The following is a 57671-nucleotide window of genomic DNA, read 5'->3' as shown; positions in this document are numbered from 1 at the left end:
GTCTTTATCATCCGAGGAGTGTTGTAACTCGCTTGAATCGACTTTCGTGCCCAACGTGGGAATCGGGATGAGCCAGCGTGCGGAGTCGCAGAAGTCCACGCACGGAAAGAAGAGGGATTGATTCGTGTTACCTAAAAAAGGAACATGCAAAAATCACCCAATGCTGTTTGCCCGTATGAAACAGGCCCGTATGAAACAGGCCCGTATGAAACAGGCCCGTATGAAACAGGCCCGTATGAAACAGGCCCGAACAGTGCAGTCCCCCAAACCAGAACATTCGTATCCGGCTGTGGCCGCCCGAGCATGACGGGCTCTCGACACGTGGGTGTAGGATCGACCGACGCCTGGCCCCCCAATCACGCCCCAAGATTCGGCTTGGGCGTTTGGTTTGAATACGTCTACCTAGAATGCGCTAGTTAGCCAAAAATCCGTTCGTGCGGATCACTCAGCCCATCGGCCAATCGTCGGAGGGCTTCCGTTTCAATCTGACGCACTCGCTCTCGAGTTAAACCTAGTTCCGCTCCGATCTCTTTGAGCGTCTTGGGTTCACATCCGCCAAGACCAAAGCGAAGCTTCAATACCGTCGCCTCACGCTCCTCGAGATCGCCTAACAATTCCATTGCGTGTCGCAGAATATCGTGATCAAGCATTTCCTCATCGGGAGCCTTCAAACGCTCGTCCATCACCATATCGCCAAGTGACCATCCCGCTTCGGTTTGATCACTTTGCGGCGTGCTGTTGCTGATCCGGATCGCTTTTCGAATGATCGGCAACTTTTTCTTCGGCAAACCGAGCAAACGGGCGATTTCTTCGTTCGACGGCGTCCGACCGAATTCTTCATTGAGCCTAGCAGTAGCCCGTCGCCATTTGCTAAGCAACTCAACCATGTACGCCGGTATGCGAATCGTCTTGGCACTATTGATAAGTGCTCGTTTGATCGATTGTTTGATCCAATAGCTTGCGTAAGTACTAAACCGTGTTCCGACGCTGGGATCAAAACCTTCAACCGCCCGCAGCAATCCCAAGTTGCCTTCTTCGATCAAGTCTTGCAGGCCAAGACCTTTGCCGGTGTAACCGCGTGCAATATTGACGACGAGCCGCAGATTGGCTCGCACCATTCGGTCGCGTGCCAGGGCGTCGCCTTGTGCGATTCGCCCTGCTAACTCAAGCTCGTCATCGGCGGTCAACAATGCCGTTTCGTTGATTTCGCGGAGGTAGGTTTCTAACGGCGACTGGGCTGCACCCGTTCGTGAACCTTTCTTGATTTTTGAAAGCCGCGATTCGGCAAGTTCAAGTTTAACGTCAATATTGGCTGCTAGATCGGAAGCAACGTCAGGATCAACGGGGGTGTCGACATTGGTCTCAACATCGTCGGATATAAGATCAGATTGTGTCATGGATGGCTCGAGCGGCGATATGCCAAGCTGGTCGGGCTCGTTTGCATCCGAATCATCACGGTTTCTGGCTGGTCGCGAACTTGGAGGGTGGCGACGGCTGAATCCGTGAAGACGCTGGGAGGGCTGGAATGCAAAAGAGCCGATCATCTCGGCAGGGATTGGGATCATGGGAACAATGCTAGCATCGACCAGTTACTCCACGTTCCTTCACGATCCGCGAAAAGAGAACGATGATTCGGGTTATGCTGGTTGGGAGGCAGTGCAGGATTGGCGAAAAAGAAGGGCCGGGATTGTGGCCACTTCGCTAGCAACGTATTTTCAACCTGCGGTCACGGGATGAATTCTGCGCGGCCCCTGCTATTCCCGTCCCAAAGTCACTTGCCCCCGGGTGCATCATGCTTATCGATAGCCACCACCACCTTTGGAAGTATTCTCCCGAAGAATACACCTGGATTTCAGCCGACATGCCAATCCTCCGGCATGATTTCATGGCAGCCGAATTGCAGCGAGTCGCTTCGGAGTCAGGTATTGATGGTTTTGTCTCTGTTCAAGCGAGGCAATCTCTCGAAGAAACGGATTGGCTTCTTGGAATCGCCCAATCGGAACCTCTGATTCGCGGTGTCGTGGGATGGGTCCCGTTGGCGTCTCCTGAAATTACCGCGATACTAGATCACTACGCCAATTCGCCGGTTTTGAAAGGCGTGCGACATGTGGTCCAAGACGAACCAGACGATCGTTTTCTTCTTGGAAACGACTTCAACCAAGGCATCGCCTTGTTAGCCGAGCGGAAATTGGTGTACGACATTTTGGTTTTTGCTCGTCAATTGCCCCGCGTGATTGAATTTGTCGACATGCACCCCAACCAAACTTTTGTCCTGGATCACATCGCGAAACCAACCATCGCCAAGAAACAGTTTGACAATGCGTGGGAAACCAACCTGCGAGAACTAGCCAAACGCGAAAATGTGTCGTGTAAGTTTTCGGGCGTCGTGACCGAAGTTCGCGACCCATCGTGGGACACCGAATCACTACGATGCTACTTTGACGTGACCCTCGAAGCGTTTTCGGCAAAGCGGTTGATGTTTGGAAGCGATTGGCCGGTTTGTTTGTTAAAAACCGATTATGATGCTTGGCTCCGCACCGTACGGGAATGGACGAGTCAATTATCTGCGGACGAACAAAACGATTTTTATGCAAACAATGCCAACCGCATCTACAGCCTTTAGTCTTTTATAGGAAGCAGAGTCGTCATGCGTGCCATTCAGATAGCCGAACCGAAAACACTGAAACGAATCGAAATCGATGCGCCGGCAAGCCCAACGGCTGGCCAAGCGCTCGTCAAAACACACCGCATGGGTGTGTGTGGAACGGACATCAGTTGTTACTTGGGCAAGTTTCCGTTTTTTGATTTTCCGCGTATTCCTGGACATGAACTTGGCGTGGAAGTGATTGCCGTCGGTGAGGGTGTCACGAACATCAAGCCTGGTGACCGTTGCAGTGTCGAGCCCTATATGAATTGTGGCAAATGCTATGCATGCCGGCACGGAGCAATGAATTGTTGCCAAAATTTGAAAGTCATTGGCGTGATGACCGACGGCGGTCTATGCGATTCCTTTTTGGTTCGCGCTGCGAAACTTCATGTATCAAACAAACTTTCCTATGACCAACTCGCACTCGTGGAAACCTTAGCAATCGGTTGTCACGCGAACGATCGAGGTGCCCCAGGATCCGGTGAATTCGGTGCAAAAGATCACGCATTGATCATAGGCATGGGCCCCATTGGATTAGCAACTCTCGAATTTGCCAAACTGACCGGAGCAACCATCAGTGTGATGGACATGAACGAAGCTCGACTTGATTTTGTACGCCAGAATTATGGAATTGAAAACACAATTCTGTTTCGAGGCGACGGCAGCGAAATGGAGCGCATCGCCGAACTAACCGACGGTGATAAATATCAAGTCGTCACCGATGCGACGGGAAACAAGCATTCGATGGCCAGCGCGCTGAATCACCTAGCACCAACAGGCAGGTTGGTTTACGTGGGGATCACAACAGAGGAAGTGTCGTTCAAGCATCCGACCCTGCATCGCCCCGAAGCGACCCTGCTCGCTTCTCGAAACGCATTGCCACCCGATTTCACCCGAATCATAAGCTTGATCGAAGAAGGAGCGATCAACACGGATCCGTGGATCACTCACCGAACGCAATTTGATTCGGTACTTGATGATTTTGAGTCCTTCACCGAGCCCGATTCGAATGTGATCAAAGCAGTCATCGAATTGTCTTAGAGCCGCTTGAGGATGCAGGCCCCCCAGTAGGCGGCGTGAAGTGAAACGAGCCAGAACATGGCGTTTGGTTTCACTTGCCCTACGAAACAAATAAAAATCTCCTAGGCAAATCCTTTCAGGAAATGACTCGCCCCGATCGTCAATCGAAGACGCAATTGTCAATCGAAGACGCGATGAATGTTGCAATCGCCGCGGGATGGCATCAGACTTATTGGACTTTAGCCGTTGGCTCGGCTGCTTCTCGCAGACTTGCCAAATAGGCAACCAGATCTCGTAGTTCACGTTCCGAGAGATGCTGAAGCAAATCGGCAGGCATGGCCGATTTGCCTTTTCGGGAGGTAACAATTTCGTCCTGGGGAATTCGTACGATCGATCCATCCGCTTGAATCAACTCAAGCAATTCGTCGTTTTCCGATTTAACGACGCCGGTCAATAATTGACCGGCGTCGTTCGCGATGACCATCGAACCAAAGCCGTCGGCGATACTCGAATCTGGGATACAGATACTTTCGAGCAAATAAACTCGCTCTTTTTGTTTTCCGATTACGGTTAAGTCTGGTCCTACTTCGCCACCGTTTTGGTCGACTTTGTGACAACGAACGCACGACAATTCGGTTCGGTCAAAGAACAAACTACGTCCTTTCTTTGAATCACCGCCTTCGAGCGCAACGAGCCAAGGAGCAAGCGGATTGGTTTCGGCTAACGCTAGCTGATGCTCATGAAGTTCTTCTTGAAGTGAGTCTGGAATTCGACCTTCGGCGGCTTCCAGCACATTCAGTTGAACGTCCCCATCAAGTGTCCCATCGATGTATTGCCGAACAGCTTGGCTGATCGTTTCTGTTGCCTGTTCGTTACCACATTTTGCCAAGATATCCCACGCTAATTGACGCACAGCCAAGCGTCGACTCGTGGTCGCTTCCACAAATCGGTCGATCGAACCCGCTCGATCGTGTTCTGCTAATACTTTCAACGACGCTTCCACCAATGCATTCGCGGGCGCCAAACGAACCTCTCGGGCAAGGGCGATTGCTTTGGGCGTATCGAGTTTTGACAAACCCATGAGAGCATTCGCGCGAACGCGAAAACTATGGTTGGCGTCATTGGTTCGCGATGCCAGCGACGGTGCGATTTGCTTGATACCAAGCTTTGCAGCAACTTCGATTGTTTTTTCACGAACGGTTTCACTTGATGCCAGTAGCGAATCGACTTCCGGTGAAATTGCAGAAACGGCGTCCTCGATTTCGCGTTTTACCGCAGGGCGCAGATCCCCGAGCACTCGATCGCGGGGATCAAGACTATCCCAATTGGCCAAGCAATCAAGCGTTTCGACGCGCATCGCATCAGGTGACGAATTGCGTGCCGCAAACTTCGCCAATGCGGTCGCCGAGGCGAGTGTACCAATCCGAAAATTCGCTGCGATCACTCGTCGCAAAATCGGTACGTTCGCGAGCGGTGACTCGACCAGCGCCGCTAACGCTTCTAAGGATTGCGGAATGGGTTCGTCATGAATCGCCCTTACTGCTTCACCCATCACCAATGAGCTTTTATCATTAAGAAACGCGGTCACTTCACCACTCTTGATTCGCCGCAAAGCCACAACGGCACTTTGCCTTACCAATTCACTGTCGTGATTCTTTAGCTTTGAAAGCATCTCCACTGGAATGGCGTTCGCCAAATACGTTTGCCCGGCGTGGCGAATTGCGGGATCAATGGGCGCGGCGGCCGTTCCGTTTTCCGCGATCATTTGAAGGACGGGGACAAACGCCTGCGATGCTTTTTGGACCGACAATGCCATCGCGGCCGCATATCGCACGCGAGGCGACTTATCAGCTAGCAATTGAATCAATTGCGACTGCGCCGCAGTGTCGCCGCGTTGGCCAAGCACTTTGGCGACTTCGGCTCGAACCGCAGAGTCCGGGTCCGATGTCAAGGGGCGCAGCGCGTCGAGCACGGTTGGCGTTTTTGACGAATCCAACCGCGCGATCATGTCCACGCCCCAGATCGCGTGCCGGCGGGCCAGTGGCAATGCCTCGGCGTTCACGGCGACTCCAAGAAAGGAATCCGTATCGCTTCGGGCGGCAAGTTCCCATTGGGCTTCGAGCCGAATGCGACGATCGACATGAGATAAACTCTCGACCAAATCCTCCGATCGCAGAGAAGACCAATCTCTGGCGAGCCGCGTTGCAACTTGACCGACAATATCGGATTCGGTTTGTTGCGAATCGGTGACACGATAGATGCGTCCCTTGCCAACTCCCTTCCATCCGTCGACCCAATCGCTGATATAGATCGCACCATCGGGACCAAAGGCAACATCGGTTGCGAGAACGGACCAGATTGGCTGGTCAGAATGACCAAGTTTGTAGAATGCACCTTGAGGATCAAGTTGAAACGACCGCACACCGCTTTGATTTGCCGTTCCGCGGAAATCACAGATCAAAAAATGGTCCTTCAGTGCATCCCCAAAACCCGTTCCTGGGTAGAATGCCAATCCAGAGGGTCCGTCGGTGAAGTTGGCGACCGGAGGGACAATGTACGACGGCTGTTCCGAGTGTACCGGTTCCCATAAACGGTCTTCGTTGAATGACCCGCGGTCGGACAAGTATTGATAGTACATTCGCCATCCCGAATCACCGTGATGGAGCAATTGGACGATGCGAGCCTTATCCCCACTATCACTATTGTTGTCGACCGTGAACCAATCCCCAAGATCGTTAAATGCCAATTCCTGTGGGTTCCTCAGGCCGGTGCAGTAGACTTCTAAACCGCTACCGTCGAGTTCACATCGAAAAACGGCCCCAGTCGCTGGATTGGCCAAGACTTCGTTTTCCTTGGTGGTGACATGGTATCCACGATCGCCAACTGAAAAGTAAAGTCGTCCGTCGGGTCCGATCACCAAGCCGTGCAAATCGTGCCCACGAAACGCGACGCGAACGCCATATCCATCGGACAACACAACGCGATCATCTGCAACGCCATCGTCGTCTTTGTCAATTAAATTCCATAGTCGCGGGATACAGGTGTAATAGATGTGATTGCCGCGAACGAGAACTCCCGCTCCGGTTCCCTCCTCCAAGCGATGAAAACCGCTGGCAAGAACGACGCTTTGATCGGCTTTGCCATCGTGGTCGGTATCGACAAGCCGGCGGATGCGATCGTCATGTTGGGTGTAAGTGACTGCGGCATCGCCTAACAATTTGCGATGGTAGTCAATTCGGTCTTGGACGGTTTTCGAGGCAAGATCAGCCAGCAACCAGGTTTCGTCGTGACTTCGATTGTCGCTAACACCGCGATCCTGGCGAAAGGATTCGCACACAAACAAGCGGCCACGAGCGTCAATGTCGAAGGAAACAATATTGGCGACATCCGGCTCGGCGGCGAACAAGTCGATGTCCCAATTTTCCGCAAGGAAAATCCCTTTCATCGCACCAACGGCCTCGTCGGAAGCTTCGGCGATCTGCGGATCAAGCGGCCCAATCGCTACTGGTTTCGTCGCCGCAGCCGTTTCCGCAGTTTCCGAAGGCTCCACCGTCTCCTGGGCAGTCGTTGGAGTAGACAATAAGAGCAAGGCAGCTAGGCAAGCGACCCCTACAATTTGCGGTTTGGAGACGTTCAAGGCGTAGTGTTGTCCACAAAATTGAATGGAAAGAATTGGCCAATCAGCTCGGAATGCTTCATTTCGTCTCTACTAAGATAGCCATCAACGCCAAAACATGGCAAGATTTAGGTGGCGATTGTGAAGAGAATCGTGAAGACTTTGATGCCTTTTTTGTGCGATCAACCGTGAACGAAGATAGAAGCCAACAAACGACCCATCATCGAGCTGCCGAAAACGAGCCGGGGGATAGCGATCCGGACAATAACAAGCCGATTGATGTCGTGCGTGTTGGGTCGCCGTTTCGGGGTGAACCGTTTGGACCAGCAACATCAATGCAAGGCGAATCAGCCAACCGGTCACTGGCTACAGGGCCGCAAGCGTTCAGCCCCGAGGACATCTATTTTCAAGCCAGCCCACTGAGATACACGGCGATGGGTAGCGTCGCGGCGTCGGCAATGGTGGTTCTGTTCGCAGCCACTGCGGCGGTTTGGTTTCCGATTGGCACCGCAATGACAGCGGGCTTAGGCTGCCTTCTGAGTGTGTTTGGACTCTACTCCCCACATCGTTTGCTGGCGAGCGGATTGCTGGTGGTGCACCTGATGTTGTTTCTGTACAGCTACAGCCAAACGATGTAGCCTGCGCTCCGATTCGGCCTGCGCTCCGATTCGGCCTGCGCTCAGATTCGGACGTCAATATGCCCGTCTTGGATCTGTGCTTGAACCTGCTTCGCCTGCTCAAGCAAATTATTGATGGCATCGCCAGTCTGTTTTTGTGCGTCCAATTGCTTCGAAAGCAATTCAATCTGAACTTTCTGGTTGGTCGCGTCAGCGCGAGCATTGAGGACGCTAGACACTGCTGGTGGAATCGCGGACATGGCTTGGCTGGTTCGAAGAGAAGGAAAAATGGACGTTAATTGGCGAAGCCGAGCGCCGGATGACGGAATTTCATGGCAATTGGCACAGTCGCAGGCCAGCTAACCCGAACACAGCTCAGCCCAAACGAGTATAGATCAGACGATTCACTGCCTGCCTAATCGCAGGCCGGTCCCGTCTGATCGGTTTGCTTGGTCAATCGGTTAGCTCGGCCAGTTGGGTTCCGATTCCTCTGTCATTCCGGAAAAAACGGCTGAATTGAGCGTTCCGAATCCCGAGAATCCTTTTCAAGGGAACTTTTTGCGAGCCTATCGGTCATTTCGTTTTACAATGGTAAGCTGAAAAGTACTTTTACTTTTTTCCTTTTCTGTCTGACATTTTTTCCCATACGTCGTATTTTCTAGACGTCGAAAAATCTCTATGCAACAATTACTTCCGAAACTGCGAAACCTGTCAATTTGGGTATCCGCCGCGATTTTGACAGCTTTGCCGTGCCTAGTCGCACTCGATTATGCCGGTGTTCTGAAATGGACGCAGTGGGCCGCGGGGGCAGCGGTTCTGCTAGCAGCCTTGCTTGCCTTGCCAGCTTTGACCGACCGCGAGCACCAAGGTGGTCTCGGGTTTCATTGGCTGGCCCTCTTGCTACTGGGTTGGGCCGGATTCGCTTGGTTTCAAACGCTTCCGCTCCCCGATTCACTCCATTCGTTCCTTAGCCCTGGGTCCGAGGCGGCCTATACCACGTGGCTTTCGCCCATCGTCGGTTCCGCTGCTGCCGATGCGTCGCATCCAATTTCCGTGGACCCTTGGAGCACCAAACACGCATCAGCAATGTTGTTGATGGTCGTCACATTGGCTTGGACTTCGGCGACCGTTTTCCAAACCCGGGCTCGGTTGGCGACCATTTTAGTGGGTCTAGCTACCGGGGCGGCGATCCATGGGGCTTTGGGGATTTTTCAATTAGTCGTCCCTGATACAACCCTGTTGGGAATGGATGTCGCACGCCACGGTTCCCCATTCGCTGCATTCGTTTGTCGAAACAATGCCGCTCTACTAATGAATATTGGAGTCGGAGCCAGCCTCGGTTTGTTAGCGTGGCGCTTATCGGCATTGATCGGCCAAGAAGTCGATGACGAGCATTTTGAGTTGAACGACTTGATCTCGTTAGTGAGTGACCGAGACAGCTCGATTGCGATGGTGAGCCTTGTCCTCTGCTCGTCGGCGATTTTGGTTTGCGGTTCGCGAGGCGGATTGGTCGCTGCGCTATTCGGTTTTGTTCTTGGCTTTGGCTGGATTCGAGCCCGCCGAAGCATTTTGAGCATTCCGGTGATTGTCGGCGTCGTTGCCGTTGCCGTGATCATGCTACTGGTCCCTTTGAATTTGGACTTAGAATCGATTCAACGGCTCGAAATTTTCGTCAATCGTGATAATTCGACCTTGATGCACGACGGACGTATTCCGCATTGGTCAGACGGATTCCAGGCGGCCAAAGCGTATTTGCCGATGGGCAGCGGCCTTGGAACTTATGCCGATGCCCATTTGCCCTACTTGGATCGCAGTGCCGAGACGTGGTTTCACCATGCCGACAATCTTTGGCTTGAACTGTTAACCGAACAAGGGCTTCCAGGGGTCATGTTCGCCATCGTCTTGATCGTCGGACTGCTGATCTCGCTCCACCACCTTCGTGAATCCCCCGATGCCGTAGACCATGGTTTACGAGTGGCCGGTTGGTACATCCTTTCGGCGATTGTGATATCCCAAATCTTTGACTTTGGATTGATCATTCCGGCCAACCTGCTCGCTTGTGGTGTCTTTTTACCGATCGTCGCAACACGGCAGTTCTTGCTCGCGTCGCATCTGCGTAAGGACCAAGCCGCAGAGGACGCCGATTTTGAAGACCGAGCCTCCGAAGAAAAGTCTCCGAAGATCAAATTTCAAACCCGCCGAACGTTCGTGGTTCCTGCGTTGGTTGCCGCAGCGGCGATTGTCCCGTCTGTTTGGGCTCTTTCGGTCCTCAGTACCGATGCCAAAATTGAAGCGTTAGCGCGGCAATCACGGTTTGAACTGGATAGCAAGAAGCCGGATTCAGATAAACTCGACCATTTCGTTAGCGAACTCACCCTACTCGCGGAAAAAAGCCATTCACCCGAGGCGTATCGGACGCTGTCAGACCTACATCATCGCTTGGCCCGCTACGAAGAGGTCGCAAGCGCGAATCCAAAATCGATTGAACAAATCCAAGAGCTGTATCGGCAAACCTCGCCCGTGATCCGGCGGTTGACGTGGCTGAAACAACAGCCCGGTGTGTCGATGACTTCGGGTTCCGGCAGCAGCCAAGATGCATCACCAGAGAATCTCGATGCATTGGCTGGTAACGCAGATCTATCTCCGCACTATCGCCAAGCGCTTGAGAACACCGAAGCCGAACTTGTTGCTCGCCCCCTTTCACGCGAGTCGAGATCATCAGGCATTTACCTCGATTTTTTAAATAGCGATCACGCTCGCACTCGTACATTGCTAAACCAGCTGCAGTCGCTTTACAAAACCAACACCAAGGCAACACAGCAAATCGGCGGATTGGCCCTCGACAGCAATGAACACGACATCGCCGCAGAATGCTTCCGCAACGTCCTTGAACGCCAGCCACGCTATACCACCAGCATCCTACGAATCATGGAAGAGCATCCAGAGATCACACCGTCGGAAATCGTTCCTCCCACGTCCGGGAATTACCGGCAAGCAGCGAAGTTTCTGATCAATCGCCCCGAGCCTGATTCGAAATTCCTAACGGCTGCCTACGCGGGACTCGCCTGCGACACCTGCGAGACAATCGCCGAACGGGCCAAGTGCGAAGAACTTGCCGGTGATACTGCATACGTTTTAGAGAAATTCGACGAAGCTTACGACGCCTATCAAGAAGCGATAAAGTTCAAGCCAAACGACACTCGATTGAGAATCAAATTGATCGGCCGGTTACGACAACAAAACCGGCGTGAAGAAGCATTAACCGAGGCTCGCAAGGCTCGAATCGTGATGCCCGATGAAGATCGCTTTGACGTGATCATCCGCGAGATCGCTCAAGCGGAATTACAGGATTTCAAAGCCCCCTAACTTTTCTAAGTGTCGCCAATCGATTCCGAGGACGCGAGCGGCTTTCAAGATCAGAACGGGCTTCTGTTTATCGGCGCATGTGGGTCGCTAGACAAGGTATTCGACATTACCGAGCAACGGGTGGCTCGTCAGCGCGAGGCAACCATTTGGCGATCGCAGATGACTCGTCGACGTTGAGTTTACCTTCGCAACGCATCTCATCTGCCTCGCTACGCAACCGCACGTGAACGATTACCGCGTCGCCCTTGGGCAATTTGTCTTGCCACGTGATGGGAACATGCAAACCACTAATGGGTTTCGATCGGACCAAGTTTGCTGTTTGATCCGGATCAAATTCCCAACGACCGATCTTGGCATCCGCGGGATCACGTTCAGGATCAAGCACGACGATCGTCAATTCGGCATCCACTTCAAAGCGATCTAAGTCGACCATCACGCCGCGCCGATCCAGTGCATGGATCACTAAGTACAAACCATCGGCTTTCTCACCCGCGGTAACAGCGTCACTATGATGACCGCCCGATAAGCCAAGATGCAATTTCAATGTCTCCGGAACCGTCAAATTCGGCTGAGTCGCTTTCACCGCATCCGGCAACTTGATTTGCCCCGGCGGTGCCGGCAACTCTTCGGAATCGGGATCTGGCGGTGGCAATAATTCACCCGGTTCAATTGGCGAAAATTCAGTATCCAATTTCCCTGGAGGCTCGGGACCGCCAATCGGCGGCGGAAGCGGCAGTGAATCGTTCGGGCTCTCCAATTCCGCGGGTGACTCGTCGCGTGATCTCGGCTGCGATTCTTTTCCAGGCGGTGGAGCTTCCGCATCTTCGTCTTGGAATGGATTATCGAGCCGGTCCGTTGGAACCGCTACTGCCGGATCAAAGGCAGTTCCTGGATCGATCAGAATATCGTCGAACCCATCTTCCATATCAATCGAGGATGAGGGTGGTGCAAGCGTAGGCTCATTTGGATACAAGTCCAACACGGGCGGGCCGTAAGGGGCTACGGGCGTCGGAGCAGGCGTGGATCGTTCTTTGGCCCGTGTTAGTTGCTCTTGAAGGACTTTGTTTTGATAATCCGCATCATAAAGCTGATCCTCCAGAACACGAATTTCATTCGCCATCCGTTGCCGATACAAATCATTGTGAGCACGGCTTTGGCAACCAACCGTCAGGCTCAACAGTACCATCGTCGCAAAAATAACTCGCGCGGCCCCCCGTCCCACTGAGTTAACAGCGTGAATATGGGATATCGATTGGTGAGAGATGCGAGAAAGGGCCACGATTTTGGCGAGTTTCTTGGCTTTCGCGTTCAGTTGGGTAAGTAAACGTGTGCAGAAATTCCGCTCACATAGACTTCCGATAGCATGCAGCCAAACGGTAGGTCAACGCCGATTCGAAAACACCAGAATTCGCAAACAAGCCAAACAGCCCAAATCCTCTACTTCCGAGGTACGCGATGAGGAGAATCGACGCGGCCAGGCGGGAAATGGACTTTCAACGATGGAACTTCATCAACCGACTCCGTTTTCGAGTCCCCCTTTGCCTGCTCGACATTTGCCTGCTCGACGGAATCAGAGGCGGCCGATGCTGGCACCACCGATTCGGCCCCCGCAGATTCCGGCACGGACGAAGCAGCGTCCGGCAAACGGGGCTCGACGACCGGACCATCCACAGGCACTCGCGGCTTGAAGAAACGCCCGAGCGGTCCTGCCAAAAGCGACGGCAACAGAATCAAATCACCGACCAAGGCCGCCGCCAGCATTACTAACATCAGCGTTCCAAACCGTTGGGTAGGCGTGAACGTCGATAACGCAAAGACAAACAACCCAAGTCCACCGACGAGCGTCGTTTGGGTCATCGCAGGCCCAACCCGGCGGTAGGTTTCGATCACCGCTTCAACACGGCTCATCCCGGCATCCAAGTTCACCCGAAACCACGCCAAAAAGTGAATCGTATCATCCACGGCGACTCCCATCGCAACCGACGCGGTCATCATCGTGCCGATATCGATCGCGATGTCCATGTGGCACATCACCCCAAAAACCAACAGCACTGGAAAAACATTGGGGATCATGGCAATCGAACCAGCTAAGATTCCGTAACCCAAGTTACTCGGCACGGTCCAACCTAACGGAAAACGACCGGGGTTCAGTAGCATCGCCATCACGCACGCGATCAATACAAACGCCAACGCAATCGATTCGACGAGGCTAAATAGCAAAGTCCGCTGTGCTTTGTAGACGACCGGAATGACGCCCGTGTAAACAACTTGTAGCGAGCCCGAATTCTCGACGTCCGGTACGCGTCCTTCCGCCAATACCGGTGCGACTGGCTTTTCAAGAATCGCCGTTGCGTCGATCCAGCGTTTTGCCGATTGAATATCGGCTTGTTCAGGCAATTCGTCTCCGAGCCAAACGACCGCGTCCACTGCAGCGATCGCTTGGTTCCACTTCTCGCTGCCAATTTCAAGCGAAGAACCTTCCGCCGCGGGATCGATCCAAACCGGACGCCTAATCCGCTCACCCGCCAAAAGCTCTTCGAGGGTCGACAGGAAAACACCTTTGACATCGATCGTTTCGTGGTCTGCTTCGAGCAACCGTGCCGTATCGAGTGACTCCGGACGCGAATGACCAACGATCAATATGCGATCTTTTCCTGACAATGCGATCGGATTGCCTTGTTCATCATGCGTTAGCGCCCCGAGCAGAGCTTCGCGAGTGTCATAAGCTCGGATCACCGGCTCCACGGCGACTCGCAATGTTTTAATGAAATGACCGTAGTCAACATCCGATAGCGCCCCTACACGCAAACTGATACGCCACAATTCGCTGCCGGCAAAGGGACCTCGCTTCTCGATGCGAACGTAGTCACTATCGAGCAAATCCGTTCGCGATTTTGTCAATTCACGATTAAACTTCGATCGCACGACATTGTACGAATTACTTGGCTCAGGCATCGGCGGCAAAAACGTATCAGCACTGATCGCTTGACCGATCACCCCGGTGCCGGTTTCCCCAAGCGTTCGCCGAACCACGGTGGTAATACGCGAAACCACCTCGGCACGTTCTAGCATTGTGAGCGATTGCGGATCAGGCGGGTTTCCGCCCACCTTGGCGCCGTCGGGTAACGCCGGCACACGAACGATCATTTCCATTGGCACCAGTTTGCCAAAGTGATCTTCAAGCCAAGCGTAGTCACGAATGATGCGGGATTGTGGATCAAACAACTTCAATAGTTGCACGGACGTTCGGATGTGCCGCAGTCCGCTCGCACTCAAAAACAGTACTAACAAGCAAGTGCAGGCTACCAGCGCATGATGCGATGTGATCCATCGCCCCACGGACGCCCACGCCTCGGCAATTCGGCTTTCATTACGCGGCGAATTGATTGCGGCGACGTTAGCTTTCGCCGCAACATTGCCTTTCTCGGCGCTCGCAATGCCACGTTTTTCCGTGTCGACCGATTCGGGTACGTCGTCGGCCCCTTCGGCGTCAACCAATGGCGGAAAAGTTTGCAATGCCGCGGGTAAGTAGGAAAACAGTATTCCAAGAGTTGCCATCACGCCGATCGCGGCGTATAAGCCAAAGTTACTAATTGGCGCTAAGTTGCTGGTGAACAGCGACACCAAGCCAATCGCCGTCGTGAGTGAAGCCAACGTACATGGTAAAAATGCATGGCGAATCGCACGCCCCGCAGCACCGCTTTCGCCGCTGCTTCGAACTTCGTCGCGATAGTAATTCACGACGTGAATCGCCCCTGATAAACCGAGCACGTAAACCAACGACGGCATACTCATCAAAATCGCATCGACTTTGCCACCGGTCCACCACACAAACGCCATGCTGACCATCGCGGCACTACCGCCTACGACAAATACCATCACCGTAATTCGGACGCTGGTAAAACAAATGTACGAAAGCACGATTCCCAACAGCAGGCTATAACCAAGCAATCGAATCAGAGTTACCGTCCCTTCTTCATCGATCGCCAAATTGTCCACGGGCGGTCCACCAAGATGCAACGACGGCATCCCGGGCATCGAATCAGCGACTTGGCGATTGAATGGTGGCGGTGCAAGCGATGGTGGCGGAGCGGGATAGAGGCCCGATTCCTCGGCCAATTGCAACAACCGACCTCGCGGACCACCGGCCGTGCCACGACCGAGCACGTAGGGCAAATTCGCTTGTGCTAAATCCGTCAACGTCACCACGACGCAAGTCAAACGCGGTGGCAATGCAACTTTCGTGGAATCATAAATCGCATACCAAACCTCGGCTTGTTCGTCGCTCGTCGCCAATTTCAATTGCTCGAGCGAACCATCAAACTTGGAAGCCAGTAGTTCATCGAGTTTCGTTTGAACCGACGCTTCGAAATCCACCGGCAACGCGTCTCGCTGATCTTCGGGAACAGCATCACGAAACGCTTCGGCGGTCCATGCAAATCCATGCGGAACAGCCGGTGCAAACAGCGTCCCGGTCAATCGCTCTATCGCACGTCGCCGCGCCACTTTCGGACGATGAACATCCTCAGTCAAATCGACGGGCCACAGCGGACCGCCCTCTGCGGACAACTCCTTTGCAATCGAATCGCCTGTTTGAACCGTATGAAACAACGGCGCACAAATCAGCGACGGGTCATTGTGAAACGGATTACTTTCATCTTCACCACGAGCTTGGCCAAATGCCGTGACAAAAGTCCCCTTAAGTTCATAGGCCCCAAGCGTACGTTTGATCGAGCGAATCAATGACGCGGGCCCCGTCATCGATTCTTCCCATCGATAGAGCCGACCATCAGGCGTCAGGTAGTACCATGCCCCCTTGGCCGCGCGAACCCATTTCTCTTGTTTGTTACCCCAATTGTTGTATTTGCGTCCTGTGGAAAGCAGGCCAAGTTCTTCGCCAAGTTTTTTACCCCGGCCGTAGTCGTCTAAATCCGCCGGCGACAAGGTCTTGCTAGGATCAAAGTTGCCTGATTCGTGGACCAGTTTTTTCTCGAGCAGCTGCAACCGCTGGTCATCACTGGTACATCCTTCCCAAGTTGCCAACACAAAACTTTCGCCCACGAAGTGATCACCGAACCACTCCAATTCTGCGGTTTCGGGGAAATCACTCGGCAACCAATCCTTCACCTCATTTTGCTTTTCTCCAAGGCTCAACCGGGCAGCGCGAAAGATCGATGGGATTAGGAAAAAGAACCCCATCAGAATCAACAGCGCATACGAAACCCGCACAGGGCTACGTCGCTCTAAGAAAGGCGGCTTTGTCAAAATGGATTCTCGGAAATCGGGGGCCCTATGCGGAGCGGGGGGTAGGGTGGCTCTAATTCGCCCAGCCCGTCACTGCCCGCCCAGCCCGTCACTGCCCGCGCAGCCACGATTGGTCAATACACAACTTCGTTCGATATGTAGGCTAACGATCCGTCGATCATTGGTCTACTTCCCATCGCTCTCAGAGCGGGATTCTAATGCACAGGGGGCTCGGAATGTACCAATCAGCGAATCTTTTCCGTCTCGGGGCGTTTGGCATGTTTCCAGCCATGAGGCGATCCCGCCGACGTGAGCGTCGGTTTATCGTAAAGTATCGGTTTATCCTAAAGTATTCGTCGCTAAGGCCCAGACACGTTTCATTCACCAACCACCCACCGATCCATGGCAATTATCAGCATCAACCCGGCGACGGGTGAAACCCTCCTCACCGTCGACCCTCTGACCACGGAACAGACAATAGCGGCAATCGATCGAGCAGACGGTGCGTATCGCGATTGGAAAATGACCTCTCTCGACGGTCGAAAATCGTTCCTCTTAAAATTCGCACAGCGTCTGCGAAGCCGCAGTGAAGAGCTGGCTCATTTGATCACTCGCGAGATGGGTAAACGAATCTCGGAGAGCCGCTACGAAATCGAGTACTGTGCCAAGATATCGGAATTCTATGCGAACGGCGCCCAAAAATTCTTAGCCGATGAACCGGTGCCCGTCGACGACGCGGATGCCTTCATTCAATACGCGCCGCTTGGGGTAATCATGGGAGTCATGCCTTGGAACTTTCCCTTCTATCAGGTCGTTCGGTTTGCAACACCCAACATCATGGCCGGCAACACTGTCTTGGTGAAACATGCCTCAAATGTGCCGCAATGTGCTCGAATGATAGAATCGCTGTTTCATGAATGTGATTTACCCGATGGCGTCTACGCGAACCTGTTCATCCCATCAGAGCTCGTCGAAGTCGCGGTATCGGACCCACGCGTCCAGGGCGTCTCATTAACCGGCAGCGAGAGGGCGGGTGCCTCCGTAGCTGCAATGGCGGGCCAGAACTTAAAGCGATCAGTTTTGGAACTCGGTGGCAACGATCCCTTTATCGTCCTCGATGATGTCGACGTTGATGAAATCGCCGACTTGGCCATCAAAGGACGAATCGTCAATGCAGGCCAATCCTGTGTGGCTTCGAAACGATTCATCGTGGTTAAAGCCGTCGCTCAGCAGTTCATCGACGCGTTCAAGAAGCGAATGTCGCAATTAACCCTTGGCGACCCAACCGACGAAGCAACGACACTTGGACCGTTGTCGACGGAGGCGGCGGCCGTCAACTTGCTCGAACAAGTTCAATCTTCGATTGATGCTGGAGCGACGATCGTGCTTGGCGGAGATCGTCCCGATCGTAAGGGTGCGTATTTCAATCCGACAATCTTGACCGGCGTCACACCCGACATGCCGACGTTTGACCAAGAGCTGTTTGGTCCTGTTGCAACCGTTTACGTCGTAGACAACGAGGCCGAAGCGATCGAACTAGCCAACCATTCAACATACGGTTTGGGCGGAAGTGTTTTTTGCAAAGACATCGACCGCGCCCGGCGAGCTGCAAGGCAAATTGAATCTGGAATGGTGTTCATTAACCAACCCACCCGATCTCAAGCCGAATTACCATTCGGTGGCGTGAAAAAATCGGGTTACGGACGCGAGCTATCGCGTTTGGGCATTCTCGAGTTCGTCAACAAGAAGTTGATTCACCATCGCAAGTAACATCCAGCCCCATTCATGACCAAATTCGGGTCATTACCAAGTTCGGGCGTTTTCGTACTCGGTGATTTTGGCTTCTTGCATCAACGTCAACCCGATATCATCGAGTCCGTTGAGCAAGTTGTGGCGACGGCTCGATTCCACTTCGAAACTGCGTTCAAAACCCGCGTCATCACGAATCACTTGATTTTCAAGATCGACGGTTAGCGTGTACGGCGAATTGGCTTCCGCTCGCTTGAATAGCTCGTCGATGTCAGCTTCGGGAAGTGCAATCGGCAATACGCCATTCTTGAAGCAATTGTTGAAAAAGATATCCGCGAACGAGGGCGCGATCACCGATCGGAATCCGTAATCATCCAGCGCCCACACCGCATGCTCGCGACTACTGCCACTGCCGAAGTTTTTACGCGTGATTAGAATCGACGCGTCCTTCACCGCGGGTTGGTTCAGCTCAAAATCGCTGTTTGGCGTCGTGCCGTCATCGAGGAATCGCCAATCGAAAAATAGGAATTGACCAAAACCCGTTCGCTCAATTCGCTTCAAGAATTGCTTTGGGATGATTTGATCCGTATCGACATTGGCGCGGTCAAGCGTAGCGACGACACCGGTATGTTTTGTAAAGTCTTGCATGTTGTTTAATGAGGTGGTGACGGTTGATGATGATATCGGTTCGATCCGAACGATCCAATTTCCGGCGTCTTAAGCCGACTTAAAATCCCAATCGCGGATGTCCACAAAGTGGCCTTTCACGGCTGCGGCAGCGGCCATCGCGGGGCTGACCAAATGCGTTCGCCCCCCTTTGCCTTGGCGTCCTTCAAAGTTCCGATTGCTCGTGCTGGCACACCGTTCGCCGGGGGCCAACTTATCGGGGTTCATTGCCAAACACATGCTGCAACCAGCCTCTCGCCAATCGAAACCGGCCTCTGTGAAAATCTTATTGAGACCTTCCTGTTCCGCTTGCTTCTTCACTTGGCCACTTCCCGGCACAACCATCGCATCCACACTACTCGAAACATGGTGACCTTTCACAACCGCCGCTGCGGCCCGCAAATCTTCGATCCGTGCGTTTGTGCAAGAACCGATAAAGACACGATTGAGGGTCACATCTTGGATCGGCGTACGAGCCTTTAGCCCCATGTATTCCAATGCCTGCGCGGTCGACTTTTGCTCGGTCGCATCGCTGAACTCCGACGGATCGGGGATCACGTCGGTCACACTGCGGACTTGACCTGGGTTGGTCCCCCAAGTGACCTGGGGTTCAATCGATGAACCTTGATAAACATTCGACAAGTCGTACTTTGCTCCTGGATCAGTTGGCAACCTCTTCCAACGCTCGATCGCCGATTCAAAATCTTTTGGCGACTCCGGCTTTCCTCGCAAATAGTCGAACGTCGTTTGGTCCGGTGCGATCATTCCCGCCCGAGCCCCCGCCTCGATGGACATGTTGCAAACGGTCATCCGTTCTTCCATCGAAAGATTGCGGACACAGTCGCCGGTATATTCAAGCACATAGCCGGTACCGCCGGCGGTACCGATTTGGCCGATCAAATAGAGGATCATGTCTTTGGCAGTCACACCGCGTGACAACTCGCCGTCGACACGCAACTCGAACGTCTTTGGCTTAAATTGCAGAAGCGTTTGGGTGGCCAAGACATGCTCGACTTCGCTGGTCCCAATACCGAACGCCAACGCGCCAAACGCACCATGCGTCGCAGTATGACTGTCGCCACAAACGATTGTCATACCAGGTTGTGTGTAACCGTTTTCGGGTCCGATCACGTGCACGATCCCTTGCCGGACATCATGAATGTCGAACAGGGTAACACCAAACTCTTTGCAATTCTCACGAAGCGTTTCGATTTGCTTGCGACTGGTTTGATCCGCAATCGGTAAACTACGATCACTCGTCGGCACGTTATGGTCGGGCGTTGCGATTGTCCGTTCGGGCCGACGTAGTTTTCGGCCCGCCAAACGAAGTCCCTCAAACGCTTGGGCACTGGTGACTTCATGGACCAAGTGCAAATCAATGTACAGGATCGTAGGGCCCGATTCAGGTTGGTAGACAACGTGCTCGTCCCAAATCTTGTCGAGCATCGTTCGGGGGGAAGAGGATTTCGCCTCAAAGGCGGCGGTAGTGCCAGACGGTGAATCAGTCATTTTCGTATGAAGAACCGGTTAGAAGGGGTCAAAAGCGGTAACCTTTACTGTCAACTGTAAAACGGGAACTGTCAACGCCCTTTCCAAAACGGATCTGGGATGAAGCTCGTCTACGCCGTAAACTGCCACGACTTCGAAAGACTGACAAAGGCCCCCTATGAAATTTCATTTCCCGATTCTGATTATTGACGAGGATTTCCGATCCGAAAACGCATCGGGGCTGGGAATTCGTGCCTTAGCCGAAGCGATCGAAAACGAAGGCGCCGAAGTCATCGGTGCCACAAGCTACGGCGATTTATCCCAATTCGCCCAGCAGCAATCTCGCGCATCGGCCTTTATTTTGTCGATCGATGATGGCGAGATTGTCGCGGGACAGGAAGCACCTTGCCGATTGCCTGAAAACCCAACGGTGCAGTAGGCGTAAAGCTTGACATGCGACGGCGGGCGTCCGTTTTGGCAGGGGCACGTTTGACGACCTGCTTCCGTTTGCCGCACCGACCGTTTTGCCTCCGACCAGAAACTCGCTGATCGCGGTTATGCCGCTCGAAGAACTTACAATGCTACAAACCATTCCAATACCAAGACTTCCGTCCTCAATCGCCGAGCATGCAAAACTCATTGCCGAAGCGAACCGCCGAGTCGATGCGTTCACAAAGTCGAGAAGGGAAACGATTCACAACTTCGTTGTCTGTGATTTTGCCGTCGTCGGTGCAGCAATTGAGTGGATCGCGAATGAAAACTTGATCTGCGGCAATGCGTTTTGTGAATGGGGTAGCGGATTGGGCGTGGTGACGATGATGGCGGCAATTCAGGGATTTGATGCAGTTGGTATCGAAGTCGAAAGTGACTTAATTGACGAAGCACGGCGGTTAGCAGATGACTTTTCGATTCCCGCTGGTTTTGTCGAAGGAAGCTTCTTGCCAGAGGATCGATCGGCGATTGCCGATCGTATCCAAGACATCGACCATGTCGACCTCGATGCCGCTAGCGCTTATGAAGAACTCGGCAGTTCGATTGATGAGTTCGATTTGATCTTTGCATTTCCATGGCCGGGCGAGCATCAATACTTTGCAGAGTTGTTTGACGGCTGCGCAAGCGACGGTGCGTTGCTAATGACGTATGACGGGCGTAACCAATTGGTACTGCAACGGCGCGTCGGGTAGAGCCCGTTCCTGTTCAAGGCACGAGTCTGTTCAAGGCACAAAAAAACTCTGCATACAAACGGTTGTATGCAGAGTTTTCGATTTCAAATCGTTAGACGATGTGGAGCTTACGCTTCCCAACCGTCACGATATTCGCGTTGAACGAATTGGTTCACTTCAGGAACATTCGGGCTCATCAATTCCTTCGCGTTCCACTCGATCCGCTTACCTTCTTCGCTTCGCATGGCCAAGTTGCCGGCGAGAATTGTCTCGGTCAGGCGGCCTGCGTAGCTAAAGTTGGACATCGTGCCGGGTTCGTATTCCCCCTTGCACGAGCTGACAAATTCCCACTTGTGTCGCTCATCGCCACCTGCTTTGAACGGAATGCGTGGCAATGTCTGTGCCGGCATCTTGTAGTCAGCAAAATCGGTTTCTGGCAACAATACGTGGCGTGCGCCGTAATCGTCAGGCGAGAACAACGCGCCTTTGCTGCCAAGCACGAGCGATCCGCTCGTTTTGCCGCCACCTTCTTTTTGGGCCGCGATCCGTCTTTGGAACGACTTGGGCAACTGGGCGAGCACGTCCTCGGGTGGCAACTCGCCACCGTCGTACCAATAGAACTTGCACGCTGGCAAGCCTTCACGCTCAGGGAACTCGAACATCAATGACGAGCTAGCTGGATAGGTTTCGCCTTCGAAGATACCAGGGTTCTTCACGGCGGTAACAGCAATCGGGTCCCACAACTTCAATGCCATCACTGGCATGTTTGTTGTATGACAAGCCATGTCACCCAGTGCGCCCGTTCCAAAGTCAACCCAACCACGCCAATTGAACGAGTGATACTCGCCCTTCTTGAACGGACGCATTGGTGCTGGTCCGATCCACGCATCCCAGTTCAAATCTTCGGGAATCGGATCTTCGCCTGAGGGACGTCCTTTACCTTGTGGCCAAATCGGGCGGTTCGACCAAATGTGAACTTCCGCGACATCGCCAATGGCTCCGCTTTGGATAATTTCCACGGATTCGCGAAGTCCGTCTTCAGCAGTGCCTTGGTTGCCCATTTGAGTGACAACACCCATTTCTTCCGCTGTCTCGCGCATCATGCGAGCTTCTCGGATCGACCAAGTCATGGGCTTTTGACAATACACGTGCTTCTTCATCTTCATCGCACGAAGTGCTGCGGAAGCGTGTGTGTGGTCAGGCGTGCTGACAGTCACGATATCCACTTTGTCGCCCAACTGATCGAGCATTTCGCGGAAATCATTGTACTGCTTCGCGTCCGGGAACTCACGTCCCTTCTTGGTTAGCGTTCCGCCATCGACGTCGCAAAGGCCAACGATCGCAACGCCTTGGTCGCCGATGTGGCTGGTGTCACTACCACCCTTTCCACCAACGCCAACGCACGCAGCAGCGAGTCCTTGTAACGCAGAATCTTCTCCGCGACTGACCATCGATGTACCTGACCAGAAGCCAACGCCAGCACCGACAGCTGCACTTTGACCTAGGAAGGTTCTTCTTGTTGTTTTTTTACTCATACAATATTCTTTCGAAGAGGAGGTGGGGAAATGGGTAGGAAGTTTTGACGAGATTCTCAAAACCACGGTAACAGAATAGCAGGGCTTGAATCGGCAGACAACAATCGATTTTCACCTGTGCCCCGCATTCGCAGTCTTTCGTGCGCAGCGATCGATTCGCCCCTGAGGGTTCGTTGCCAAATCGGCTCAAAAGGTTTACGCTTGGTTGTTCGGTTGCCTGCCCCCAATCCACTCTGCCTCGCTTTGGAGCCTTCGTTGCCATGTCCGCTTTTTGGACCCCAAAACCCACTACAAACAATCACACAGTTCACCAAATGTCGAGGAAAAACCTCGCACCGGTATGGTCGAATAGCCTGCGATGCTCCATGCTTCTAATACTCTTTGTCATGAGCGGATGCGCCCCAAAGTCATCCAGTGAAGTTGCTGAAAAACAGCCTTCGGCCGAGAAGACGCCACCGATCAAAGTGACGATCGTGGCTGATACGCCTGCTGATGTCGAAGCTCTGCGCGAAGCAGGATACTTGCTTAAGAACAACCAAGCCGGAAACGTCGTCGAATTGGCAGTCGCAAGTGATGAGAGCATCGCCGATTCGCTAAGCCATTTGTCAGGCGTCCCCAACGTTGAAATCGCTCGGTTCACGGGGCCAGGTGTTTCAGATGAAGGGATGTCGGTGATTGAATCATGGTCCAAGATCAAGCGACTTGATTTTACAGATTCGGCCATTAGCAACAAAACGCTTGACTCGATCGCAAAGCTACCGACTCTCGAAGCGTTGTTCCTTCGCCGCACTGCCGCGTCCAAAGAAGGATTGGCGAAACTCCAATCGCTTAGCAAGTTACGCGCGATCGATTTACGAAACACGAATGTCCAAGACGCCGCGCTTGATGAATTGGCCAAAATTAAATCGCTCGTCGATATCCAGCTTGAAAAATCGAAGGTCACCGATGACGGAGTGGCCAAGTTGGCTGACTTGAAACTTAAATCGTTCAATGCCAACTACTGCACTTCGATCAGTAACGTATCGTTGAAAATCCTCGGTGCGATGAAGTCGCTCGAGTCCATCCAATTGGACTACACCAAAATCAACGACGAAGGAATGAAACACCTTGAGGGACTTTCAAAGTTAAAGCGATTGCGGATTCGCGGTTCCGATGTGACCGGCGAAGGCTTCAAATCGATTGCTGGCCTGAAAAATCTTACGAGATTGGAATTGCGCGACACTTCACTCGATAGTGACGGACTGAAAATCATCGCGTCGCTACCCAAAGTCAACTTCCTCGACATTGCCGAATGTCGTTTGGTCAATTCCGAGGGGTTGGCAGAGATTGGAAAGCTAACTCAACTGACCTACCTCGGGCTTTGGGAAACCAAGACCGATGATGAGGCACTTAACCAATTCGGTGGGCTGACAAAGCTGAAAGAGCTGAATTTGAAAAGTACCGACATCACCGATGAATCGATCGACACGCTTTTGAAATTTCAAGACATCGAAAATATCAACGTCGCAGGCACGCAATTGACCGATGACAGTTTCCGCAAACTGGCGGCACTGCCAAAGCTGAAACTGTTAAACGTGGCCAACACTTCGATCGGTTATGATGTGATTGACGAATTGGTGGAAAAATACGCTGAGCTAAAAGTCGTTGAGTTCGAAAACTAATGTCAACACAACACGACGACAAATACAACGATCCACGAGCCCGAATCACGCGCCGAGGCGTCCTGATTGGGCTCGCGGTCGCTTGTTTAGCTGTGATCGGAGCAATCGCCAGCATCAAGGGTCGGCGAACGCGACTGGAAAAAACCCGATCGTTTTGGGGTGATGATATGATCACGGCGTTTCAAATCGGCGAACGGATAGAGCTGATTCCGATAGACGAACCCATTACTGACGTGTCGTCAAACGGCGAAACACCGAACTCGATCGAACTGACGACAATGCCGGGGTTGGGACTATTACGCCACGCAATGCTCGACGAGCGAAGCTACGACTGGACGACCAGCAGCATGAACCCACTTGGGTCGCGTACGGTTGGTGACAAATTGAATTCCCGACTGATTCGCCTGCGAATCACTGACCCAACCGCCAATCGTTTCGAACCGATCGTAATCGATTTGGAACTCGAAAGCGGTTGGGTTGGCGACGGCGAAAACACCAAGAGCGTTCGGCTGACCGAGCATAGTCAACCAAAGCTTCGCAGTTTCTTCTCAACGGTGATCCACGCCGAACAAAAACGCTACGATTTCCGCGATTGAAATTTTCCCAGAAGACGATTCAATCGCCACCGGCAAGTTTCAACACCGAGTATATGGTCGCTTGCAGTTTAGCGACGGCGGCCTATGTCTTGCGACGCGTTTATTCCAATTCTGCTGCTGGGTTTCTTCTCGGTGCAAACCATGGATAGATTGCGGGGATGACCAACCCAGTTAATAGCGTGCTGGTAATCAGACCTCCGATGACAACCGTTGCAAGCGGGCGTTGAAGCTCCGCGCCGTCGCTACCGGATAACGCCATCGGCACGAACCCTAAACTGGCGACCAAGGCCGTCATCAAAACCGGGCGCATTCGGTTCAGTGCCGTTTGCTCGGTCACTTCTTTCATTGATAAGCCTGCAATCCGAGCGCGTTCGGCTGCACTTACCCAAACCAAACCGTTCAAGACCGCAACGCCAAACAATGCAATGAACCCCACCCCAGCAGAAATACTAAATGGCATGCCTCGAATCGCCAAGGCAAAGATCCCGCCACTGGCGGCCATCGGAACCGCAAGGAAAATCAACATCGCCAACGATACGCTTCCGAATGTCGTATGAAGCAGCAAGAAGATCAGCAGCAGCACCAACGGCGTGATCAACATCAATCGCCGGCTAGCCGATTGTAAGTTCTCAAAGTCACCTCCCCACCGAATCTCGTATCCAGGCGGCAATTGAACATTCTCCGCGACCGCCCGCTTAGCATCGTTTACAAAGCTGGCAACATCGCGACCGCGGACATTCGCTGCGATGAAGGTCCGCCGCCGGACGTTGTCATGCTCAACCGAGGGTGGCGTTTCCTCAAGCGTTAAATCAGCCAATTCACCAAGCGAAACGATCCGTCCACCTGCCTGGTCGACCGGCAATTGCTTCAAAAGCGACATTTCTTTTCGCCACGATTCAGGAATTCGTACCAGAATCGGGTAGCGTGCCCGACCGTCGATGATAACACCGACCGGTCGCCCACCAAGCGATTCGATTGCGCCAAGCACTTTTGAAGCATCAATTCCATAGCGGGCCAATGCATCGCGACGCGGACGGATCGACAAGGTTTGCAGATTTGCTTGATAGTCGGCACGTACGTCAGCCGATCCGTCGATCAAAGACAACACCGATTCAATCTCTTTTGATTTTTTCGCAAGCATCTCTAGATCGTCGCCGTATAACAATACCGCCACATCCGACTTTACTCCCGCAACCAATTCGTCCACCCGCATCTCGATTGGCTGAGTGAATCCAAAGGCGACACCAGCGACGCGTCGATTGAGTTGTTCGTCCATCTCAGCAATCAAATCGTTTCGCGAAACGCCTGCTCGCCATTGATCGTGCGATTTCAAGATGACCCAAACGTCCGTTTGATGGACGCCCATCACATCGTTGGCAATCTCGGGCCGTCCGGTTTTACAGAATACCGTTTTCACCTCGGGAAAGTCCATCAAGATCTTTTCGATCTCGGTACTCATCTCGGTTGCCCCCTCGATCGTGGCACTTGGTAACCGTTGAGCTTCGACAAGTAAATCGCCTTCTTCGAGTCGCGGCATGAACTCGGCACCCAAACGCATCGATACCGGAATGCTTACGGCAAACACGGTAAAGGCAACTAACGCAATCATCATCGGCGCTCGAATTGCTTGATGAACCAATGGCCGATAAATCACTTTGATCCAACGGACGAAGAACACATCCTTGTCAGACAAATTTCGCGGCAGCGCCAACGACGCCAACACGGGCATCAGTGTCATGGACAAAATGAGCGATCCAAACAACGCGAACAAAACCGTTAACGCCATCGGACGAAACAACTTTCCCTCGGTCCCTTGGAGTAGTAGCACAGGGATATAGACGACCGCGATGATCAATTCACCAAACAACGTTGGCTTTCGCACCTCGATACAAGCATCGCGAATCACATCGATACGTTTCCTCACGCCCAACGTGTTTTCAGACAAACGGTGCATGCAATTTTCAACCATAATGACAGACGAATCGACGATCAAACCAAAGTCGATCGCTCCGAGACTCATCAGACTTGCCGAGATTGCCGTCGCATACATCAAATTCGCAGCGAACAACATCGAAAGCGGAATCGCAAGTGCCACGATCAATCCCGCTCGAATACTTCCTAGCATCATCAGCAAAACCAAAATCACCAAAACACCTCCTTCGAGGAGGTTCTTTGTTACCGTATGCAAGGTTCGCCCAATTAAGGCCGATCGGTCGTAGGTAATTTCAAGCGACACGCCAGGCGCAAGCGTTTGTCCGATCTCGTCGATTCGCTCTTTGACCCGCGCGACCACCTCTCGCGAATTTTCACCAATCAACATCATCACTAGGCCTGTAACCGCTTCGCCACGTCCATCGCGAGTCACCGCGCCTTGGCGTGTCAACGGCGCGACCGTGACTTCCGCGATGTCCGACAACAAAAGGGGCGCCACATTTTCATCGCGACGAATCACAATTTGGCGAATATCGTCGATCCCCTTCAAGAGTGCTTCGCCACGGATAAAGCGTTGTTCATCGTGGTGGACGACATATCCGCCACCTGTGGAACCGTTGTTTTGTTGAATTCGATCAAACAATTCGCTGAGCGTAATGTTGTTGCTTGCCAATTGATCAGGATCGGGACGAATTTCAAACGATTTGTAGAAGCCGCCGTGCGTATTGATTTCCGTAACGCCACGCACTTCGCGCATTTTAGGTGCGATTTCCCATTCCAACATCGTCCGCAGTTGCATCGGCGTATATTCGTCGCCACGGACTTCGAATTGCAGAATTTCGCCAAGCGCCGTCGTCAGCGGCCCCAGTTCGGGTGTGCCATATCCCGGTGGAATCGCAGCCGCAGCGGTTGGCAATCGCTCGGTGACAACTTGGCGAGCAAAGTAGACGTCGGTCCCTTCGTTGAAAACGATCGTGACCACGGAAATGCCAAACTTTGAAACGCTGCGGACCTCTTCGACATTCGGCAAACCGCCCATCGTCGATTCGATCGGATAAGTAATATATTGTTCGACTTCCACCGGTGACAATGAACCTGCATCGGTGATTACGGCGACTTGGACGTTGGTCATATCCGGAACCGCATCGATTGGCAATTCGATGGCACTCTTAACGCCAGCTATGGCCATCAGGAACGTCGACGCCAAAATGATAAAGCGATTTTCGAGACAAAATTCAATGAGTTTTCTTAGCACCGTTATTCTCCCTCGCCGGCGAGCAGCAATTCGCTCTTTAGCTTAAACACGCCCGCAACGACAACCGGATCACCTTCGTCAATCCCGCATTCGATTTCGGTATAGCCATCCTCGGATCGACCGGTGCTGACATTGACGCGGCGAAATGTATCTTCGCCTTCCGCTACAAAAACAAATGACTCGTTCTCATGCACTACCACCGCTTGCTCCGGAACGGCGATGACGTCTGTTGGTGGACCGGTGGGAACTTTCATGCGCAGAAACAACCCAGGGCGGAGCCGTGTGTCGCTCGATTGCAGTGCCGCAACGAGTGGGGCCGCGCCAGTTGCCGGATCCACTCGACGTCCGACGATAATAATCTCGGCGTCGAACGCAGCTTCCTCCATCGCCGGCAAAGTGACTTTCACGCGTTGCCCCGTCGACACCGTGATCGCCGACCAATCACGTTCGCGCACGTCCGCCACCGCCCATAGGCGATCGGTATCTGCGATGGTAAAAATCGAATCGCCCGCAATCACTCGTTCGGTCGCAGTCAACAAGCGTTCTTCGACGGTGCCGTCAATCGGAGACACTAAGTCGACATTGGAAATTGTATCGCTTTGTCCGGTATCAAAGGTGGTTTCGGTCGCGTGAGGTGCAGCCGGCCCGAGTAACGCGTTGAGCCTCTGCAAGCTGATTTTGACTTCGCGTTTTGCAGCGGCAAACGCAGCTTCGGATTGTTTGCATTTTTGGTGAACTTCAAAGAGAGAGGAATCGGCCAACGAAGCCAACGAAGCTTCTGCAGCTTGTTGCTCATTTTCTCGCTCACTCTGAATTCGGCCTGCCAGTGCGCCACGTGAAGCCGCCTCTCGCGAGCTTTTGGCTACTTCCTTCGCCAAACGCTCTCGAGTGTAAGCGCTAATCAAAGTGCGGCGATAGACGCCTAGCGATTCGTCCGCGAGTTCCTCTTCGATTTGGTCGGGCGTCTTTCCCTCACGAATCATTTCGACAAGTCTTTGGACCCCCAAGCAAATCGCGTGGTCTCGATCGCGTGCAGATTCAGCGAGGCTTTGGTCCGCTAACCGTGATTGAACGAGGCTCCGAGCTTGGCCAACCTCGGGGCTGACAATCGTGGCAACCACTTGGCCTCTGGACACCATGGTACCGGGGTGAGCCATTACTTCGGTAACGATGCCATCACAGGCGGACTTGATCGCGACGTGCAGATCTTGGTCATAATCAAGCCGGCCCGGTAACGTCCGCGTGGGAACGAGCGAATGCACCTTTGCCGTTTCGACTACAATTCCAACGGACACCCTGTTTTCAGGAGTCAAACGGACCGTGTTGATCTCCGTTTGAAGCTCCGTAGAAGCGGTGGATTGCGTTGCCGTTATTACAGGCTCGTCAGGCAGCAGCGCCCAAAACAACCATCCGCCCGCCACGATCACGGCGCATAGCGAAACCGCGTAAACAAGTTTTTTTGACATGAGAATTTGAATGCGTAGTGAATCGAAATCAGCGACAAATCAAAACAAAAGTCGCAATCGATCAACGCAAACAAACACAAACGAGCGTCAGCAGACGCACCGCCGAGAAGGTGTGCAAAAAAGAGAGGGGCACACTTGAAGAAGAACGTTCCAAACTTCGCTTGGGATCGTCGCCCGCACACGCGATCCTAACCGCTGCGGCAGGGATTAACTCCGGATCGGAATCTTGATCAACGACTAACCCATCCCCTGATCCCCAAAAACCGGTCGGCGAATTTGCCACTCGACCCTGATGGTCAAACGGATCGTCACGCTGGTCTTCATCTCCGCAAACCGGCGAGTTCCACGGCATGCACCAGTGCCAATGCGTTTCTTTCTCTGATACCGCGACTGCCCCGTGGGATTGATCTAAATGAGCTAGCAGGGAAGCTTCAGACATTGTGGCATGAAAATGCGAAACGGGCATCGGAAATTGGCAAGCCAACAACCATGCAACCATCCACAAACCGACATTGCGAAGAGACTTTGTTCGGTTCCGATCATGACGCAATTGGACACTACTCATCATTTGATCGATCGTAACTACGAAACGATCCTGCGTCAATTCGTCGCAATTCGTTCCCAACACGGCGTTGCCCGGACTGGCCAAGGAAGCCATACTAGGGCAGCAGTATTCATCCATCGGTCATTGGTCCCCAAACATTTCCTCATCCAAATAAGACAATCTATTCATGTGTGGGATCACCGGTGCGGTATGGCTCGACTCTCGACAATCGATTGACCAATCCTTACTTACTAAGATGACCGACGCGATCGCCCATCGCGGTCCGGACGACTCCCAAACTTGGCTCGATACGAATCACCACGACGCTTACGGGAACCGTGTCGGGGTGGGTTTGGGTTTTCGCCGACTCAGCATTATCGACCTCGAAGGAGCCCGCCAACCGATGGCCAACGAGGATGGCTCGGTGCGAATGGTTTTCAATGGCGAGATCTACAATTTCCAAACCCTTCGGCGACGACTCGAAGGAACCGGGCACACGTTCGCCACGCACGGCGACGGCGAATCGATCTTGCATCTCTATGAAGACGAAGGAACCGATTGTTTCTCGCAGTTAAATGGGATGTTCGCGATCGCAATTTGGGATACCAACCGAAATCGAATGGTATTAGCAAGAGATCGGATCGGACAAAAACCGCTCTACTATGCCGTCAAAAACAATCGATTGGTCTTCGGAAGTGAATTGAAATGCCTTGTCCAGGCGGGTGGCGTCTGCAATGAAATCGATCCAGGTGCGATCGACGAATTTTTGACCTACCAGTACATTCCGCCGCCAAGCACGATATGGAAAGGCGTCCACAAATTGGCTCCGGGGCATTTTGCGGTATTTGAAAATGGGCGGATACGTGTCGAGCGATATTGGAATTACGATCCCAGCGTCGAAGTTCCTACGCGTCGTGAAGAAGCGTGCGAACGAATCCGAGAACTGTTAACCGATTCGGTTCGACTTAGAATGCAAAGTGACGTGCCGCTCGGTTCGTTCTTGTCGGGCGGCATCGATTCGTCGTTGGTCACCGCAATCGCTCAATCGTTGTCCGATACTCCGGTGCGAACATTCAGCATTGGGTTTCCAGTTTCGGACTTTGACGAAACAGCCTACGCCGCTCAGGTCGCTAAGCATTTGGGAACTCAACATGAACGGTTTGAGGTAATGCCCAATGGCGTCGAAATCATCGACAAATTGGTATGGCACTATGACGAACCATTCGGCGATTCGTCTGCGGTCCCCACTTGGTATTTGTCGGAGTTGACGCGGCGAAAAGTGACCGTTGCCTTGTCAGGCGACGGTGGTGATGAGTTGTTCGCAGGGTATGAGCGTTATCAAGCGTTGTGGTTGAGCAACAAATTGCAAAAGATTTTTCCGATCCATCGGATCCCTGGGATTGGCTTGATCCAGCGTCTACCCGATTCGCAGAAACAGCGATCATTGATGAGGCGAGCGAAACGGTTCACCGAAGCGCTCGGCCGCCCCGCGGCACGGCGGTATTTGGAGTGGCTGCAAATTTTCCCTGAATCGATGCGTGCGGGCCTTTACACGGATGACTTCTTGAAAGAACTTCCCGGTGACGATCCGTTCGATTTCCTGGACGCCGCATGGACAAGATCAAAAGGACGCGACGTCGTGACGCGAGCGTCGACCAGTGACGTATTGACGTATTTGCCTTGCGATTTGTGTACCAAAGTAGATATCGCCTCGATGGGAAATGGATTGGAAGTTCGCCAACCGCTACTGGATTACCGCTTGGTTGAATATGCCGCATCATTACCAGTGAATCTGAAATTCCGCGGCCGGCGCGGCAAGCTGATCTTGCAAGATACGTTCGGATCGATGATTCCCAAAGAGATTTTCACTCGCAAGAAAATGGGCTTCGGGATTCCGATCGCGAATTGGTTCCGTAACGAACTCAAACCAATGGTGCACGATACGCTACTCGGCGATGACGCCAGGATCGCTCCGTACATGCGCCGAGAGGTCATCGAGGAATTGGTCCGTGCTCACGAACAAAACGAACACAACCATGGTTACCGGTTGTGGAATTTATTGATTCTGGAAAAGTGGCTACGTCGATGGACCTGATCCAATTATTGACGAGCGTTGAAGGCAGCCTCAAGTTTTACCAAGAATTCAATCACCGCTTCATGAACTTCTTCGGTTGCCGAAACCACCAAGACATTCTCGACCGCACCGGCTGAGCAATAACCACCAAGTTCGTCCCAGTCATTGGGCTTCACGGTTTTCAACATAATCGCGACGACTTGGTCCGCTTTACTCGACAAAGCCTTAGGGAACGCATAGGTTCGCAAGGCAAGCATTTGTTCCGCAGCTTCGATTGTGGTAATCAATAGCACTTCGTCTCGGACAACGTAGGTCGAATCAAGGTCACGCAGCAGCAAGTTCAGGCAACTGCGCAACGAGACATTCGCAACGTCAAGTGTGACAGGCGTATCATCAGTCAAACCAATCTCCTCAAAACTACGCTGATCCACAAACATCTGGATTCCATGTTGCTGAGATATTTCTTGAACGGCTTCTACCAAGGGGGTCTCGATAAACGTCATCGAAGTCTTGTCACCCAATTTTTCCAAGAGCATTTTCTCTGCCCTGGAAGTCGTCGAAATGCGACGCGTTGTTAGATCGACGGGGGTGCTAGCAGCTGGAATGACGGGAGCAAATGGATCACGACTCGATCGATCTGAATGCGCGGCAGGGCCACCAAACGGATCATCACTGCGACCACCTCCACCACCAAACGGATCATCACTGCGACCACCTCCACCACCAAACGGATCTTGCATCGCAGGTTGTCCATTGCTCCGTGGAGGTTGCCCGAAGGGATCTTCGTTTTGGCCCCATGATATATGGGGAATCAATGCCAAAAAACAGGACGCACAAAGCAGTGGGTTTTGACGCATCAGATTAGCCTTCGCCAAGAAATGAAAAGTGGTCAGGTGAGGATTTGCCGACGGCGTTCATTCTAGCGCATTCCCAAGTCGCCAAGGGTGCCGAGTTGCTAAAAACACAAACTTTCGCTCCAATGCTTTCGCCGTAGGGCACATCCATTCTCTCTCTTGTCTCGGATTAACATGATGGAATACAGCTACACCGATTTATCAAAAATGATTGACCATTCGCTACTGGTCCCCACGATGACGACGGAGGATTTCGAAGCGGGAATTCAATTAGCCATCGCGTACGATGTCGCCAGCGTCTGTATCATGCCGTACTACCTGAAACGATGTGCCGAACTGCTAAGTGGTACAGGCGTCAAAGCCTCCACGACCATCGGGTTTCCTCATGGTGGGCATACAACGGAAATCAAGCGGGCCGAGGCTGAGCGTGCGATTGCGGATGGTTGCGAAGAATTGGATATGGTGGTCAACATCAGCCAAGTCTTGAGCGGCCATTGGGACTACGTCCGCAAAGACGTCAAGGCAGTGATCGAGGTAGCCCATGTTGCGGAACAAAAAGTGAAAGTGATCTTCGAGAACTGCTATTTGAACGATGCCCAAAAGATCAAGTTGTGTGAAATTTGTAGCGAGCTAGGAGCCGATTGGGTCAAAACATCCACGGGCTACGGAACGGGTGGTGCGACTCACGAAGATCTAAAACTAATGCGAGAGCACGCAGCGGATCATGTGCAAGTCAAAGCAGCCGGTGGGGTTCGTGATCTCGATTCGTTGATCGCGGTTCGCGAGCTTGGCGTTTCACGATGTGGGGCCAGTCGGACACGAGAGATGCTCGATCCACTGAGAAAGAAACTCGGGATGCCCGAAATCAATCTCGGTACCATTGCGGCGAACAAAAACGACAACCCAAATTATTGAGCGAAACTCGTTTTTTGCGTGAGCTTGGCCCGCAACGGCGAGGGTGCTTTGAAATGCTATTGAAACGAGTCGCCCAAACCACCTACCCTCCGCCTCCAAGCGGTCCGGTCACTCGAACCGGTCCGATTCATTGCCCAAGCCCCCCGCAACCGCCCGAGGCACCGATGCAGGCAGCGATTTCCGCTAAATCTTCAACCAATCGTGATCAAGCCGATAGTCGCTCCGCAACCGGGGATCATGTTCTCGGTCAATACATCCCGCTGCTGTACCACTACAACATGTTGCAAGACGAAGATCGCGTCGGCGCGTTCCAGCAAGCGATCAATTTGCTCGTTTCCCCTGGGATGCATGTGGTCGAACTTGGCGGCGGAACCGGAATTCTATCGTCCTTCGCTGCTCGTCGTGGTGCGCGTGTGACATGCGTCGAGCGGAACGCCGAATTGGTCGCATGTGCGCGAGGTTTGATACGCGACAACGGACTCGACGAACAAATCGAAGTGATCCATCAAGACGCCACCGAGTTTGTTCCTGATACCGAAGTCGATGTCGTTATCTGTGAAATGCTGCACGTGGGACTGCTGCGGGAAAAACAAGCTCAGGTGATCGCTGCTTTCAAGCGGCGTTACCGCCAAGCTCACGGCAAAAAATTGCCGGTATTCATTCCAGAAGTTTCGATCCTGATGGCACAACCGGTTCATCAATCGTTCGATTTTTCAGGCTACCATGCTCCGGTGCCGATGTTCCAAGCACCGCTACTGGACCAACCCCGCACGACCGATTTTGCGTCACTATCGGCCTACGCGACTATCAGCTACGACGAACCAATACCGTTGCAGTTCCAAGTCCAAGAACAGCTAACCGCAATTCGCTCGGGCGCAATCAACGCAATTCGGTTCGTGACACAAAACGTGCTTGCTGTTGATATGAGCAAAGAGCAAGCGATCACGTGGCCAAACCAGTGCTTGGTTCTTCCGATCGGTTCACCCTTTGACGTGTCCAAGGACGACTCGATCGAAATGGCATTTGACTACTCCGCCGGTGGTACGATCGAACAAGTCGCCGAATCAATGCGTTTACAGGTAGCCTAATTTGATGCTTACTTAAATCGCTTTTCCAAATGCCGCGTCCATGACTTCGGCGATTCCACGTAAAGTGTTTTACCAATTTGCTGCGATTCATGTTGCAAACGATGACGTCGGCTATCAACCGCTTGAACCACTTCGAACATCGTCCCTGGGGACGGCACGGAATCGGGGTGTTCGATTACAAATTGGCGCAGAACCGCTAAATCGTGGTCGTCCCCGAGAACATCCGACAACTTTTTCAATCGCTTCGCTCGTGCCTTGAATTTGCTTCTGCAATAATCGCGAAGCAATCGAACATGATACCAGTGGTACTTGGCTCGCTTTCGCCATTGATGCAGATTGTCATCCGACGGAATATCCGCCGCTCGTGTCATTGTTTCACAGCCTCGGCTGTACGTCTTTTCGATGCCACCGCGAAGCGCCCTGAAGCCACGACAGCCACATTTCCAAGTGGGTATCCGCTCAAGAGCCGCTTCCATGTCGGCCAGGAACTCAGTGATGCGACGATCACTCTCCACCTTGCTAATCCCAACGGATTCGCTGTGCTTGGCCAATCGATCCGCGATCGAGTCGAGAATATCGGGCGAAAGCGATTGGCCTTCCTCGTTGCGAAAGAGTTCAAACGCTTCGACAAGGGCATCGGCATCCCGCACTTCGGATAATCGCTGGGCAGCGTCGCGGAAATGCAAGTTTTCGTTGCGGAAGATTCCCTCAACGGAAGGACGCACCAGACGCAATAATCCACGGATTTTCTTGCATCGTTTTCGCGCATTGTGAACGGTTTCGGTTCGGTCAAGCTGTGGATCCGATAACTCAGCGATCGATTGCCGGACTTGCTCGGTCGCTATTTGACGAAGGTTTCGGGTAACAGTCTGTTCGACATCGAATCGAAATGGCATTGGGAAGCAATGGGGTGCAAGACAGGGGGGCAAGACTGGCTTGAGGCTTGAAAGCTTCAATGGGGGCGATTGCGACAGCACACTCACAATGGAAGCAAGTCATTATGGTTGGTAGCCAACGCGAATGCAAAATCGAGCCGATCGGTGAATGCCGGGCGAACTCGGCAAGGGATTCCGGTTACGGATGCGTCGACGTTTGGAGCGGTTAGGCTCGCATCTTGGGCCAATTTCTATATTGATTATCCCGTCTAAAGTGACGCATCTCATTGTGCTGGGTTCCCTGTCAGTTCATAATCGCTGTCAAATCCTCCCCCAAATGGGCCTTTCACCACCCAAAAACTCGCTCGCACACCTCTACCAGCGGTATCGAGCCCCCTTTTTGGAAGAAAGCCGCATTCAATCACAGCATCACCAACCCATTCCGAAATGACTTCTCAAGAAATCAATTCCTACACTGGCCCTCTCGCCGACTTGGTTCAACGATTGGCTGAAACCTTCATTGCCGAGAATTCGTCTCCGCCCGAATGGATCGTTGCAGCCCCTGGACGCGTCAACTTGATCGGCGAACACATCGACTATAACGACGGCTTTGTGTTGCCGATGGCGATCGAGCGATACATCGTGATTGCTGCTGCGAAAAGCGATTCCGACGAAGCGGTGGTCAATCTGCGAAGCGTCAACATGGACCAAGTCGCCCAACTTGATCTAACGAAAGTCCCCGAACCGTCGTTGCCGCCCAAATGGCACAGCTACATCGAGGGTGTGTTTGCCGGTTTCATGAAAAAGATCGGCGCCGATGCGTCTAGCAAACTGCCCGCGATGAACTTGCTTTTGGAATCAAACGTTCCGTTGGGAGGCGGTCTTAGCAGTAGCGCGGCCTTAGAAGTCGCCACAGCGACGCTGCTTGAGGCAGTCACCGGCGTTGCCATGGGCCTCGACGAAAAAGCTCTGTTGTGTCAAAAAGCCGAGCACGATTTTGCTGGGGTTCCCTGCGGCATCATGGACCAATTCAGCAGCGTGTTTGGCCAGGAGAACGCATTCATGTTGCTCGATTGTCGCTCGCAAGAATTGAAACACGTACCGTTTTCGAGCGACAACATTTCGGTGCTCATTACCAACACCAACGTCAAGCACGAATTGTCCGGCGGCGAATACGGCCAACGTCGCAGCCAATGCGATTCGGCACTCAAAAAATTGGGCGCTGATTCTTGGCGAAACGTCACCATGGCGCAGGTTGAAGCAGCGAAAGATCAACTCGGCGACGTCGAATTCCGCCGAGCACGCCACGTTGTCACAGAGATTGACCGAACCTGGAAAGCAGCCAAGGCAATTGAATCGGGCCAGTGGGATGAGCTTGGCGAAATGATGTACGCTAGCCACGCTTCGCTGAAAGACGACTACGAGGTGAGCTGTGAAGAATTGGATTTGCTCGTCGAATTGGCAAATTCGATTGGCAGCCAAGGCGGCGTCTACGGATCGCGAATGACCGGTGGCGGATTCGGCGGATGCACCGTAACCCTCGTGGAGTCAACGAAGGTTGCCGAAGTGACGGCTGAGATGGAAAAACAGTACCAGGAAAAAACCGGCATCGAGCCACATTCGTTCGCAAGCCGTCCCGCAATCGGTGCTCACCGAATCAAATAAACTACATCGCAAAGCGAACTCGAGACGCATCGAAGCCAAACTTCGGTCGTTTCCATTCCCACAATCCCTTCTCCTTCCTTATAGATCAATCAGGCAAACACTCATGGGCATATTGGACATTGTTGTTTTCGTTGGGTTCGTCATTTCGGTGATATCCATCGGTTTGTGGAAGAGTCGTGACGAAGACAATGAGGCAAAGGACGCTCAGGACTATTTTCTTGCTGGACGTGGTCTGACTTGGTATTTGGTCGGTTTTTCGCTGATTGCTGCGAATATATCCACCGAGCAGTTCGTTGGAATGACCGGATCAGCCGCGAATTGGTTGGGGATGGCGATCGCAAGCTACGAGTGGATGGCGGCGGCCACATTGGTCGTGACCGCGTTTGTGTTTCTGCCCGTTTTTCTCAAAAGCGGTATCTACACAATCCCGGAATTCTTGGAGTATCGCTACAACACGTTCGCTCGCTCGGTGATGGCCGTTAGCACAATGGTGATCTTGGTGGGCGTTCCCACCGCATCGGTCATTTATTCTGGTGCAAAAGTGATCAGCGTCTTTTTCGAAGGCCAGATTCTCTTAGGACTCGACCTGGGCAGCATCACGGTTGGATGTTGGATCATCGGTATACTCGCTGCGGCTTACGTTTTCGCCGGAGGATTGAAAGCCTGTGCCTGGGCCGATTTGATTCAAGGGGCTGCATTGATCGTGGGTGGTGCAATTCTTGCCTACTTGGCTGTCACCGCACTCGGTGATGCCGATCCCGAGAAGCTTGCAGCAACTGCTCGAAACCAATCGGTCACTGCCGAAGAGATCGCATCACAAGGAGGTATCGAACGGTTCTTTTCGCTGAACTCCGCTCCGCTACCGGAAGGTAAGCTACATATGGTTCGCCCAGCGGACGATCCGGAAATTCCTTGGACGGCATTAATGATTGGTTTGTGGATCCCCAACTTTTTCTACTGGGGCCTTAATCAATACATCACTCAACGAACGCTCGGATCGAAGTCATTGGCCGAAGGTCAAAAGGGCATTATCTTCGCCGCAGCCTTAAAATTGATCATTCCGTTCATTGTGGTGATGCCGGGGATCATGGCGTTCAACTTGTACAACGAACAAGTCACTGGTGACTACGATTCGGCGTTTCCGCTTTTGCTAAAGAATTTGCTGACGCCCGGTAGCGGGCTACTCGGCTTCGTTTTGGCAGCGATTTTCGGCGCGGTCGTCTCATCGCTCGCTTCGATGTTGAACTCCGCTTCGACGATTTTCACGATGGACATTTACAACAAACTGAAGAAGAGTGCCTCGCAAACAGAATTGGTTCGTGTCGGTCGAGCCTGTACGATCGTCTTTGTGTTGATCGCTTTGCTGATCGCTCCACGGCTTGATTCTTTTGGCGGAATTTTCGCTTACATCCAAGAATTCCAAGGATTCATCTCACCAGGAATATTAGCCATTTTCATCTTCGGCATCCTCGTCCACCGAGCTCCTCGCTGGAGCGGAACGGTTGGATTGCTCTTGTGTCCGATCTTGTATGGAACACTCAAACTGTTGCCTCAAACTTCGGATATTACATTCCTAAATCGAATGGCAATTTGCTTCGGTGCCGTTCTGGCGGTTTTGACCGTAATCACGCTATTGTTCCCTCTGAAAGTGCCTGTTGTGCTGCCGGTTAACAAGAACATGGATTTAACCGGTTCAAAATCGGCAAAGTTCTTTGGTGGCGTTGTGATTGTGTCTATGTTTATTCTGTATGCTGTTTTCTATTAAACTGGCGTACTGACTCAGGGGGCAGCCATGAAATCAGAATTCGTGGCGTGCCCTTCCTTTCCTATGAATGACACCCTCCACTTGGTAATCCCGTGAAAACAAAATCAATCCTTTCGCTGATTGTCGCAACCATTGCGATACTCGGATCAACCCCCAAACCAACCTTCGCAGAGGTCGCTGTGGAAGACTTTGACAGTATTAAACTTTACACGCTGAAAAATAGCTCCGGGATGACGGTCAAAGTGACCAACTTCGGCGCGATCATCACATCCATCCTGGTACCGGATCGCGACGGCAACATGGAAGATGTTGTACTTGGTTACAACCACTTGAAAGACTATATCAATGCTGTCGACAAACCTTACTTTGGTGCGGTCGTCGGTCGCTACGGAAACCGTATTGCCAAAGGAGAGTTCACCATTGATGGCGAAACTTACTCATTGGCGACCAACAATAACGAAAATCACTTGCACGGCGGGATCATCGGTTTCGACAAAGTAGTGTGGGATGCAAAACCAGTCGAAGGGGATGGATGGTCCGGTTTGGAACTGAACTATTTGGCCAAAGACATGGAGGAAGGTTATCCGGGGAACCTAAACGTGAAGGTGACCTATCGATTGACCAATGCGAACGAATTGGTGATCGATTATTTTGCAACGACTGACAAGAAGACGCCCGTCAACCTCACTCAGCACACTTACTTCAACTTAAAGGGTGAAGGCGAAGGAACGATCTTGGACCATGCGTTAATGCTCAACGCCAAACGGTACACGCCAGTAGATGAAGGCCTAATCCCGACTGGCGAAATGCCGGATGTCGCTGGTACTCCATTCGACTTCACGACTGCAAAAGCGATCGGATGCGATATTGGACAAGAGAACGAACAGTTGGAATTCGGACTGGGCTTTGACCACAACTTTGTCTTGGACAAAAGTGGCGATAGCGACGCGATGACCCTAGCCGCTCGCGTTACAGAATCGGATTCGGGCCGAGTCCTTGAAGTTCACACGACCGAGCCAGGCATCCAATTCTATTGCGGCAACTTTCTTGATGGCCGCTTGAAGGGTAAGTCGGGCAAGACATACTTGCATCGTGGCGGATTCTGTTTGGAAACTCAACACTATCCCGACAGCCCTAATCAACCGAACTTCCCCTCGACAATCCTCAGTCCTGGCGAAGAATACCGTACGACCACTGCCTTCAAGTTTTCGGCCAAGTAACGGCCCAAGTAACGGTCGCAGCAATCTTATTGTCGCCTTCGGTCCGCGAAGATGCGTTTTGTTAACGCCCATTCGCGAGATAGAAGGCGACGTTTTTTTTACCATCTTGGCTTTAACAGGTAGCAAGGTTCGGCCAAGGTTTCAATCGATCGCAGCACGAATCTCTTTTGGTACATTCGTTGTAATGCCCATGGCTCCGAGACTTTGAAAATGTTTCGCGTCAGTGGGCAAATCAACCGTCCAAACATGAAAGGCAGGACAACCACCGGCATGGAGCCGGCTGACGAATGCTTGGTCAATCAACTTTGGCATGCTTTTCATCCCAACACCATCCGCACCACAGCGTCGAACCACCGCCGCGATTTCATCGGCGCTAGGATGATAAGGCAAACCGGGGGCTTTGCGTTTAAAGCTCGTCAACCAATGCGCCTCGACGTTCGGCAATCGCTTTTTGCAATCGGTAACGGTTTGTTCGTCAAAGGAAATGACAAGCAATTTGATATTCGCATGGTCGAGCCTCGCCAGCGCCGCGACGAGCGGCTCGACAATCTTGTGATCACTTTTCAGTTCAATGACAAACGTTCGGCCCTGTGGCACCGTCGCCAATACTTCAGCAAAAGTCGGAATCTTTTCGCCATCAAATTTGGGGGACTTCCAACGGCCAACTTCGAGGCTGCGAAGCTCAGCGAGCGTCGAGGATTCGACGTTCAATTCGACTTTTGCGGTCCGCTTGGTCGAATCATCGTGAATGCAGACGATTTCACTATCTGCCGTTAAATAGAAGTCGCCTTCGATCCCATCCGCGTTTTGCTGCCAAGCGAGTTCGAAGGCAGCCAACGTATTTTCGGGCGCATCATTCGACGCACCGCGGTGGGCAACAATCATCTGGGCAGCCGTGTTCGAGGGAAGACCCGCTAGCGACATCGCGCCGATTACGACGAGGAATAAACAGGTCGAATTGGTTGAAATCCCCATCGCTGAATCCGAGATTTGGTATTTGGTTGGACAACAAGGTGCCAGAATTAGAACGACCGAAACACTTTGCAAAACAGTGTTGGAAGGTACACTACCAGCACGGAGCCCATTCTAACAAACTAGGTGGAACACTGAATGCCTGGACCCAACAATCGCCCACGACGCGACCGCTATACTCAATATCCCGGTTCGTATGGTTCAGGGAATCCGGATCCGGGCTACAACGACCATCCTTTCTTGACGCCCAAAGGTTACCGACTGTTCCGTGAAAGCCCACTTACGGAAACAGCTTCGCTACCAACTTACCCCGCAGCGGACGGCGGCTACGTGCAGCCATCGGAGGTGCATGGGAATGTCGTCGATGGGCCTACGTTCTCAAGTCCGAATTCGTTCTCAAGTCCGAATCATCGTGATATTCCTCCCGCAGTAAATTACAAACAGAGTCACGGCGCGATCGTCAATGTGTTGCCATCCAAAAATTTTCCTGATGTGGATACTCTCGGACGCATTCCGCTGACTCCCTACTTCGACACTCAATTGGTTGTCGATTCGGACAATAGCCAACTACGGGCGATAGGCAAATTGTTCATCTACACCCAGCGAAGTTCCTGGGGAGACCCAGCGATGGGGTCCGCTTGGATCGCGGGTCCGAGTTTGCTAGTGACCAGTGCACATAATTTGTTCGACACGACGGACCGCACATGGTCGCGTTCACTCGAATTCTATCCCGGCTATGACTACTACTCGGTAACCGAGCGTCCCAAGTGCCGGATCACGAGTTGCCATATTCCTCGCGGTTATTTCGAGAATCCAACGACGAACAACGATGTCGCATTCTGCTATGTCGATCGCAACATCGGTGATATCGTAAATGCGGAGATCCCGTTGGAAACCTTGACCGATAACCATTTTTTCAACACCACGGCGGTAGCGATTGTTGGCTACCCGGCCACCAGCGGTTTTGATTTTGGCAAACAGCTTTGGCGATCTCGCGGCGAGTATCTATTCAGCCGAAGCAGTGGTGGCGACGATGACTATTCACCTGTGATCGCGACCAATTTTGGGGGCGGAGCGAGTGGATGTCCTTGGATAGCCAAAGACAAGAAAACGGATCGCTACGTGGCCGTCGGAGTCACGTCGGGACACGCAAAATTGAGGTACGATCCGGGCGAGCCAAATTTGATGGCGACGGTATCACCGTTTTTCGGACCCAAGATGTTCGCGAAACTCAGTGACGACCATGTTTTTCACCAGTTCCGTGCGGGGCGGAATTCGTGACATGCGAAATTCGTGACATTTTGCCCGCTCGGACCCATCGCAAGGCCGATTGCCAATGCAAGGGCAACTACCAACCCAAAGATCGGCTCGCCAAAGAAGCAAAAGTGTACTTATCGCTGTTCGCGATAGGTCGACCAACTGAGATAGACCATGATCCCGCCGATAATCACGAAGGTAATGTCCATCAGCATATTGGCCGATCGGAGAGGTGCCATATCGGTCATTCCAAGCATCCCCATTGCTGCATCGGCTAGAAACAGCACCAGGATCAGGATCGACGCAACAAGGCTGATCAAGCAGAGAGCCTTGGGCATCAATAACCTCGCGTTTGGGAAGAAAGTTTGTGAATCAATGTGGTAAATCGAACGTGGGGTGCCTCAGAGTATAGTTGCTCTTCGCCTTGTTCCCCAGACCCACGCAGGGGTCCTAAATTGACGTTTTTTGAATCTGGACTGGGTTTGTACTGGTTACAACGAAAATAGGGAGCAGTAGGTGGAGCGATTTGCTAAGCTCTGAACAGTCTATTCACAGGTTTTGCAGAGAGCATAGCGAGGTTATGGAAAATCCAAAATATTCGTCAGTTAGTCTCCAATCGGATGCTGAACGGGCCCAAACTGATGCTCCACAATGCGAAACGGGCCGCTGGAAGTGCGAAACAGCCCCTTGGAAGTGGTGGCGAAGCCAAATGCCAATCGCCAAAACGTGGGCCTATTTTGACCACGCCGCGGTGGCCCCGCTCAGCGGCCCCGCAGCAACCGCGATCACCCAATTCGCCGACCAAGCGTCGCGACAAGGCGACACCGTTTGGCCAACTTGGGCCGATTCGAACGAAAAGCTGCGTCGAAATGCCGCAAGATTACTTGGATGCGAGTCGAAGGAAATCGCATTGATCCCCAATACGACTGCCGGAATCAACTTTGTTGCCGAAGGTTGGGACTGGAAACCGGGCGATAACGTGGTGATTCCCGAGGGCGAATTCCCAAGCAATCTGTTCCCTTGGATGAACCAACAATCCCGAGGCGTCGAACTGAGGATCGTGCCCAGGCGACAATCTAAACATGGCGAAACGCACGAAGTGAATGTCGCTGATTTGGTCGATGCGATGGACGATTCGACACGGATCGTTGCGGCTAGCTGGGTCGGATACGCCAGCGGATACCGGCTGGATGTCGCCGAATTGGTGCGTCAGTCGCACGAACGGGGCGTGTTGGTATTTTTGGATGCGATCCAAGGACTCGGGATGTATCCGCTTGATTTGAAGAAAACACCAGTCGATTTTCTCGCTGCGGACGGCCACAAATGGCTGCTGGGCCCCGAAGGAGCGGGCCTAGCTATGATTCGACGCGAACATTTTGGAAAACTCCGCCTCGGCAATATCGGCTGGGGCAGCGTCAAAAATTCTTATAACTACGCTGAACCCAAAATGGATCTGAGGAACGAAGCGGCTCGTTACGAATCGGGTTCGGCCAACATGGTCGGATTGGCGGGATTGTCGGCCAGTCTCGATATTTTCCTCGCCGTGCTTGACCACCATGGTGCCGATGCGATCGAGCAGCGCGTGGTCGGGTTGGCGACCGAACTTGATCAAAAACTACGTGCGATGGGCGTGAAAACGTCCCTGGCGGCGGATCGGGAAAACCAAAGCAGCATCGTCAATTTCCGGCTCGACGGAACCGAACCGGCCAAAATACGCGAACGAGGTCTCGAACAGAACGTGGTGCTGAGTTGCCGCGGTAGTGGAGTACGGGCGAGCGTGCATGCGTACAACAACGAGGAAGACTTAGATCGGTTGGTTGCGGTGGTGAAATCGTTCCGGTCGTGATTAATAGTCTGCCAGTATTTTATGTCGGTTCCAATTACACGTTGGTCGGACATTGACGACCATCGTTTCTGCGCGGACAATCACGGCTGAAGACTTCGGGCAGGCCGCCCGTTCGCTCCCATCCACCTTCGAAACCTCCACCAAAACCCCAGAAACTACGAAAAGCTTATGAACTTTCTGCAATCGCAGGATCCTGAAATCTGGAAAGCCATGGAAGCTGAAGCCACTCGTCAACAGGACGGGTTGGAAATGATTGCTAGTGAGAATTACACCAGTCCCGCAGTGATGGAAGCTGCCGGTAGTGTGCTGACCAACAAATATGCCGAAGGGTACCCAGGCCGACGTTATTACGGCGGTTGTGAGCATGTCGACGTGGTCGAAACCTTGGCGATTGAGCGAGCGAAGCAGTTGTTCGGTGCCGAGGCTGCCAACGTTCAACCACACAGTGGATCGCAAGCCAACACGGCGGTCTATTTGGCCGCTTTGGAAGTTGGCGATACGGTCCTCGGTTTGGACTTGGCTCAGGGCGGCCACTTGACCCACGGCATGAAGCTAAACATTAGCGGCCGGCTATACAATTTCCAAAGTTACGGCGTTGACGCGAAGAACCATCGGCTTGATTTTGACCAAATCGCCAAGCTGGCTCGCGAGCAGAAACCAAAAATGATTGTCGCCGGTGCCAGCGCCTACCCGCGAGAAATTCCGCATGATCGGTTTGCGGAAATCGCGGAAGAAGTCGGCGCGAAGTTGATGGTCGATATGGCCCACTATGCCGGCTTGGTCGCATCGGGCCAACACAACAGCCCCGTTCCCTATGCGGACTACGTGACCACCACGACACATAAGACGCTGCGTGGCCCGCGAAGTGGTTTGATCCTATGCAAACAGGAACATTTGAAGTTGGTCAATCGCAACGTATTCCCGGGAACCCAAGGTGGCCCGCTGATGCATGTGATCGCGGGCAAGGCAGTTTGTTTTGCAGAAGCGATGACCGATGACTTCAAGGCCTATGGAAAAGCCGTCGTCGAAAATGCCAAAGTTCTAGCGGACACCTTGATGCAAGCGGGATTGCCTTTGGTCAGCGGCGGGACCGACAACCATTTGATGTTGGTCGATGTCACGGCAGTGGACCTTGGGGGCAAGAAAGCCGAAGCGGTCTTGGATCAATGTGGTATCACGGTCAATATGAACATGATCCCATTTGACACCCGCAAACCAATGGACCCATCGGGGATTCGGATCGGAACCCCCGCACTGACAACGCGCGGCATGGGCAGCGACGAAATGAAACGCGTCGGAGCATGGATTTATCAAGGGCTTTCCAATCCTGACGATACCTCGCTGCACGAATCGATCCGCAACGAAATCCGAGAACTGTGCAAAAGTTTCCCGGTTCCTGCCGAACGACAACTCGCTTAACACGCGAATCCAATACGATTTCACCCTTTCAAAACTCACCGAAAACACTTCGATCATGCACCGCATCCTGATTGCTGATGACAACGTCGCCAACCGAGAACTACTCGAGGCCTATCTAGCGAACGTGGACTGCGAAATTGAAACGTCCATTGATGGCCAAGATACGCTCGACAAGGTCGCAGCGTTTGGTCCTGACTTGGTACTTTTAGACGTGATGATGCCCAAGCTCAGTGGGTTCGAGGTCTGTGAGAAGATCAAGGGTGATGGTGCGACCAAACGGGTAATGGTTTTGATGGTCACGGCGCTCAATGAGCTTGGTGATATCGAACGTGCGGTTGCCGCCGGGACCGACGACTTTCTAACCAAACCCGTCAACAAGATCGAATTGCTAAAACGTGTTGAAAACATGCTAAAGCTAAAAGGCACCGAAGACGAACTCGAGCGACTGCGTCAATACATACAACAAATGGAAGATCAGCAGTAAACGGCGACCGTTTTGTTTGGACCGTTTAAAAGTGATCGCAACGAGTGAATCGAGAAAGAAAATTTCAACGAAGAGCCGCCTTCGAAAAAGGTTGGCTTTTTTCGTCGATACGGCGCACGTTTGACGATTGGTCCCAAACTCTTTGCGTTTGAATTTCAGCTCACGCGAATCCGCCGGTAGTGAACCAAAACGCAGCGAGCATGCAGAGCCAAACGATGTCAAGAAAATGCCAATATTGTGCCGCGAAACGGATCGGCCAATAGCTCTCGTGATCGTACTTGTGTTGGATCGTTCGGACCAAAACGATTCCCAGTGCAGCGACACCGCCGGCCACGTGCAGGGCATGCAATATCACCAGCACCGCAACCATGCCGACCAACCCCTTTCCATTTCCTTCAACCAGTGCGGGCCCCTCAAGCATGGCATTCATGGTTACCAATTGGACGGCGGTAAACACAATCGCTAGGACAATGCTGGCGAACAGCAATGTGACGGTCTGAAATCGCTTCTCGCGCCGCATCGCCAGCGTGGACAAATGGAGCAGGCCGCTGATCAGCATCAGAATTAACGTGCTAACCAGAAATGCACTAGGAAGTGGAACCATCGACATCGGATCATCGCGTCGCCAATAAGCGTAGAGGGCATAGAGCAATATGCTGCTAAGAAAAAACATCATTAGCGATGCGAGCAACAAGACGCCCCCCTGTTGGTAACGTCGATCGATCGGAAGCGAAGATGCAGAAACGGGCATCAAAATTGGACCACTTTGACAAATGAGAAGAACGAGCAAAAATACGAGGATCTTAGTCTACGTCCAAACGAGCCGCTGGGAACAAGGCACCAAACACCACTGCTACGGCCCTAGAGGGCCGAAAATTGCCGACACAACCAGTCAAAACGGCTGACGCTTGAGTTTACCGTGTGGTTTCGCAACAATTCACTCAGGCGGCTAAGTCTCAATCCCCTCTTCCTGTTTTCTGCCGAGTTTCGATACTCGTTTGCTATGTCTCCATCGAACCATGAACCGAAGCCGCTCTGCTCGCTCGTCAATTTGATTGACCCGAGTGTCAATTTGTTTTTCGATCTAACGGCCAACCAAGCGGCGCTGGCAGTCGGCAGCGGCGAAGTTGACCAAATCAGGCAAATCGACGGCCAATACGCGGTGGTCCATCAAACCGGCCCACTCGTTCGAATGGCCCGAACGATCGCCCGGCCGATGCGATATTACTTTGCAAAAATCGGTGATGACCCCAACCAGGTCACTCAATTGGTGGTGGCAGAACGGATTGACGAGATACGCGACTACCTCACTCAACACGATGCCGCCGGATCCTTTGACCCGGTCGACACACGAATGGTGCCCGCACACTATTTGTTAGAAGTAAATTTGAATGATCCAACCGAAACGAGCATCCGTTACGAGCGGTTCCTAACTCCAAAGCGGCATTGCTTGCCCGCCGATTTGGATACGATCGGTGAAACCTATATCCGCCAATTGACCAGCGAGCTCGATCGATGGCTCGATATTGTCGAACCGAAAGAACCGATCGGGGTAATGTTCTCAGGTGGTATCGATAGCGGATCAGTGTTCTTACTCCTGAATCATCTGCTTCACAAGCGAGGCGATTCCTTGGAGCGACTGCATGCATTCACGCTGTCGATTGACGGCGAAGGATCCGATGCAGCACAATCAAAAGATTTTCTTGAACAACTGAACTTAGACTCGGTCTTGGAAATCGTTTCGGTTCCTCTCGATGCAATTGACTATCGCAAAGCGATCGCTGCGGTCGAGGATTACAAACCGCTCGATATTCAATCCGCAACCGTTGGCTATGCAGTCTGCGAAGCAATTCGAAATCGTTATCCCGATTGGCGTTGGCTGATTGACGGTGACGGCGGTGATGAGAACTTGAAAGACTATCCAATCGAGGACAACCGAGGACTAACCATCCAAGACGTTTTAGAAAATCGAATGTTGTATCAGGAAGGCTGGGGGATTGATGCGTTGAAGCATTCGAAGACCTATTCGGGCGGCCAAAGTCGCGGGCACGCTCGCACGTGGGCACCAGGACGGCTGTTTGGATTCAGTGGCTTGAGTCCCTATGCACTTCCGAATGTGATCGAGATCGCCGAAGGCATACCCTTTATTGAACTCACTCAATGGGACCATCGAAAGCTATACGCACTCAAAGGCGAGGTCGTCCGGCGCGGCGTGAAAGCAGTCACCGGTTTTGATATGCCGGTTTATCCGAAGCGACGATTTCAACATGGCGCCGCTTCCACCGCCAGCTTCTCGAAGATATTCCCCGCGTTGGACAGCGATTATCGCCGCGCGTTTACGGAATTGCACGCATGATCGATTCCGTATTTGTCTACGGAACTCTCAAACAGGGGCAATGCCGTGAATCGCTTTGGCCTTGCGCCGCAAAAACAATCCAACCGGCGTGGGCGTTTGGAACTCTCTATGGCCGAAAAGATTACCCGGCCATGACGATCGGGACCGATCGAGTACGAGGAGAGCATAGAGCGTTCGCCGTAGAAGAACTTCCGATAGTTCTCGATCGACTAGATTCGATTGAAGGGGCCAACCAACACGGGTGCGATGATTTGTATCGCCGTGTTTGTGTCGATGTGTTTGATCTCAATGGCAATCGATTGGGACAAGCCTACGGATACCACTACGCGACCGATCCCCAGCGGGATGGTTTCCAAAAAATCGATGCAACCAACGAAAATGGTTTCGTGATATGGCCGTGATTTTTTAGGTGATCTCGAAACCAACAAAGGCATAAAAAAAGCCGGCTGCAATCGGCAACCGGCTTTTCGCCATTTGTATCAGCAATCACGTTTTGGCCCGCTACGCGTTAGGGGCGTCGACTAATCCAATTCAACTGCGAATCTTGTTTTTCGGGTGCCGTTTCGGCCAAAGCCAGGATCGCTCGTTGCAAAACAGCGTCTTCTCGGTCAGTCGTCATTTCACCGTCGGCGTTCGGGCGAGCGGCAACATAAGTCGATTCAACCGGCACGCTAGGAATCACCCCGTGACGACTAATCGCTTGACCACTTGGCGAATAGAACTTGGCAGTGGTCAAACACAGACCGAATTTGGACGTTTGCATTCGAAAGATGCCTTGAACACTCCCTTTGCCATAACTTGTTTCACCCACGACGGCGCCGCGACCGCTATCAGCAATTGCACCCGCGAAAATCTCGCTCGCACTTGCACTGTCACGGTCAATCAGAACCGCTAACGGGATGTTCCAAGTGTTTGGACGGTGAGCAGTGTAGTCAAAGTTCTCGCGGACATTGCGTCCACGCGTCGTCACGATGCGACCGTTGCCTAAGAAACGGTCGGCGACTTCCACTGCTGCTGACAACAGTCCGCCGGGATTGCCACGCACGTCCAAGACCAGGGATTTCATTCCTTGGCGATGCAAATCCCACAACGCTTGCTCGACATCGCGAGTCGTCGTTTTTTGAAAGTTAGTCAAACGCAAGTAGCCCACCTTGTTCGCCGGATCTACCATGTGGACATTTTCGACACATGGCACATCAACACGCCGCCGTTGAACACTCAGATCACGTTTTGTTCCTTCGACGCTAAGCAATCCGATCGAGACGAACGAGTTTTCAGGTCCGCGTAGCAGGTCGGCTGCGTAACCGGTGTCGTCGGTTTCTGTGCTGGTCGATTCGACGCGAACGATCTTTTCACCTGCGACGATCCCGGCTTCTTCGGCAGGTCCGCCCGGGATGACAGACACGATTTTCAGACAATCGCTTTCCGCCTTCAATTCAATCCCCAAACCAACAAAGTTGCCTTCGATGTTTGAGAACATTTCGTCAAGTTGGTTACCTGACAATAAGCGGGTGTAAGGGTCGAGCGTCGATACTGCGCCGCTGAGGTATTCCAGTGCCACGGCGGTCGGCGACAAACCGAGCCGACTCTGTGCAATCGACGATACATAGGCAACGTTCGCTCGCAAATCGAATCGTGTCTCGGTGCTGCGATTGGTCAACTCGTGGTGAACGTTCTGGCGAAAGTTTTCAACAGCTTTTGGATCGGCTTTAGCCAACGTGTGCTGGACGAACTTTGGCTCAGTCAATGCTACTTCGAGAGCTGCGGTGCCGTGCAGCATTACACGAGCCCAGTCAACGTTGTCGACGTAGTGCGTTTGCAAGTTGGCAAGAATTTCCGAATACAAGTCGAGTGATTGTTCAGCCGACAATTGGTCAACCGATCGGACAAAGCTGGTGTCTTGGTAGCGACGGTTCACATCGTAATGCAATTTGGCGATCACCAAACGTTGGTACAATGCGGAGTCGTCGGAAAACTTCTTCGTCGCTTTTTCATAGTGACGAACAGCATCGGCCCACAAACGTGATTGTTCGAGTTCCAAACCGTGCGCGATCGCCGCCTGTTCGCTTTGAGTGACAACGTCGCTCGTTGCTGCGGCGGATTCCGCACACAACCTATTGCGTTGGTCGAGCGAAGGGCCGAGTAGCGAAACAGCAGAGATCGTAAAGGCGACGACAAAGCGAAGGCAACATTGACCGCTTGGGCGTAACGCCGAGATCTTGTTGATCCAATCCATGCGTGGATAATCCGTAATGAGCGTTGTCAGGCGGAGGTCCCGCAGACGCCAAGGGAGGTGACATCTGGTTCAAGCTGCGCAAAGACGCTCAGACCACGCAGCTACGGGAATATAGGTCACGAATGGTGCCTGGTCAAAAAAACGATGCGATGAAAAATTGGAAAACTCAACGCAGACCTAACAGCTGGTAAGCTGGCAATCGGGTCGACGCAAATGTTCCGGTCTTGCAGGCTGACTCAAAGAGAAGGTCAACCCGAGCAAACAAGTTTCACGCCTTGTTTCACCGTTGTGTGCGTCCGTTGCACGTGAGATGACGCAAAGTCATCATGGCTTCCAAAAGTACGATAGGCGTTGTCCACCATGAAGGCAACAAAAGAAATGGCACGTTCGAGTTTCACGGCGTGCTGAGCGGACTAGGCGCAAATCAACGCACTGACAACCATGAGGCATTGTGCTCAACGGTGTGAATTGTGTCCAGCGTTGTGCGTTGTGCTCAACTACGGCTCCATTTCGCCAAGCGGGATTTCGCGGTAGAGCGCCAACATGCTGCCCGCTTCTTCGATCCGCTTGCGATCCGATTGACTGATGTGTCCAATCACGTCATGAGTCGAACGAAATCGATCCGTTGCGATCCCTCGGCGAATTGCCAGGGTGGTTTCTTTTGGTAACTTCCCATCCGAAGCAATGCGCTGATTTAGTGACATCCGAGCGAACGGAGGCAAACCGATTCGACGCACTAAATTGAGTCGGGATGCCAAGTCAGCGAATTGTCCGTACTGAATTGCTAGATTGATGTCCGCAATCTCTTGGACGGTCGTCGTATACTCGGTATCGCCGAATTGGATTCGGTACAGATTGGTTTCGGGATCGATATCAGGTGCTGCTAAGATGCCCAGACGTGTTTGTTGATCCCGTGTTTCCGCTGCACTGCGGGCCTGGGCCGTGATCCGGACCAAGTCATCGACGCTGAGGGTGGTGCGAGTTTTGGATTGCTGGTCCAGCAAAATAACCCGTTTTCGTTCCATGTCGTAGACTGTCAAATACCGGTCATCGAGTTGAGGAAGATCGTATACCAAGCCAGTCTGGAACAGGATTAAATGCTCCGCCGCAGGTTGTTCACTCTTTCCTTCATAAATCTTCGTTTCGACTCGAAAGTCGGCGGCATCCACACACAGGCTCAAAGTCAGGCCCAACACCAGACAAAGCAGGGCAGGGACACGGTGCAGGGCAGGGACACGGTGAAACGTGATTTTTGCTAACATTAGATTGGTACGTGTCGATTCGAGGAGTGCAAGACGTCTGGACGTTTCGGCATGGTGGAGCGTAGAAAAGAGAGTAAGGACGCGTCTAGACCAAAGCTGGCACGTAGATCAAAGCTGGCACGTAGATCAAAGCTGGCACGTAGACCCAAGCTGGCACGCTCGCTTTCATTTCATTCACGATTCAAGATTCCATCGTTATGCGTAGCACCCTGTTTTCCATTCCGCACGAAATCGCCGGACTGACCGTGTTTGGCTTCGGGTGGGTGTTAATCTTTTTCGCGATTGCGTTGGTGGTCCGATTGGTGATTCTCCGCCAAGGGATTCAAAGGAAATCCGGTGAATCGATCGGTGGCTACTTGGCCGGCGAAGGCTTGATGTGGGCGTTGTTCGCCGGCGCAATCCTATTTGTGTTGCCAGCGGTGGAAGTGAAAAACATTGACGGGGACCCGATTGGGATGGCAATCCGCGGCTATGGCGTGATGCTGCTACTGGGCGTTTTGTCAGCGGTCGGGTTAGCGATGTGGCGAGCCAAACGACGCGGGATCGACCCCGATGTGATCATCAACATGGCTCCCTGGGTCTTTATTGGCGGAATTGGCGGTGCCAGATTATTTTACGTGATCCAGTACCGCGATCACTTTATCCATGACTCGTTTGCCGAAACCGCTCGAAGCATGCTGACCTTCACCGAAGGCGGTTTGGTCGTCTACGGCGGATTTATTGTTGGGACGCTTGCAGCCGTGTTTTTCATCGTTCGACACAAATTGCCGATTCTTAAACTTGGTGACGCAATCGTACCGTGCATGTTCCTTGGCTTGTTCTTTGGACGGATCGGCTGTTTTCTAAATGGCTGCTGTTACGGCGGGCAATGTGAGGAGTATTGGGCTGCGCTGCATTTTCCCCAGGGCAGCCCCGTCTACGTAGACCAATTAGAGTCGGGCGTGTTGGTAGGCCTAACGATTGACCGCCAAACGGGGATAATCGAAGAGGTCCGCAGTGGGAGCCTCGCGGACCAAGCCGGCATCAAATCGGGAAGTGTTGTCGAAAGTCTTCAACTCGACGACCGATTCCTGCTCGATATGCCCAAAACCGTCGCGGCCGAACGTGGACCACGTGGCCTATTGGCATTAATCGACGGGAAAATGTACCGCTGGACGCCAAACGACTTGCCGGTGCATGCCGTGGCGGTTCAGCCAGCACAATTGATCAGCAGTTTCTCGGCGATAATCCTATGTGGACTGTTATGCGCAGCATCCTACGTGCTTCGTCGGCAAGGAGCGGTTATGATGATAGGGTTCGCCAGCTATGCGATCCTAAGGTTTTTTCTAGAGTGGGTTCGCGTTGACGAAGAAGGTCAATTCGGAACCGATTTATCCATTTCCCAGTGGGTCAGTGTGCTCGTGTTTCTAGGTGCACTGATTGGTTTGTTTTGGATCTATTATCGCAAGCAGGGCGGTCATGAAGGAGATGGATTGGTCGTAAAAGGAGCGCAGGTGAAACTGTGATCTGGGGGATGAATCGAGTGCGAGAAACGGAGTGGATTGAGGACCCGAATCTACCCGAATCAGAGCGGCAGCGGGCCTTGAACGGATTGTCGCGTATCAATCGACTTACCGGGTTGGCAGAAGTTCTGTTCCACCAACTCGAACGTTACGCTCGCGACATACCCGACCGCCCGCTTCGCGTTTTGGATCTTGCCAGCGGCAATGGTGAATTGCCCATTTCTTGGGCGGCGAAAGCCAACAGAGCAGGCCTAAACCTTTGCATCACAGCCAGCGACAAAAGCGAAAACGCGATCGATCAGCAACAACGCTTGGCACAAAACGCGAACGTGACAATTCAAAGTGTTCGTCTGGATTGTCGAAAAGGCGATTTGCCGGTTGGATTTGATGTGGTGGTTTGCACGCTTCTGATGCATCAACTTGACGAACCACAGGCGTTTCGATTGCTGCAGTCGATGGCACAATCGTCGAACCGGTCGGTTATGGTGTGCGATATTGAACGGACACGTTGGAACTTGGCTGTTTTAAAAACAGCGTCTCATTTACTTAGCCGTTCACCGGTGCTGCGTCACGACAGCGTCACAACGGTAAACGCTTCCTTCACACGCGAGGAGTTCAGACGACTCGCTGAGTCAGCTCTGGCAAGGCCTGTAAAAATCCGCTCGGTCATGCCTTGCCGTTTCTTAATGACGGCTGACGAAATGGTGGAACCGATCGCTTCACCCGCCTTTGCATGACCGTTTTCCAACCACGCCATTGGTCTTGCGAATGGTAATGCTATGACTTCGCTTTTTCCCGAAACGCGATGAACTTCTCCATCGCGGAAGGGAGTGGTGATTCAAAGGAAACCATTTCCCCCGTTCCGGGATGGACAAACGACAACGACTTGGCGTGCAAAGCAATTCGCTTGCGCACCCATCGTGGATGCTGGGCCTTTTTGGTTTGGTAGCGTGGATCACCGAGCACGGGATGCCCGACGTCGGCAAGTTGGACTCGAATTTGATTTCGCTTTCCCGTTTCAAGTTGCAGTTCCACGAGCGTCGTGTCCTGCATTCGCTTGAGGACGCGAAACAACGTGATCGCCTCTTCTGTATTAGCCGACGGCCGGGTGATGTATCGGTCGAGGTTATTGCCGGTCGCTAAATGTGAGTGGAATTTACCTTCGTCGCGGTCCATCACCCCGGAGACAATCGCTATGTAAAACCGTTCGGGTTTGCGTTGCTTAAATTGCTCGATCAAGGCATCCGCAACATCTTTGCGTTTGCCGAAAACCAATAGGCCGCTCACTTCGCGGTCGAGTCGATGGACGACAAACGCCTCTCGCTCACCTCGTGAATGACTCAAGTAAACCGAGACGCGATCAACCAGCGAGTTCTTTTCTTTGTTGTCCGTCGGCACCGTCAGCGATCCGGCCGATTTGTCGACCACGATCAGAATGTCGTCTTCGTACAGAACGCTAAACGTTCGATCCTCCCAGCTCTTCTTTTTCTCGCGGTAGCGTTGCGCAGGATCAAAGCGAATCGAAACACTATCGCCCTCTTTGACTGTCGCGCCAATATTCCTGCAAATATTGCCGTTCACCGAAACGCAACCATGATCGACCAAGCCGCGTACTTGGCTGCGAGAAACCGCCGCCAGATCACGAATGACCAAGTCGACTCGCCCGGCGGCGTCCGCTTGAACGGTTGTAGAAAGTGTTGTGATGGGCATGGATCGATTATTGGCCTCCGCTAAAGATAAACTCGTCGGCGGACAACTTGCCGTCGCGATTTCGATCAAACCGTGGAAAACGCTTTGGCGCTTCCTCGGGATCGGGTTGATTAGATAAAAACTCTTCCATTGTCAACAATCCGTCTTGGTTGGCATCGCGGCTGCGAAACATCCTGCGGCGTTTGGCTTGCTCTTGACTGCCGAGCAGCCATTTTTCCTTCTTGCCAATCTGCGGTTTCGCCTCGGGATGTGTCGCAAGAATCGCCCGCATCGCAGCCACCACTTCCGGCTTTTCCATCGCGACGTTTTGGGTCTCCAGTGGATCCGTTTGGTAATCGTATAATTCGAGATCAGCAAACGTGGATGGATCGCCGGGCACTTTCCACTCAACCATTCGATAACGAGCATTGCGAATGGCGCGTCCCATTCGATTTCCGCGTGGATACACATGGGTGACATAGTCGCGGCCGTTCGCATTGCCGCTGCGAACCACCGACGCCAGACTGGTTCCGTCGATTCCAGTTGGCAAATGGATGCCCGCTAGCTCGCAAACGGTGGGATAAAGGTCAACGGTTTCGAGCATCGCATCGGTCGCATCGCCATGACGACCATCGGGCGCAACAATCACAACCGGAATCTGAGTGGCTTGTTGGTAGTTGGTGTGTTTGCACCACTGACCGTGATCGCCAAGATGCCATCCATGGTCGCCCCACAGGACAACGATCGTGTTCTTAGCAAGGTCATGCTCGTCGAGTGCATCGATCACTCTTCCAAGCTGGGTGTCCATGTAAGTTGTCGCTGCGTAATAGCCGTGAATCAGATGTCGCGTGGTCGCTTCGTCAATTTTCCCTTTGCTTCGCATATCGGAATATTCTCGAAGTTCGCCAAAGTTGGTCGCTGCGTATTCGGGTGCATCGGTTGGTTTGGAAAGAACCTTTGGCATGGGAAGCAAAGCGGGATCGTAAAGGTCCCAATACTTTTTCGGAGCCACGAAAGGCAGATGCGGTTTCAGGAAACCGACAGCCAAGAAGAAAGGTTTGTCGGGATTCTGGGAAAACGTTGCAAGCCGCTTGATCGCCTCGGTCGCAATTTTGCCATCGCCATAGGTGTCATCCGCAACATCGGCTAATTCGGTCGCCGGACCGCGATTTCGTCCCTTCTTGTCTTTCACCATCTGGCGAAGGCTATCCTTGTCGACATATTGTGGTGCTTTTGGTCGCCACCCATCGATGCTCCATGACCGTCGATCATCAGTGTTGCCGTGACCAAGGTGATAGATCTTGCCAAGCGCCTCGGCTTGGTAACCCTGGTTCATGAAATGTTGGCTAAACGTGACTGCGTCGGGGACGGCTAACCGCAAATTTGTTCCCAAATCATAGATACCTATTGTTTGGGGACGCAGCCCAGTCATCAAAGCAATGCGACTGGGTGAACAAATCGCTTGGTTGCAATACGCGGCATCGAAACGCAATCCTCGCGACGCCAATTGGTCGATGTGGGGTGTCACGGCAACGGGATCGCCGAAGCAGCCGATGGTTGGTTTTAAGTCATCGACACAAATAAGTAGCACGTTCGGTGGAGCCGCAAACAATAAGCTGGACCAGCA

43 protein-coding genes are annotated in these 57671 nt (G+C 52.7%); 23 read left to right on the top strand and 20 right to left on the bottom strand.

What is annotated here, in order from left to right:
* Nucleotides 1–416: 416 nt before the first annotated feature.
* Nucleotides 417–1397: a sigma-70 family RNA polymerase sigma factor gene (locus CA13_RS26285; RefSeq protein ID WP_146401758.1), complete on the bottom strand. Its 981-nt coding sequence runs from the start codon at nt 1395–1397 to the stop codon at nt 417–419.
* Between the two features lie 395 nt (nt 1398–1792).
* Between CA13_RS26285 and CA13_RS26280 the strand changes: the two genes are divergently transcribed.
* Nucleotides 1793–2623: an amidohydrolase family protein gene (locus tag CA13_RS26280; protein ID WP_146401756.1), complete on the top strand. Its 831-nt coding sequence runs from the start codon at nt 1793–1795 to the stop codon at nt 2621–2623.
* Nucleotides 2624–2647: 24 nt separating this feature from the next.
* On the top strand, nt 2648–3688 hold the full coding sequence (locus CA13_RS26275; protein ID WP_146401754.1) for a zinc-binding alcohol dehydrogenase family protein: 1041 nt from the start codon (nt 2648–2650) through the stop codon (nt 3686–3688).
* A 208-nt stretch (nt 3689–3896) separates the two neighbouring features.
* Here the strand turns inward: CA13_RS26275 and CA13_RS26270 are convergent, their stop codons facing one another.
* Nucleotides 3897–7304, bottom strand: coding sequence for a PVC-type heme-binding CxxCH protein (locus tag CA13_RS26270; protein WP_419194848.1), 3408 nt, complete (start codon nt 7302–7304; stop codon nt 3897–3899).
* Between the two features lie 167 nt (nt 7305–7471).
* Between CA13_RS26270 and CA13_RS26265 the strand changes: the two genes are divergently transcribed.
* Nucleotides 7472–7921 carry a hypothetical protein gene (locus CA13_RS26265; protein WP_146401752.1) on the top strand — a complete coding sequence of 150 codons (450 nt, stop codon included), beginning with the start codon at nt 7472–7474 and terminating at the stop codon, nt 7919–7921.
* A gap of 41 nt (nt 7922–7962) precedes the next feature.
* Here the strand turns inward: CA13_RS26265 and CA13_RS26260 are convergent, their stop codons facing one another.
* Nucleotides 7963–8160, bottom strand: coding sequence for a putative motility protein (locus tag CA13_RS26260; protein ID WP_146401750.1), 198 nt, complete (start codon nt 8158–8160; stop codon nt 7963–7965).
* Between the two features lie 418 nt (nt 8161–8578).
* Between CA13_RS26260 and CA13_RS26255 the strand changes: the two genes are divergently transcribed.
* Nucleotides 8579–11266 carry an O-antigen ligase family protein gene (locus CA13_RS26255; protein ID WP_146401748.1) on the top strand — a complete coding sequence of 896 codons (2688 nt, stop codon included), beginning with the start codon at nt 8579–8581 and terminating at the stop codon, nt 11264–11266.
* Nucleotides 11267–11372: 106 nt separating this feature from the next.
* On the opposite strand, the gene CA13_RS26250 is transcribed toward CA13_RS26255, so the two are convergent.
* Together CA13_RS26250 and CA13_RS26245 are read right to left on the bottom strand one after the other, a co-directional pair.
* Nucleotides 11373–12452 (bottom strand): hypothetical protein, encoded by a 1080-nt coding sequence (locus CA13_RS26250; protein ID WP_146401746.1) that lies wholly within the window; start codon nt 12450–12452, stop codon nt 11373–11375.
* Nucleotides 12453–12703: 251 nt separating this feature from the next.
* On the bottom strand, nt 12704–16531 hold the full coding sequence (locus CA13_RS26245; protein ID WP_419194847.1) for an efflux RND transporter permease subunit: 3828 nt from the start codon (nt 16529–16531) through the stop codon (nt 12704–12706).
* A 381-nt stretch (nt 16532–16912) separates the two neighbouring features.
* On the opposite strand from CA13_RS26245, the gene CA13_RS26240 reads away from it, so the two are divergent.
* Nucleotides 16913–18280 carry an NAD-dependent succinate-semialdehyde dehydrogenase gene (locus tag CA13_RS26240; protein ID WP_146401744.1) on the top strand — a complete coding sequence of 456 codons (1368 nt, stop codon included), beginning with the start codon at nt 16913–16915 and terminating at the stop codon, nt 18278–18280.
* A gap of 33 nt (nt 18281–18313) precedes the next feature.
* Here CA13_RS26240 and leuD read toward each other — a convergent pair whose 3' ends face one another.
* Together leuD and leuC are read right to left on the bottom strand one after the other, a co-directional pair.
* Entirely contained in the window at nt 18314–18907 is a 594-nt protein-coding gene (leuD, locus tag CA13_RS26235) for a 3-isopropylmalate dehydratase small subunit (RefSeq protein ID WP_146401742.1), read from the bottom strand.
* Nucleotides 18908–18976: 69 nt separating this feature from the next.
* The gene (gene leuC, locus CA13_RS26230) at nt 18977–20371 is read right to left on the bottom strand and encodes a 3-isopropylmalate dehydratase large subunit (protein ID WP_419194846.1); all 1395 of its coding nucleotides are present in this window, start codon (nt 20369–20371) and stop codon (nt 18977–18979) included.
* Nucleotides 20372–20591: 220 nt separating this feature from the next.
* On the opposite strand from leuC, the gene CA13_RS26225 reads away from it, so the two are divergent.
* Nucleotides 20592–20852: an Orn/Lys/Arg decarboxylase N-terminal domain-containing protein gene (locus CA13_RS26225; protein ID WP_473087489.1), complete on the top strand. Its 261-nt coding sequence runs from the start codon at nt 20592–20594 to the stop codon at nt 20850–20852.
* 139 nt (nt 20853–20991) lie between these two features.
* Complete coding sequence (locus CA13_RS26220) at nt 20992–21597, top strand: class I SAM-dependent methyltransferase (RefSeq protein WP_146401738.1); 606 nt, start codon at nt 20992–20994, stop codon at nt 21595–21597.
* A gap of 107 nt (nt 21598–21704) precedes the next feature.
* On the opposite strand, the gene CA13_RS26215 is transcribed toward CA13_RS26220, so the two are convergent.
* Entirely contained in the window at nt 21705–23111 is a 1407-nt protein-coding gene (locus CA13_RS26215) for a Gfo/Idh/MocA family protein (protein WP_146401736.1), read from the bottom strand.
* 386 nt (nt 23112–23497) lie between these two features.
* On the opposite strand from CA13_RS26215, the gene CA13_RS26210 reads away from it, so the two are divergent.
* A complete protein-coding gene (locus CA13_RS26210; protein WP_419194845.1) occupies nt 23498–24772 on the top strand; it encodes a leucine-rich repeat domain-containing protein in 1275 nt (424 codons plus the stop codon).
* Nucleotides 24772–25368, top strand: a complete 597-nt coding sequence (locus CA13_RS26205; RefSeq protein ID WP_146401732.1) for a hypothetical protein — start codon at nt 24772–24774, stop codon at nt 25366–25368. The genes CA13_RS26210 and CA13_RS26205 overlap by 1 nt, the downstream gene beginning before the upstream one ends.
* A 100-nt stretch (nt 25369–25468) precedes the next feature.
* Here CA13_RS26205 and CA13_RS26200 read toward each other — a convergent pair whose 3' ends face one another.
* The 3 genes from CA13_RS26200 to CA13_RS26190 form a co-directional block, all read right to left on the bottom strand.
* Nucleotides 25469–28555 (bottom strand): efflux RND transporter permease subunit, encoded by a 3087-nt coding sequence (locus CA13_RS26200; protein WP_419194844.1) that lies wholly within the window; start codon nt 28553–28555, stop codon nt 25469–25471.
* A 2-nt stretch (nt 28556–28557) separates the two neighbouring features.
* A complete protein-coding gene (locus CA13_RS26195) occupies nt 28558–30021 on the bottom strand; it encodes an efflux RND transporter periplasmic adaptor subunit (RefSeq protein ID WP_146401728.1) in 1464 nt (487 codons plus the stop codon).
* Nucleotides 30022–30082: 61 nt separating this feature from the next.
* Complete coding sequence (locus tag CA13_RS26190; protein WP_146401726.1) at nt 30083–30460, bottom strand: hypothetical protein; 378 nt, start codon at nt 30458–30460, stop codon at nt 30083–30085.
* A 292-nt stretch (nt 30461–30752) separates the two neighbouring features.
* Here CA13_RS26190 and asnB point away from each other — a divergent pair, with 292 nt between their 5' ends.
* Nucleotides 30753–32660, top strand: a complete 1908-nt coding sequence (gene asnB / locus CA13_RS26185; protein ID WP_146401724.1) for an asparagine synthase (glutamine-hydrolyzing) — start codon at nt 30753–30755, stop codon at nt 32658–32660.
* Between the two features lie 5 nt (nt 32661–32665).
* Here the strand turns inward: asnB and CA13_RS26180 are convergent, their stop codons facing one another.
* Entirely contained in the window at nt 32666–33496 is an 831-nt protein-coding gene (locus CA13_RS26180; protein ID WP_146401722.1) for a hypothetical protein, read from the bottom strand.
* A gap of 171 nt (nt 33497–33667) precedes the next feature.
* Here CA13_RS26180 and deoC point away from each other — a divergent pair, with 171 nt between their 5' ends.
* Both deoC and CA13_RS26170 read left to right on the top strand, forming a co-directional pair.
* Nucleotides 33668–34408: a deoxyribose-phosphate aldolase gene (gene deoC, locus CA13_RS26175; RefSeq protein WP_419195160.1), complete on the top strand. Its 741-nt coding sequence runs from the start codon at nt 33668–33670 to the stop codon at nt 34406–34408.
* A gap of 53 nt (nt 34409–34461) precedes the next feature.
* Nucleotides 34462–35496: a methyltransferase domain-containing protein gene (locus CA13_RS26170; protein ID WP_419194843.1), complete on the top strand. Its 1035-nt coding sequence runs from the start codon at nt 34462–34464 to the stop codon at nt 35494–35496.
* Nucleotides 35497–35504: 8 nt separating this feature from the next.
* Here CA13_RS26170 and CA13_RS26165 read toward each other — a convergent pair whose 3' ends face one another.
* On the bottom strand, nt 35505–36392 hold the full coding sequence (locus CA13_RS26165; protein ID WP_146401720.1) for a CHAD domain-containing protein: 888 nt from the start codon (nt 36390–36392) through the stop codon (nt 35505–35507).
* A gap of 426 nt (nt 36393–36818) precedes the next feature.
* Here CA13_RS26165 and galK point away from each other — a divergent pair, with 426 nt between their 5' ends.
* From galK to CA13_RS26150, 3 genes are all read left to right on the top strand, one after another.
* A complete protein-coding gene (gene galK / locus CA13_RS26160; protein WP_146401718.1) occupies nt 36819–38036 on the top strand; it encodes a galactokinase in 1218 nt (405 codons plus the stop codon).
* Nucleotides 38037–38139: 103 nt separating this feature from the next.
* Nucleotides 38140–39801, top strand: coding sequence for a solute:sodium symporter family transporter (locus CA13_RS26155; protein WP_146401716.1), 1662 nt, complete (start codon nt 38140–38142; stop codon nt 39799–39801).
* 119 nt (nt 39802–39920) lie between these two features.
* Entirely contained in the window at nt 39921–41021 is a 1101-nt protein-coding gene (locus tag CA13_RS26150; protein ID WP_419195159.1) for an aldose epimerase family protein, read from the top strand.
* A 141-nt stretch (nt 41022–41162) separates the two neighbouring features.
* Here CA13_RS26150 and CA13_RS26145 read toward each other — a convergent pair whose 3' ends face one another.
* Nucleotides 41163–41996 (bottom strand): glycerophosphodiester phosphodiesterase, encoded by an 834-nt coding sequence (locus CA13_RS26145; RefSeq protein WP_419194842.1) that lies wholly within the window; start codon nt 41994–41996, stop codon nt 41163–41165.
* A 135-nt stretch (nt 41997–42131) separates the two neighbouring features.
* Here CA13_RS26145 and CA13_RS26140 point away from each other — a divergent pair, with 135 nt between their 5' ends.
* Nucleotides 42132–43274 (top strand): trypsin-like serine peptidase, encoded by a 1143-nt coding sequence (locus tag CA13_RS26140; RefSeq protein WP_146401712.1) that lies wholly within the window; start codon nt 42132–42134, stop codon nt 43272–43274.
* Nucleotides 43275–43384: 110 nt separating this feature from the next.
* Here the strand turns inward: CA13_RS26140 and CA13_RS26135 are convergent, their stop codons facing one another.
* A complete protein-coding gene (locus tag CA13_RS26135) occupies nt 43385–43588 on the bottom strand; it encodes a hypothetical protein (protein WP_146401710.1) in 204 nt (67 codons plus the stop codon).
* Between the two features lie 371 nt (nt 43589–43959).
* On the opposite strand from CA13_RS26135, the gene CA13_RS26130 reads away from it, so the two are divergent.
* The 3 genes from CA13_RS26130 (at nt 43960) to CA13_RS26120 (ending at nt 46999) form a co-directional block, all read left to right on the top strand.
* Entirely contained in the window at nt 43960–45096 is a 1137-nt protein-coding gene (locus CA13_RS26130; protein ID WP_146401708.1) for an aminotransferase class V-fold PLP-dependent enzyme, read from the top strand.
* Between the two features lie 168 nt (nt 45097–45264).
* The gene (locus CA13_RS26125) at nt 45265–46515 is read left to right on the top strand and encodes a serine hydroxymethyltransferase (RefSeq protein ID WP_146401706.1); all 1251 of its coding nucleotides are present in this window, start codon (nt 45265–45267) and stop codon (nt 46513–46515) included.
* Between the two features lie 55 nt (nt 46516–46570).
* A complete protein-coding gene (locus CA13_RS26120; RefSeq protein WP_146401704.1) occupies nt 46571–46999 on the top strand; it encodes a response regulator in 429 nt (142 codons plus the stop codon).
* Nucleotides 47000–47159: 160 nt separating this feature from the next.
* Here CA13_RS26120 and CA13_RS26115 read toward each other — a convergent pair whose 3' ends face one another.
* Nucleotides 47160–47750, bottom strand: a complete 591-nt coding sequence (locus tag CA13_RS26115; protein ID WP_146401701.1) for a cytochrome c oxidase subunit 3 — start codon at nt 47748–47750, stop codon at nt 47160–47162.
* A 252-nt stretch (nt 47751–48002) separates the two neighbouring features.
* On the opposite strand from CA13_RS26115, the gene CA13_RS26110 reads away from it, so the two are divergent.
* Both CA13_RS26110 and CA13_RS26105 read left to right on the top strand, forming a co-directional pair.
* Nucleotides 48003–49355 carry an asparagine synthase-related protein gene (locus CA13_RS26110; RefSeq protein ID WP_146401699.1) on the top strand — a complete coding sequence of 451 codons (1353 nt, stop codon included), beginning with the start codon at nt 48003–48005 and terminating at the stop codon, nt 49353–49355.
* On the top strand, nt 49352–49756 hold the full coding sequence (locus CA13_RS26105) for a gamma-glutamylcyclotransferase family protein (protein WP_146401697.1): 405 nt from the start codon (nt 49352–49354) through the stop codon (nt 49754–49756). The genes CA13_RS26110 and CA13_RS26105 overlap by 4 nt, the downstream gene beginning before the upstream one ends.
* Nucleotides 49757–49863: 107 nt before the next feature.
* Here the strand turns inward: CA13_RS26105 and CA13_RS26100 are convergent, their stop codons facing one another.
* Complete coding sequence (locus CA13_RS26100; RefSeq protein ID WP_146401695.1) at nt 49864–51591, bottom strand: S41 family peptidase; 1728 nt, start codon at nt 51589–51591, stop codon at nt 49864–49866.
* A 497-nt stretch (nt 51592–52088) separates the two neighbouring features.
* Complete coding sequence (locus CA13_RS26095) at nt 52089–52853, bottom strand: hypothetical protein (protein ID WP_146401693.1); 765 nt, start codon at nt 52851–52853, stop codon at nt 52089–52091.
* Nucleotides 52854–53050: 197 nt separating this feature from the next.
* Between CA13_RS26095 and CA13_RS26090 the strand changes: the two genes are divergently transcribed.
* Together CA13_RS26090 and CA13_RS26085 are read left to right on the top strand one after the other, a co-directional pair.
* Nucleotides 53051–54358, top strand: coding sequence for a prolipoprotein diacylglyceryl transferase (locus CA13_RS26090; RefSeq protein WP_146401691.1), 1308 nt, complete (start codon nt 53051–53053; stop codon nt 54356–54358).
* An 8-nt stretch (nt 54359–54366) separates the two neighbouring features.
* Nucleotides 54367–55092, top strand: a complete 726-nt coding sequence (locus CA13_RS26085) for a methyltransferase domain-containing protein (RefSeq protein ID WP_146401689.1) — start codon at nt 54367–54369, stop codon at nt 55090–55092.
* 40 nt (nt 55093–55132) lie between these two features.
* Here the strand turns inward: CA13_RS26085 and CA13_RS26080 are convergent, their stop codons facing one another.
* Together CA13_RS26080 and CA13_RS26075 are read right to left on the bottom strand one after the other, a co-directional pair.
* Nucleotides 55133–56065 carry an RluA family pseudouridine synthase gene (locus tag CA13_RS26080; protein ID WP_146401687.1) on the bottom strand — a complete coding sequence of 311 codons (933 nt, stop codon included), beginning with the start codon at nt 56063–56065 and terminating at the stop codon, nt 55133–55135.
* A 7-nt stretch (nt 56066–56072) separates the two neighbouring features.
* A partial coding sequence (locus tag CA13_RS26075) for a sulfatase-like hydrolase/transferase (protein ID WP_419194841.1) occupies nt 56073–57671 on the bottom strand: 1599 nt, incomplete at its 5' end.

The sequence above is a fragment of the Novipirellula herctigrandis genome, from assembly GCA_007859835.1.
GTDB lineage: Bacteria > Planctomycetota > Planctomycetia > Pirellulales > Pirellulaceae > Novipirellula_A > Novipirellula_A herctigrandis.
The sequence above is the reverse complement of the archived record's forward strand: the minus strand, read 5'-3'. Positions and strand labels throughout refer to the sequence as shown.

What these genes read in the sequence shown, in the direction of transcription:
- CA13_RS26115 (WP_146401701.1), bottom strand. Translation starts at nt 47,750, where the DNA reads ATGCCCGTTTCTGCATCTTCGCTTCCGATCGATCGACGTTACCAACAG.
- CA13_RS26225 (WP_473087489.1), top strand. Translation starts at nt 20,592, where the DNA reads ATGAAATTTCATTTCCCGATTCTGATTATTGACGAGGATTTCCGATCC.
- CA13_RS26240 (WP_146401744.1), top strand. Translation starts at nt 16,913, where the DNA reads ATGGCAATTATCAGCATCAACCCGGCGACGGGTGAAACCCTCCTCACC.
- CA13_RS26170 (WP_419194843.1), top strand. Translation starts at nt 34,462, where the DNA reads ATGCTATTGAAACGAGTCGCCCAAACCACCTACCCTCCGCCTCCAAGC.
- CA13_RS26180 (WP_146401722.1), bottom strand. Translation starts at nt 33,496, where the DNA reads ATGCGTCAAAACCCACTGCTTTGTGCGTCCTGTTTTTTGGCATTGATT.
- CA13_RS26120 (WP_146401704.1), top strand. Translation starts at nt 46,571, where the DNA reads ATGCACCGCATCCTGATTGCTGATGACAACGTCGCCAACCGAGAACTA.
- CA13_RS26215 (WP_146401736.1), bottom strand. Translation starts at nt 23,111, where the DNA reads ATGAGTAAAAAAACAACAAGAAGAACCTTCCTAGGTCAAAGTGCAGCT.
- CA13_RS26280 (WP_146401756.1), top strand. Translation starts at nt 1,793, where the DNA reads ATGCTTATCGATAGCCACCACCACCTTTGGAAGTATTCTCCCGAAGAA.
- CA13_RS26080 (WP_146401687.1), bottom strand. Translation starts at nt 56,065, where the DNA reads ATGCCCATCACAACACTTTCTACAACCGTTCAAGCGGACGCCGCCGGG.
- CA13_RS26085 (WP_146401689.1), top strand. Translation starts at nt 54,367, where the DNA reads ATGAATCGAGTGCGAGAAACGGAGTGGATTGAGGACCCGAATCTACCC.
- CA13_RS26155 (WP_146401716.1), top strand. Translation starts at nt 38,140, where the DNA reads ATGGGCATATTGGACATTGTTGTTTTCGTTGGGTTCGTCATTTCGGTG.
- CA13_RS26090 (WP_146401691.1), top strand. Translation starts at nt 53,051, where the DNA reads ATGCGTAGCACCCTGTTTTCCATTCCGCACGAAATCGCCGGACTGACC.
- CA13_RS26100 (WP_146401695.1), bottom strand. Translation starts at nt 51,591, where the DNA reads ATGGATTGGATCAACAAGATCTCGGCGTTACGCCCAAGCGGTCAATGT.
- CA13_RS26125 (WP_146401706.1), top strand. Translation starts at nt 45,265, where the DNA reads ATGAACTTTCTGCAATCGCAGGATCCTGAAATCTGGAAAGCCATGGAA.
- CA13_RS26130 (WP_146401708.1), top strand. Translation starts at nt 43,960, where the DNA reads ATGCCAATCGCCAAAACGTGGGCCTATTTTGACCACGCCGCGGTGGCC.
- CA13_RS26285 (WP_146401758.1), bottom strand. Translation starts at nt 1,397, where the DNA reads ATGACACAATCTGATCTTATATCCGACGATGTTGAGACCAATGTCGAC.
- CA13_RS26250 (WP_146401746.1), bottom strand. Translation starts at nt 12,452, where the DNA reads ATGGTACTGTTGAGCCTGACGGTTGGTTGCCAAAGCCGTGCTCACAAT.
- CA13_RS26210 (WP_419194845.1), top strand. Translation starts at nt 23,498, where the DNA reads ATGAGCGGATGCGCCCCAAAGTCATCCAGTGAAGTTGCTGAAAAACAG.
- leuC (WP_419194846.1), bottom strand. Translation starts at nt 20,371, where the DNA reads ATGCTCGACAAGATTTGGGACGAGCACGTTGTCTACCAACCTGAATCG.
- leuD (WP_146401742.1), bottom strand. Translation starts at nt 18,907, where the DNA reads ATGCAAGACTTTACAAAACATACCGGTGTCGTCGCTACGCTTGACCGC.
- CA13_RS26105 (WP_146401697.1), top strand. Translation starts at nt 49,352, where the DNA reads ATGATCGATTCCGTATTTGTCTACGGAACTCTCAAACAGGGGCAATGC.
- CA13_RS26190 (WP_146401726.1), bottom strand. Translation starts at nt 30,460, where the DNA reads ATGTCTGAAGCTTCCCTGCTAGCTCATTTAGATCAATCCCACGGGGCA.
- CA13_RS26140 (WP_146401712.1), top strand. Translation starts at nt 42,132, where the DNA reads ATGCCTGGACCCAACAATCGCCCACGACGCGACCGCTATACTCAATAT.
- CA13_RS26205 (WP_146401732.1), top strand. Translation starts at nt 24,772, where the DNA reads ATGTCAACACAACACGACGACAAATACAACGATCCACGAGCCCGAATC.
- asnB (WP_146401724.1), top strand. Translation starts at nt 30,753, where the DNA reads ATGTGTGGGATCACCGGTGCGGTATGGCTCGACTCTCGACAATCGATT.
- CA13_RS26110 (WP_146401699.1), top strand. Translation starts at nt 48,003, where the DNA reads ATGTCTCCATCGAACCATGAACCGAAGCCGCTCTGCTCGCTCGTCAAT.
- deoC (WP_419195160.1), top strand. Translation starts at nt 33,668, where the DNA reads ATGATGGAATACAGCTACACCGATTTATCAAAAATGATTGACCATTCG.
- CA13_RS26260 (WP_146401750.1), bottom strand. Translation starts at nt 8,160, where the DNA reads ATGTCCGCGATTCCACCAGCAGTGTCTAGCGTCCTCAATGCTCGCGCT.
- CA13_RS26135 (WP_146401710.1), bottom strand. Translation starts at nt 43,588, where the DNA reads ATGCCCAAGGCTCTCTGCTTGATCAGCCTTGTTGCGTCGATCCTGATC.
- CA13_RS26275 (WP_146401754.1), top strand. Translation starts at nt 2,648, where the DNA reads ATGCGTGCCATTCAGATAGCCGAACCGAAAACACTGAAACGAATCGAA.
- galK (WP_146401718.1), top strand. Translation starts at nt 36,819, where the DNA reads ATGACTTCTCAAGAAATCAATTCCTACACTGGCCCTCTCGCCGACTTG.
- CA13_RS26095 (WP_146401693.1), bottom strand. Translation starts at nt 52,853, where the DNA reads ATGTTAGCAAAAATCACGTTTCACCGTGTCCCTGCCCTGCACCGTGTC.
- CA13_RS26255 (WP_146401748.1), top strand. Translation starts at nt 8,579, where the DNA reads ATGCAACAATTACTTCCGAAACTGCGAAACCTGTCAATTTGGGTATCC.
- CA13_RS26145 (WP_419194842.1), bottom strand. Translation starts at nt 41,996, where the DNA reads ATGGGGATTTCAACCAATTCGACCTGTTTATTCCTCGTCGTAATCGGC.
- CA13_RS26195 (WP_146401728.1), bottom strand. Translation starts at nt 30,021, where the DNA reads ATGTCAAAAAAACTTGTTTACGCGGTTTCGCTATGCGCCGTGATCGTG.
- CA13_RS26220 (WP_146401738.1), top strand. Translation starts at nt 20,992, where the DNA reads ATGCTACAAACCATTCCAATACCAAGACTTCCGTCCTCAATCGCCGAG.
- CA13_RS26165 (WP_146401720.1), bottom strand. Translation starts at nt 36,392, where the DNA reads ATGCCATTTCGATTCGATGTCGAACAGACTGTTACCCGAAACCTTCGT.